Genomic DNA, 54378 nt, shown 5'->3' with positions numbered 1-54378 from the left:
AGGGCGAAGCCAGCGGACGGTCCGACGTCGCGCGGGGAGGAGAACTGCTCCTCGGGAGGAGAGACTCGCAGGATTCCTCAGCCCGAAGCGCAGATCTCCTCCCGAGAGGACGGCAGCGAGGGGGGCGACCGACCCGCGGATGAGTCATCGACCGGGCTCCGCAGCAGTCTCCGTGAGAGCGCGTCCGGAGAGAAGCATGACGACGAGAGCGATCGTCGTCAGCGCCGCGGCGATCCACACCGGCGCGAGCACCCCGAGCCCTGTCGCGAGCCCGAACGCACCGAGCACCGGCCCCGCTGCAGCTCCTATGTTCAATGCCGCGGTGGCGTACGAACCGCCCATACCCCCGGCGCCGGGAGTAGCCTCACCGCATTGGCCGACTCATCTACTCCATGATCACGTCGCTCGACGGCTACGTCAGCGGGCCCGACGGCGGGTTCGGCTGGGCGCTCGACGAGGAGCTGCACGACTTCATCAACAGACAGTTCGCCGATGTCGGCACCTACCTCTATGGGCGTCGCATGTACGAGACGATGGTCTATTGGGAGACCGCACATCTCGAACCAGATCAGCCGCAGGTGGGGATCGGCTACGCGTGCGTGTGGCAGGCGGCCGACAAGGTGGTGTTCTCGACGACTCTCGCGGAGGTCTCGAGTGAGCGCACCCGTCTCGAGCGCTCCTTCGATCCCGAAACGGTCGAGCGTTGGAAGGCCGAGTCCGAAGGCGACCTCACAGTCGACGGTCCGACGCTCGCGGGCGAGGCGATCCGCGCCGGACTGGTTGACGAGTTCGGTATGTTCATCGGCCCAGGGATCGTCGGCGGGGGGAGACCGTTCTTTCCCGAGGGGGTGCACATCGACCTCGAACTGCTCGAGGATCGCCGGTTCGGCAGCGGCGTGATGTTCCTGCGCTATGCGACGAGAAGGCCGTGAAAGGTAGCGGCCTCAGGGGCGGACGCGCACCGTTCGGCCTTCGAAGGTGACGAGGTCGCCGTCGTGCAGCTGGCGCCCACGACGCCGATCGACCTCGTCGTTCACCCTCACGAACCCGTCTATCACGACCTCCTTGGCGTTGCCACCGGAGTCGAGGAGCCCCGAGAACTTCAGGAACTGGCCGAGGCGGATCATCTCTCCGCCGATGGAGACGTCGTCGATGCGGCCGGAATTCGTCATGACTGAAATGGTAGCCGCCGGATGCTGTCAGCCGGGCGCGGGACCTTCGCAGATGATCGTCGTCAGCCGAGCGCCCGCTGGATCCGCTCGCTGAGCCGCTCGGCTGCCGTCGAGGTGGTCCGGCGACGGGTCGGCGACTGAAGCGCGATCCGCACGTCGGATCCGCCCTCCGACATCGGAGTCGCGACGACCCTCACGTCGGCGGGCCCCGCGAACAGCGTCCGGCGTGTGCTGAATGCCACGGAGCGGTGATCGGAGACCCTCCACTCGACGTGCTTCAGCTCCGTCGTGAGCTGCTGCAGCACCCGCACGACGGAGTCCGCCTGCGCGGGAGTGTGGAAGTTCGTGTGCACCGTGACCGGCATGGATTCCCCTGACGACAGCATCTTCGGTCTGCGATCGAGACCGTACCCACCTAGAGAGACTGCGCGGTGAACGGATCATGATGCGAAAATGCCGAACTCGTCGCAGACGCGTCGAGCCGCCGACCCCGTGGGGCCGACGGCTCGAGGAACGACGCGGGTCGCTCAGTCGTCGATGTCGGTGCCGACGACGGCGTAGTCCGCACTGAAGTCGATGTCGATAGAGCGACGGTCGCTCGTGAGCACCGAAGCGTCGTAGGGGCTGACTTCATCGTTGTCGGCGTCGAGGTCGGTGATCATGCCGTCGGCCTCAGCCAGCGCGGCATCGACGAGTGCGCGGATGGCCGCCTCGTCGAGCGTGTGGGTGGGGGCGGAGTCGTCGTCGTCCTGCTCCGTCGAGACGACGGTGGCCGCGAGGTCTGCATCCACCCGCACCTCGGTCTCGCTTCCATTCGCGGCGGTCAGCTGCACCTCCCACGTGCCGTCGCGCTTCGCGTCGATCGACGTGACATCTCCCTCGGCTGCTCCGCGTGCGGCATCTGCGATCGCGACGAGATCGTCGGCCGAATCGGTGCCGATCCCGGTCACGGGGCCTCCGCCCTGGGGTGCTCCCTGCTGGTCGCCATCGTCGTCACGGTCGTCGCCGGGCTGGCCGCCGCGGTCATCCGAGTCTCCGCGCGGGCCGTCGGAAATCGACGGACGGTCGTCGTCGTCGCCGAACTCGTCGCCGACTGCTGCGCCCAGGGCCACACCGCCTCCGACGAGCACGACGGCCGCGGCGATTCCGCCGCCGATCAGAAGCGCACGCTTGCGTCCGGGCTTGGCGGGGGCGGCTGCCGGAGCGGCCGTCGCGTCAGCGGCGATCGGTGCGACGGGGACGGTCTCGGCCTCGGATGCCGGAGCGGGAGTCGCCTGAGGCGCGGGCGGTGCGGGCGGCGCCGGCGGGGTCTGGTTCGACGGGAGGTTCTCGGGCGTCTGGTCGGGGGTCGAGTTCTTGTCGTTCATGTCTCGATGCTCTCGCGCAGGTGCTGAAGCCACCCTGAAGCCTCCTGAAGCGATCTTCAGGAACGAGCCGACAGATCAACCGCGGATCGCGCTCGCCACGTCGGGGAAGGATGCAGGAATGTAGCCTCCGTGAGCCTGCTCCCCGTGCACGAGCTCGCCCGTTCCGGTCTCGGCACTGCCGAGCACGCTCCACGGGTCGACGATCCGCACGTCATGACCGTCGAGGTGCAGGCGGCGGACGCCTTCGAGCAGCATCCGCTTGGCGATGTCGTTGGCGCGCTGCACGCGGTCGAGGTCGACGATCACGGGGTCGTCGCCCGCTGGCTCCTCCGCGAACCCCCGCAGCACGCGCTCGGCCTCCATGAAGTGCAGGTCGCCGGCGATCTCGTGCACGGTCGCGCCGTCGTGCTCGACCCGGCGTGACACGGAGCGGGCCACGTCCGTCGAGGTCATCAGGTGCAGGCCGAGATCGTGGTTCATGCGCTCGAACATGCGCACACCACGGGTGCTGTTGCCGTGCGGGTCGAGTCGGGGCGAGAACACGGCGATGCCGACCTGCCCCGGCAGCACCCCCATCAGGCCACCTGCGACGCCGCTCTTCGCGGGGATGCCGACCGAGGTCAGCCAGTCGCCGGCCGAGTCGTACATGCCGCACGTGGTCATGACGCTCAGTACCTGCCGGTTGATGGCGGGGTCGATCACCTGTTCACCGTCTGACGTGCGGCCCCCGGCGGCGAGCACAGACCCCATGCGGGCGAGGTCGCGCACCGTGACCGACACCGAGCACTGCCGGGTGTAGCCGCGCACCACATCCGCCGGTTCCGCGTCGAGGGTGCCGACCGTGCGCAGCATGTACGCGAGCGCCATGTTGCGGTCGGCCGACGACAGCTCGGACTCGAAGACGTCCTCCGCGATCGAGAGCCGGCGACCCGCGAGACGGCTGTAGAGGTCGAGGATGCGCTCGGTCCGAGCATCCGCATCGCCGCCCTGCACGAGAGCGTGGGCGGCGATCGCACCAGCGTTGATCATCGGGTTCCGGGGGCGGCCGGTCTCGGGCTCGAGGGAGATCTCGTTGAACGCGTCTCCCGAGGGCTCGACGTCGATCCGCTCGAGCACTCCTTCGAGGCCCTGGTCGGCGATCGCGAGCGCATACGTGAACGGCTTCGAGATCGACTGGATCGTGAACTCCACGTCGGCATCCCCGGCGACGTAGACCTCGCCGTCGAGCGTCGCCACCGCGATCGCGAGCCGATCGGGGTCGGCCTGGGCGAGCTCGGGGATGTACGAGGCGACCTCGCCGGCATCCTCCCCGCACGACTCGAGCAGCAGGGTGAGGTAGTCGATCATGGGGGTCTGCATATCGACCATGCTCCCACGCCTCGCCGCCGCGACTCCCGTCCCCCGGGGCGTTCGCCGCCGGGTCTGCTCAGGCCGACAGAGGGAGCGTCACGACGAACCGGGCGCCGCCCCAGCGGGATGCGTCGACGGAGACGGTTCCGCCACTGGCCGTGGCGATGCCGTGGACGATCGCCAAGCCGAGTCCGCTGCCGCCGGCATCCCGACTGCGTGCCTCGTCGAGCCTGACGAATCGCTCGAAGATGCGCTCGCGCTCGTCCGGGGGCACTCCCGCTCCGTCGTCCTCGACGGTCACGAAGACGTGGGAATCCTGCGGGATCACGCTGATGGCCACGCGGCCGGCACTGTGCCGCGCGGCGTTGTCGGCGAGATTGCGCAGCAGCTGACCGAGAAGCCGCGGATCGCCTTCAACTCGGGCAGCGCGGATGCCGGAGCTGTCGACCTCGATGCCGCGCGAACGCAGTCGCCGTGCCTCGCCGAGGGCGAGATCGTCGAGATCGACGGCCTCGTCGTGAGTGCCGCCGCCCTCGTCGAGACGAGCGAGCAGCAGCAGGGACTCGACGATCCCCTGCAGACGAAGACCCTCGTCGGAGACGACTTCGGCGAGTTCGCCGATGCTGGTCGTGGCCGGATGCGCCTGCGCGAGCTCGGCATGCTGGCGGATCGTCGCGAGGGGGGAGCGCAGCTCATGCGACGCGTCCGAGACGAACCGGCGCTGGGCCGTCGCCGAGGCGTCGAGGCGATCGAGCATCCGGTTCATGGTGGTCGCGAGCGCCGCGATCTCGTCTGCCGATGCGGGGACCTCGACCCGGTTGTGCAGGTGCTCGGCGGTGATGCCGTCGACCTCCTGGCGGATGCGCGTGACCGGTCGCAGAGCTCGACCCACGACGAGCCACGTCGTGACCGCGACGAGCACGAGGAGCAGGGGGACAGCGACTGCGAGCAGCATGACGACAGTCGACAGGGTCTCGTCGTCGTCTTCGATGGGGACGGCCAGGACGAGGGTCTCGTCGTTCTCGAGGTCGTCCGAGACGACGAGCATCGGCGTGCCGTCGATCGTCACCGTGAGCGCATCGTCCGCTATCGGCAGCGCGCTCGATCCCAGATCGTCGCGGGCATCCTCGCTCGCCGAGCGGATCGAGCCGTCAGCGCCGATGATCTGCACGAGTTCGTCGTCGAGGGTGTCGATGCCGCGGCCTCCACCAGGGCCGCCGCCGGGTCCGTCCAGGCGCTCGGTCAGCTCGTCGAGTCGCTGCTCGGCGGCACGCTCGGCGCTGGCATGGATGCTGGAACTCAGGATGCCGTAGAACGAGAACGCCCCGATCAGCAGGGCGGCGGCCACGACGAGAGTCGCGCCGAGGGTCGTCCGGGCGCGCACTGATCTGAAGGGGCGGTTAGCCACCGTCGGCCGCCAATCGGTAGCCGGCACCGCGAATCGTCTCGATCGCCTCACGGCCGAAGGGCTTGTCGAGCTTGCGGCGGAGGTGGCCGACATAGACCTCGACGATGTTCGGGTCTCCGTCGAAGTCGTCGTCCCAGACGCCCTCGATCAGCGCGCGCTTCGACAGCACCTGGCCCCGATGGCGCATCAGGTATTCGAGCACGGCGAACTCGCGGGCGGTCAGGGTGACGGCCGTCTCGCCGCGCCAGACGTGGTGCGACGAGGGGTCGAGCTTCAGGTCTCCGGCTTCGAGCACGGCGGGGCGGGCGACGGCGCCGCGTCGCACCAGGGCGCGGATGCGGGCGACGAGGATCGCGAACGAGAAGGGTTTCGTCACGTAGTCGTCGGCGCCGGTCTCGAGGGCCTCGACCTGATCCCACTCGCCGTCCTTGGCGGTGAGCATGAGCACGGGGGTCCAGTTCTCTTCGGCACGCAGCGCTTCGCACACCTTCCAGCCGCTCATGCCGGGCATCATCAGGTCGAGCACGATCGCGTCGTAGCGGGTCTCGCGCGCACGCCAGAGCCCGTCGACACCGTTGTTCGCGACGTCGACCGCGAAGCCTTCGGCCTCGAGCCCCCGGCGGACGGCGTCGGCCAACCGCACCTCGTCGTCAACCACCAGGATCCGCATTCCTCCAGTGTGGCGGGCGCACCCTGAATCCGCGCTGAAGCGGGGTTGTCGCGCCTCGTGCCCGCATTCTGCAGGGGGCCTCGGGGGCGCATCATGCGTGAGGCCTCGTGCCCGCATCCTGCGTGGAGCCTCGGGAGGAGAGCTGCTCCTCGGGAGGACCGAATGCCGAAGATTCTCCGCCCGAGGAGCAGATCGCCTCCCGAGGCGTTGTCACGCCGACACCGAAGAGTTCAGGCGTCGGTGCGGAACCCGGCAGCCTTGTGCGTGCCGTCGCAGAACGGTTTGATCGTCGAAAGCCCGCATCGGCAGAGCGCGACCGTGCGGCGCGAGACCTCGATCGGCTCTCCGTCTGATGACTCCAGCACCGCTGCGCCGCGCACGAGCAGCGGCCCGTCGGGGTAGGCGGTGATGGTGACGGCATCCTCGCGCGCGCTCATCGATCAGCCCTCGAGCGCAGCGACGATTCGCCTCGGGTCCACGAGTCGAGCATGTGGCCCGCCGCCCATCCGTCGACGGTGAGGCAGGCGGAGGCTCCGAACATGATGTCGGGCAGCAGGTCGGGGCGATCCTCGGCCAGCCCGCCCGCGAGGTCGCGCGCCGCGATCTGCTCATGCACGGCATCCGCCTCCACGTGCTCGTCGAAGTAATCGGTGACGTCCTCGCCGAACCCGAGTCGCCGCAGGCCGTCGGCGTACAGGCGATTGGGGATCGACGACGTCATCTCGAATGCCGCGAGGTGGCCGACGATGGCGCCGAGGAGGCGGCGGTTGAGGCCGAACATCGACATCGCGTTGAGCGACGCGAGGGTGATCGCCGGCACATCGTCGACGTAGCCGCCGTAGGTGTCGTCGAGTCCCGCGCCACGCATCGCCCGGGCGAAGATCGTCGCGTGCACCCGCTCGGGCCGCCCTCCGCCGTACTCGTCGGACTGGATCTCGACGAGCGCCGCCTTCGCTCGACCGCTGAGACGGGGGATGGCCCAGGAGTGCGGGTCGGCCTCGCGCAGTGTGTAGATCGAGCGCTGCATGAAGAACTCGTGCATCTGCTCGTCGGTCGCCTTCTTCGCGACGTACCGCGACAGGCTCGGGCCGGTGTCGGCCTCGGCGAGGGCGAACAGGGCGCGCCCCACGGCATCCACGGTCGGCTCCGGGAGCTCTGGCATCGGGACCGTCGCACGCAGAGCCTGCTCGAACGCCTGCTCGAGCAGCCCCCTGGTGGCGATCAGCGCGGCGTCGAACTCGAGGGTCGGATCGAGGTCGGGAAGAGAGCCGTACGACGAGGCGTAGAGCACGAAGAGGGCGAGCTGGATGTCGTCATCGCGCACGACGTCGGCGCTCGCCGCGAGCGCGGACTCAGCCCGAGAGCCGAGATCGTCGACATCACCACCGGTCAGTCGGCGGACGACGGCATCGCTGAGCGGACCGCGCGGCGCGATGCCATGGAGGGCGGAAGGGGTGAGGGCTGGCGCAGACATCGAGAGGCTCCCAAAGATCGGATGCACGCAGTCTCGCCCCGGTCCCGCCCACCCGTGAAGGGTCTTGACGGCGACGCATCGGATGCGGAAGGGCGGATGCCTCAGCATCCGCCCCGGGTCCTGCTGAGGTCAGCCGTGCACCGGGTAGTGGCTGCTGATCGCGATGCGGTTCCAGCTGTTGATCACCACGGCGAGCCACGTCACCGCGGCGATCTGCTTCTCGGTCAGGATGCCGTCGATCTCGACCCCGCGGTCCTGGAGGCGCCCGTGGTCGCCGATCAGGGTCACGTTCTCGGCGATCTGCAGTGCGGCCTTCTCTTCGGGGCTGAAGTACTGCGACTCCCACCAGCCCGCGAGCACCGCGAGCCGGTCGGCCGTCTCGCCCGCCTTGACCGCGTCGGCGCAGTGCATCTTGAGGCAGAAGGCGCAACCGTTCAGCTGCGACGCCCGTATCTTGACCAGTTCGACGAGCAGCGGTGAGAGCCCGGCATCCGTCCCGGCCGCTGCGGCCTTGCCGGCGAACTCCAGCATCGCCTGATACGGGGCTGCGTAGACCTTGCCGATGTTGACGTGCGTCACGTCGTCTCCTTCACTCACGAGGGCGCCGAATGCGCCTCCATGAGTACTGACGCCGCAGCATCCGGATCTGTGACGTCCGCACCGCCGCCTAGGCTGGAACCATGAACAAGAACTCGCTCTGGACCATCGTCGGCGTCGTCCTCGCCGTGGTGATCGCCTGGTGGATCGTGAGCGCGCTGTTCTCGATCCTGTGGTTCATCGCCAAGCTCGCGATCGTGCTCGTCGTCGCGGTCGTGGTGTTCCTCGTGCTGCGCGGGCTCTTCACCTCGAAGGCCGAGTAGCGCCGCTAGCGCCGGTCAGGCGACGGGAGCCTTCGCACCCACTCGATAGCGGGCGGCGCGATGCGTGTCCTGCACGCGGTCGCCCTTGCCCTGCAGCTTGTTGCGCAGCGTGCCCGGCGTGTACTCGTTCGGGTAGACGCCGCGTTCGCGCAGCACCGGGATGACGTGCTCGATCACGTCCTGCCATGTGCCGGGCGTGACCGCGTAGGCGAGGTTGAAACCGTCGATGTCGGTCTCCTCGACCCACGACTGCAGCTCGTCGGCGATCTCGACGCCCGAGCCCACGATGGTGGGGCCCAGGCCTCCGATCGCGTTGTGGCGGCCGAAGTCGCCGACGGTCCACTCGCGTCCGAGGTCGGCCTCTTCCTTCAGGTGCTGCAGCACCGACTGGATGGCGTTCGACTCGACGTTTCCGACGGGCTCGTCCTCCGCATACTGAGAGAGGTCGACGCCCATCCAGCCGGACATGAAGGTCAGCGCACCCTCGGGGCTCGCGTACGACAGGTACTCGGCGTGCTTCGCCGCGGCATCCGCACTGGTCGCCCCTGTGATCACGGTGAGCAGCGTGTAGATCTTGGCGTCGTAACGGTCGCGACCGGCATCCTCGAGCGCGTCGCGAATGCGCTTGACCGTGCCGGCGAGCACCTCCTTCGAGGGTGCGGCGACGAAGATCGCCTCGGCGTTCTCCGACGCGAAGCGCACGCCGCGGGGGCTGGCTCCCGCCTGGTAGATGACCGGGGTGCGCTGCGGCGACGGTTCGGAGATGTGGATGCCGGGAACGCTGAAGTGCTTTCCCTCGTGGCCGATCGGGTGCACCTTCGACGGATCGGTGAAGATGCCGCGCTCGCGGTCCTCGACGACGGCATCGTCTTCCCACGAGCCCTCCCACAGCTTGTAGAGCACCTCGACGTACTCGTCGGCGTGGTCGTAGCGGTCGTCGTGCGCGAGTTGGTCGTGCTGGCCCATGTTGCGTGCGGCGCTCGGCAGGTACCCGGTCACGACGTTCCAGCCGACGCGTCCGTTGGTCAAGTGGTCGAGAGTGCTGAGGCGACGCGCGAACGGGTACGGGTGCTCGAAGGCGGTGCCGGCCGTGATGCCGAATCCGAGGTGCTCGGTGACCGCGGCCATGGCGCTCACGAGCAGGATCGGATCGTTGACCGGAACCTGGGCGCCGTTGCGGATCGCCGCCTCGTTCGTGCCGCCGTAGACGTCGTAGGTTCCCAGGACGTCGGCGATGAAGATGCCGTCGAAGGTCGCGCTCTCGAGCAGCTTCGCGAGGTCGGTCCAGTACGAGATGGTGTTGTACTGACGCGAACGGTCGTCTGGATGCCGCCACAGACCTGACGACTGGTGGGCGACGCAGTTCATGTCGAAGGCGTTGAAGCGGATCTGACGGCTCATGCGGACAAGCAAACCCGCTGAGGTGCCCCGTGTCAGCCCTCCGCGACATGCGCCGTCACATTCGTCGGTGGCGTCCCCTCGGCGTTCGAATCGCGCAACTGTCCCGATATGCAGCGGAGATCGGGTCATTCACGCGATTCGAACCCGACCGGGTCAGTCCCGGTCGCCGTCGACGGTCTTCATCGTCGAGGTGATCGGGCGAGGGTCGGGCATGATCGTCTCGACCTGGGGTTTCGCATTCGCCTGGGCGCGGCACCAGACGACGAAGCCGACCGCGGTGAAGACGCCGTAGAACACGTACATGAATCCGGTGGCGTAGAAGCCCGAGCTGAACAGCAGCGGCACACCCACGACGTCGACGGCGATCCAGATGAGCCAGAACTCCGTCCAGCCCTTGGCCATGCCGTAGGTGGCGAGCAGCGAGCCGACGAAGGTCCACGCGTCCGCCCAGACGGGCTCCCACGAGCCGAGCGCGCGGAAGAGGGGAGTGAGGGCGATCGTGCCGATCACCATCACGAGCACCAGGCCGATGCGCGCGCTGTTGGGCGCCCATCGCGGGGTCACACGGCCGCCGTCGGCCGCAGCCTGGCGCCAGCGCACCCAGCCGTAGATCGCGACGATGATGAACATGACCTGACGGCCGGCCTGGCCGAGCAGGTGAGGCAGCTCGTGGTCGGGGTTCAGGATCGACCCGAGGAACACGGTGAGCAGCAGCAGGTTGCCGACGATGCCGACCGGCCACGCCCAGATCTTGCGCTGCATGCCGCCCAGGGCGCTCGCCAGGCCGAACACGTTGCCGACCACCTCGCGGATGAGCAGCACCTGTCCGCCCGGAAGCACCCACTGCGAGTTGAAGGCGTCGGCCAGCCAGAGCAGGGCATTCACGCGAGTTCGTCCGGGAAGGGACGCTCGTCGAGCACGAGCTGCAGGAACGTGAGGTCGAGCCAGCGGTCGAACTTGGCGCCGACCTGCGGCATGCGTCCGACCTGCATGAAGTCGAGGCGCTTGTGCATGATGATCGAGCCCGTGTTGCTGCTCTCGATCGCGGCGACCATGACGTGCTTGCCGAGCGTGCGGGCGCGCTGGATGAGCTCGATCATGAGCGCCTTGCCGATGCCGCGCCCGCGCTGGCCCTCGCGCACGTAGACCGAGTGCTCGACCGTGTGGCGGTAGCCGCTGTGCGGACGCCAGTCGCCGAAGGTCGCGTAGCCGAGCACGCCGGTGTCGTCGACCGCGACGAGCACCGGGTAGCCGCGTTCTTTGCGCTCCGCGAGCCAGGCGGCGCGGTCATCGACCGTCACAGCCTCTTCGTTCCAGATGGCGGTGGTGGTCAGCACCGCGTCGTTGTAGATGGCCGTGATCGCCTCGACGTCGGCGGTCTCGGCATCCCGGATCTGGTGGTCGCTCATCGGGTCTCCTGCATCTGCGCTCGGGTGCGCACTGGACGACGGTAGCAGGATGCCGGGGCTGGGGATGCGGGAGACTGGCGTCATGTCTCTCGCTGAAACCGTCCGCGACCGCATCGTCCGCGCGATCGACGAGGAGCAGCTGGGCGCCTACGGACTTCATGTACTCGTCGGTCATGAGTCAGCCCAGCATCGATGGCGCAGCGATGATCGGGTGAACCTGTATTCGGTGTCGAAGGGAGTGAGCGCGCTCGCCGCGGGGATCGCCGTCGACGAAGGCATCCTGTCTCTCGATACTCGCGCGGTCGATGTGCTGGACGTGCCCGAGCCCGGTGCGGGCACCGAAGCGGTGACCCTCGAACATCTCCTCACGATGACGAGCGGAATCGACTTCGAGTGGTTCGGAGACCAGGAGGTGCCCTGGCCCGACCTCGCCCATGAGATGCTCGCGCGCCCGAGCCGAGGCCCGGGCGAGCACTTCCAGTACTCGGATGCCAGCACGTACGTCGCCATGCGGATGCTGGGCGCTGTCGTCGGCGATGTGCGGGACTGGCTGATGCCCCGTCTGTTCCAGCCTCTCGGCATCCATAACCCGCAGTGGTCGAGGTGTCCGCTCGGATGGATCGTGGGTGGGAGCGGACTCGAACTGCGCACGGAGGAACTGGCCCGGATCGGACGGGTGCTCCGTGATGGTGGCCGCTTCGGTGAACAGCGGATAGTGGCGCAGAGCTGGATCGATCGGATGCATTCCGACTGGGTCGTCACGGGAGCGGACGGTCTGTACTCGTCGTACGGACTCGCTGCCTGGCGGGGGCCGGGCAACGGATGGCGTCTGGACGGGCGGTACGGGCAGTACGTCTTCGTCGATGACGCTGCCGACGCGGTCATCACGATCACGGCGCATGAGGAGAAGAGCGATCAGCGGCTCGTCCAGATCGCCGCGGATGCTGTCGCCGAGGTGGCATCAGCACCACCCTCCGCGGCGATCTGACGGGGACTCGGAGCGCCTCAGCGGGGTTGCCAGTGCGTGAGCTTGGCAGGGTTGAGGACGATCCACAGCCGAGTGATCACGCCCGCGTCGACCTGCAGATTCATGACCGAGTGCACTCTGTCGCCGCTGCGGAACACGAGGCCGAGGCCGTCGCCGAACTGCTGCTCCTCCACGGCCAGATGGGGGTTCTTGGTCGCGATGCCGAGAAGGAAGCGTGCGACGTGGTCGGCGCCGCTCACCACGTTGCGTGCCGCGCTGACCACGCCTCCTCCGTCGCTGTGCAGCTCGACGTCGGGGGCGAGGAACCGCGCGAGCGCGACGACGTCACCGGTTCGCGCGGCGACCTGAAAAGCGCGGACGACTCGGTCGTGCTCTTCGCGAGGAACGGCGATCGCCCGGCTCTCGCGCACATGACGACGAGCGGAGGCCGCGAGCTGGCGCACCGCGGCGGAGGAGCGGCCCACGGCCTCGGCGATCTCGTCGAACGGCACAGCGAAGACGTCGTGCAGCACGAAGGCGACGCGCTCGGCGGGTGTCATCGCCTCGAGCACGACGAGCAGTGCAGTCGAGACGTCATCGTCGAGGGTGATCCGATCGAGGGGATCCTCGGACGCCGATGCCGTGCGCGATCCGATCACCCCCGCGAAGACATCGGCCGGAACGGGCTCGGGCAGCCAGGGTCCGACGTACTGCTCGCGCCTGTGCCGCGCGGAACCCAGAAGGTCGAGGGCGATGCGGCCGGCGACGGTCGTCAGCCAGCCGGCGGGGTTCGCGATGGCCTCGCGCTCGGCCTCGGTGAGCCGGTACCAGCGCAGGTACGTCTCCTGCACGACATCCTCGGCATCCGCCAGCGTGCCGGTCATCCGATAGCCGAGCGCCAGCAGACGGCGACGCTCGCGGAAGACGTCGTCGAGGTCGTCGTCCATGGTGTCTCCTCCGGGTGGTGCGATCGCGAGGTCGGGCACGAGGTGTTTGTGCTGGTGGTGGGCTCATGGTGTTGTGCCTTCGCAGGATATGACGACGCAGGGCTGCGAGGTGTGAGGCCTCACGTTCCCGGGCGCTGTCTCGTCATCTCTTTAGACGGTGCGCGGTGGGCGCACGCGGGGTGCGCATGCGCGCCGCCGGAGTGGAGAGGGAGTCGGATGAGGATCGCAGTCGCAGGAGGAACGGGAGTGGTGGGTCGGTATGCCGTCGAGGCGGCGCGGGGTGCGGGCCACGATGTCGTCGTGCTCTCGCGTTCGGCCGGTGCTGACGTGATCACGGGTGTCGGCCTCGTCGACGCGCTGCGGGGCGCGGATGCCCTGATCGACGTCACCAACACGACGACCCTGTCGGCGGCGAAGGCGATCCGGTTCTTCGAGACGGCGACCCGCAACCTGCTCGCGGCAGAGGAGGCCGTAGGCGTCGGGCATCATGTCGCGCTGTCGATCGTGGGGATCGACGGGATCGACGCCTCGTACTACGCGGGCAAGTTGGCGCAGGAGCGTGCGGTGTCCGTGGGGGCCGTGCCGTTCACGGTCGCTCGGGCCGCGCAGTTCCATGAGTTCGCGGGACAGCTGCTCTCGGGGATGTCCGGACCTGTGGCGGTCATGCCGAAGGTGCTCATGCGGCCGGTGGCGGCGCGCGAGGTCGGTGCTCACCTGGTGCGGGTCGCCTCTGGTGCGGCAGTGGGGCGCGCTCGCGATCTCGTCGGGCCGCGGGATGAGGTTCTGGTCGATCTCGCCCGACGCCAGTTGGCGTTCGACGGGGTGCGGCGGCGGGTGCTGGGGGTGCGGCTGCCCGGCGTGTACGGCAAGGGGCTCGCCTCGGGTTCGCTCCGCGGCGGGGCCGATGCCCTGCAGGGTGAGATCACGTTCGACACGTGGTTGGGCAGTGGAGATCACGTGCCCAGGGTGTGAGCCGCGCCTTCGATCGCATGTCGGCATACCGACCATGATTCGAACATATCTTCTAAACTGTAGATATGTCGAATCCCCGCCTGGCGCCGCTGCTCGAGGCCATCGAGCGCCTCGGCGATGCCTGGGCGAATGCGGAGAGGGGCATCGACCTGTCTCGGGCCGAACTGCTCGGTGCGCATCGTGCGGTCAGCGAAGTGCAGCGGTGTCTCGACGGACTCCACGCCGAACTCGCCGCCGCGATCGCTCACGAGTCCCGACCGGAACTCGGTCCTGAGGGGCTGGCGAAACAGCAGGGATACCGGAGCGCGGCGGCGATGATCGCCGCGACGACCGGCGGTTCGCCGGGGGACGCGAAACGCCTCATCACCGTCGGTCAGGCGGCAGCGCCGCGCACCAACCTGCTGGGCGAGGTGCTGCCGGCGAAGTATCCCGCGCTTGCAACAGCGCTCGCCGCGGGGGAGATCTCCGTGGCCGCCGCCGCGATCATCGTCGCGCTGCTCGAACGCGTCCGCCTCAAGGTCGGTTCGGCGCGCGTCGAAGAGGCCGAGCGGCTGCTCGTCGAGCGCGCCGCCGGGATGACGCTCGACGACGTGCGCACTCTCGTCGCCCGCACCGAGGCCTGGCTCGACCCCGACGGTGTGGCCCCGAAAGAGCGCGAGGCTCGTGATCGTCGTTCCCTGACGATGTTCGAGCGTGATGGGTCCTTCCACCTGAACCTGCAGACCGACATCGCTGCGAGCGCCCCGATCAAGGCGGCGATCCATGCCTTCGTGTCGGCGACCTTCCAGGCGCGGATCACGGCACCCGACCCGGGTGCGCAAGACGCCGACCATCGCACGGTCGCGATGATCCAGGCCGATGCGCTGACCGCCATCTGCGAGCACGCGATCGCCTGCGACAACGGCGGGATGCCCGCCACCGGCGCGACCGTGATCGTGCGTGTGAACCTCGACGACCTCACCGCAGGGCTCGGCGCCGCGACCGTCGATGGCAGCGACCAGCCCGTGAGCGTCGCCACCTGCCGTCGGATGGCTGCGGGAGGCGGGATCATCCCGGTGGTGTTCGGGTCTCAGGGAGAGATCCTCGACTGGGGTCGCGAGAAACGACTGTTCACACGGGCGCAGCGCTTGGCTCTCGTCGAGAGGGATGGCGGGTGCGCGATGTGCAGCCTCCCGCCACAGATGACCAAGGCGCATCACATCAGGTGGTGGCAACGCGACACGGGGTCGACCGACCTGAACAACGGAGTGCTGTTGTGCGAGTCCTGTCACCACCGCATCCATGACAACGGGTGGGACATCCGAATCACAGGGGTCGGTCTCGCCGCACGGGTCTGGCTCATCCCACCGCCGCACGTGGATCCCGCGAGGACCCCTCGCCTCGGCGGGAGGGCCCGCTATGACATCGCGGCCTGAGGACCCGGTATCGGTGCCGGTATCGGTGCCGGTGCCGGCGTCGGTACCGGTGTCAGACGTGCACGTCGGCGGGCGATTCCTCGCCCTCGTGGAAGTTCGGCGTCTTGCCGATGAGGCGGCCGATGCCCAGGATGATCCCGACGATGATCAGTCCGGCGACCAGTCCGGCGATGGCCGAGAACAGGGTGTCGCCGATCCAGACGATGACGCCACCGGCCGGTTCGAGGAAGTGCTCGATGCCGTGCAGGATGTCGGCCCCGAAGTGCACACCCACCTCACCGAGGTTCACGAGCAGCAGATGGCCACCGACCCACAGCATCGCGACGGTGCCGAGGATGCTGATGAAGCGGAACACCGCCGGCATCGAGCGCACGATCCGTGTTCCGGTGTGACGCACGCGCTTCGACGGGTTCTTCGCCATCTTCAGACCGATGTCGTCGATCTTCACGAGCAGGGCCACGGCGCCATAGACGACGCCGGTCATGAGCAGTGCGATCACAGCGAGGATGGCAAGTGTGGTCCAGATGTCGAGGCCGGCCTCGAGGTTCGCGAGCGAGATCAGCATGATCTCGGTCGAGAGGATCAGGTCGGTGCGCACCGCTCCCCATACGAGCTTGTTCTCGTTGCGGGCGCTCTCATCGGCGTGGCCGTGCTGCACACCGAACCACTCGAGCACCTTCTCGGCGCCCTCGAAGCACAGGTACGCGCCTCCGAGGATGAGGAGGTACGGCAGCACCCACGGCGCGAAGGCGGTGAGCAGCAGCGCGATCGGGATGATGATGACGAACTTGTTCGCCAGAGAGCCGAGGGCGATCTTCGCGACGACCGGCAGCTCACGGGCAGGGGTGATGCCCTGTACGTACTGCGGGGTCACGGCCGCGTCGTCGATCACGACGCCCGCCGCTTTGGCAGACGCCTTCATCGCCGCGCTGAGAATGTCATCGACGACGGCGAGCAGTCCAACCGACATGTGCGTCTCCCTGTGGTGTGTGTGGCTGAGCAACTCTATCGACTGCGAGCAAACTCACAGCGCGCTCACAGTCCCGCGGGACCAAATCCGGGGCGCCGCTGGTTCTTCTCTATGACGCTGCAGCCAGCCGCGTCGGACAAGGAGACAGACCATGTCGAACGAGTACAGCAAGACCCCCGAGGCCGTCAGCGACCTCACGCACCTGCAGTACGAGGTCACGCAGGAGGACGCCACCGAGCCTCCCTTCCGCAACGCGTACTGGAACACCCACGACGACGGCATCTACGTCGACGTCGTCTCAGGGCAGCCGTTGTTCGCATCGACCGACAAGTTCGACAGCGGCACCGGATGGCCGAGCTTCACCAAGCCCATCGAGGCCGATGCCGTGACCACCCGCACCGACCGCACGCTCTGGATGAAGCGCACCGAGGCGCGATCCAGTGGTGCCGACAGCCACCTCGGTCACGTCTTCGACGACGGACCCCGAGACGCCGGAGGGCTGCGCTACTGCATGAACTCCGCGGCCCTGCGCTTCATCCCGGCTGACAGCCTGGAAGATGAGGGGTACGGTCGCTACCGTCACCTCTTCCCCACCACCCCCACCTCTGAGGAGCAGTCATGACCGACACCGGAACCATCACCCGCACCCCGGGAGCCGAGACCGCCGTGCTCGCCGGCGGCTGCTTCTGGGGCATGGAAGACCTCATCCGCCGCCAGCCCGGCGTGCTCGACACCCGGGTCGGCTACACCGGCGGCAGCAACGACCATGCGACGTACCGCAACCACCCCGGTCACGCCGAGGCCGTGGAGATCGTCTTCGATCCCACGAAGACGACGTACCGCGACATCCTGGCGTTCTTCTTCCAGATCCACGACCCGTCGACCAAGGACCGCCAGGGCAATGACATCGGCTCGAGCTACCGCTCGGCGATCTTCCCGCTCACACCCGAGCAGGAGAGCGTCGCGCGCGACACGATCGCCGACGTCGACGCCTCAGGCCTGTGGCCGGCCAAGGCCGTGACCACGATCGAGCCCGCGGGCCCCTTCTGGCAGGCCGAGGAAGAGCACCAGGACTACCTGATCAAGTACCCCAACGGCTACACCTGCCACTTCCCGCGTGCGGGATGGGTGCTGCCGAAGCGCGAGGAGAACGCGGCGGTCTGACGTAGGTCAGCTCGCCGGGGCTCTGGCCTCGGCGAGGAAAGCCAATGCCGCTTCCTTGAAGGCGCGGGATCCCGGAGCGTTGAAGTGATTGCGATCCGGGATCTCGAAGAACCGTCCCTGAGGGGCGGCTGAGGCGAGAGCGCGGGATCCCTCGATGATCGCATCCTTCGACCCGGTCGCGAACAGGATCGGGCTCGCGGGGGCATTCGTCGGATCCGGATCGATCGTCCGTGACGACCGCATCCCCTCGGCCAGCGCCACGAGGGCACCGAGATCGTTGCCCGGCACGCGCTCGGTCAGCGTGATGTAGTTCTGCGTCGTCGGGTCCGATACAGGTGTGCCGTCTGCCAGGTACGCGCGCACCTGATCGAGATCGAGACGGGCGAGCGGGATGCCGTCCGGCACGCCGCCCAGCACAGCACGGCCGATGCGATGGGGCAGATCGCGCACGACCTCCCAGCCGACTCGCGCGCCGAGCGAGTATCCGACGTAGACGGCCTCGTCGACGAGGTATGTGTCCATGACCGTCTCGACATCGGTCGCCAGGGTTCGGATGCCGTAGGCGTCGGCCTGATGCGGCTTCTCGCTGTGGCCGTGGCCGCGCTGGTCGAGGGCCAGCACCCGGTACCCGGCCTTGGTGAGCTCGCGCACCCACCCCGTGAGTACCCAGGTGTCGCGGGCGCTCGACGCGAATCCATGCACGATCACCACCACAGGAGAGTCGAGCTCGCCCCAGGTGTACGTCGCGAGGCGAGTGCCGTCAGCGGCGTGCACCTGCTGGGGTTCGGGCATGTTGGTCAGGTCGGAGAGAGGAACAGCCACGGTATCCATTGTCCTCCTCTGATGAAGCCCGGATACGCCGAGACCCACCGGCCCCGAGGGGACGATGGGTCTCGGTCGTCAGCGGATGCGACTCAGAAGCGAGCGCGCAGAGCGTCACCCAGCGAGGCGTCCACGTTCGTCCAGTACTGGAAGAACCGCTCGCGGATCGCGTCGATCGTGATGCCCTGACCCTGGCCGGTCAGCGTCTCGAGGAAGCGCGCGCGCTGCTCGTCGTCGAAGACCGTGCGGTACAGGGTTCCCGCCTGACCGAAGTCGTCGTCGTCGAGGTGCAGGGTCGCGGCGGCGCGGATCAGCTCGCCATCCGACTCCCAGCTCGCCTCGACACCCGCGGCGGGGTCGGCCGCCGGGCCACCGGCAGGACCGTACGAGTTCGGCGTGTAGACGCGGTGCTCGGCCGGGTTGAACTTGTACTGCATCTGGCCCTCGTGCATGTAGTTGCGCACCTCGGCCGCGTGCGGCTGGTTGACCGGCAGCTGGTTGTAGTTCGCACCGATGCGGTAGCGCTGAGCATCCGAGTAGGCGAACACGCGAGCCATGAGCATCTTGTCGGGCGAGATGCCGGTGCCGGGCACCTGGTTACCGGGCGAGAAGGCGGCCTGCTCGATCTCGGCGAAGAAGTTCTGCGGGTTGCGGTCGAGCGTGAACGTGCCGACCTTGATGCGCGGGTAGTCCTTCTTCGACCAGGTCTTCGTCAGGTCGAACGGGTTGAAGCGGTAGGTCTTGCCCTCTTCGTAGGGCATGACCTGCACGTAGACATCCCACGAGGGGGCGTCGCCGCTCGCGATCGCGTCGAACAGGTCGCGACGGTAGTAGTCGGCATCCGACCCTGCGAGCTTCTCGGCCTCTTCGGCACTCATCGCCTCGACGCCCTGCTTCGACAGGAAGTGGTACTGCACCCAGAAGCGCTCGCCGGCGGCGTTGACCCACTGGTAGGTGTGCGATCCGTAGCCGTTCATGTGGCGCCAGCTGCGCGGCAGGCCGCGGTCGCCCATGAGGTACGTGACCTGGTGTGCGGACTCGGGGGAGAGGGTCCAGAAGTCCCACTGCATGTCGGCGTCGCGCAGACCCGAGTCGCCGAGGCGCTTCTGCGAGTGGATGAAGTCGGGGAACTTCATGGCGTCGCGCAGGAAGAAGGTCGGCGTGTTGTTGCCGACGATGTCGAGGTTGCCCTCGGGCGTGTAGAAACGCAGCGCGAAGCCGCGCACGTCGCGCCAGGTGTCGGGCGAACCCTGCTCGCCGGCGACCGACGAGAAGCGCAGCAGAGTCTCGCTCTGCGCGCCCGGCTGGAAGGCCGCGGCACGTGTGTAGGCCGACACGTCTTCGGTGACGGTGAAGGTTCCGAAGGCTCCGCCGCCCTTGGCGTGGGGGTTGCGCTCCGGCACGCGCTCTCGGTTGAACGACGCGAGCTTCTCGACGAGGTAGCGGTCGTGCAGAACGGTGGGGCCGTCTGCTCCGACGGTGAGCGAGTGGGCGTCGCTCGCGACGGGGGTGCCCGTCTGGGTGGTGGTGGCGGGCGTGGTCGATGGATCGGTCATCTTCTTCTCCTTCTGCGCACAGGCACGACGATCATCCCGGGTGCCCGGGAGCGGCGTCGGATGCTACTGCGCGGCGTTCTGGCAACTGGGGCACAGGCCCCAGAAGGTCACTTCGGCTGTCTGGACGGTGAATCCCCCCGCCGAAGACGGGGTGAGGCACGGCGCTTCGCCGACGACGCAGTCCACATCGCCGACCGCACCGCACTGGGTGCAGACGATGTGGTGATGGTTGTCGTCGATGCGCCGTTCGTAGAGCGCCGCGGAGCCTGCCGGTTCGATCCGGCGGATGAGGCCCGCCGTCGTCAGGTCCGCGAGGATGTTGTGCACCGACTGGATCGACGTCGTCGGGAGCACGGCGGAGACGGCGCGGAAGACCCGCTCCGCATCCGTGTGGGCCATGGATTCCAGTGCCTCGAGCACGGCGACGCGGCCCGCGGTCGCACGCAGACCGGCACCGCGAAGTGCCGAGTCGAGTTCTGTCTCCATAGGCCTGACTCTACCGTCAGTTTTTAGTTATTCAAAAGACCGGCGTGTCGGTATCGACGGTTGCGCGGTCCGTGCAGATGCGTAGCGTGGACGGATGGGTATGAGACGAACGGCGACGATCGGACTGATCCTGGTGGCGGGCATGGCGCTCGCCGGATGCACGGGGGAGCTCTCGGGCTCACCGACCGGATCGCCCTCCCCGCCGGCTTCGACGCCTGCGCCCACCGCCGGCACGCACGGGGCCGAGGCCGACGAGGCGCTGCTCCCGATGCCCGTCGACGAGATCAGGGACTGGGCCGAAACGGCGGTGCCGAGCGCCGGCACCGACGGATCCAGCCCGATTCTCTCCGGATGGCTGAGCGAGCACACGTCGGCTCATCACACGACGGACCTGAAATCTCAGGAGGCGGGTGCCTATCAGGCGCAGCTCGCCTGCCGAGGCGACGGCATCCTCACCCTCGCGGCCGGCGAGCTCGATGAGGAGCCCTCCGCCGAGCCGATCGTCTGCGAGAACGAAACGATCGCGTTCGACATCACCACAGCCGCCACCGGGATGCGGATCGTGATGGACCTCGAGGGCGCTCCGACGATCTACGCCCTGTCGCTGCAGCGGATGGGCTGAGCCGCGATCCGCGGGTGTCAGGACTCCGAGGGCGCGAGAGGCAGCTCGAGTCCGTAGTTCCACGACAGGATCGCCGGCTGCTCACGGTAGAAGCTCAGTACGGAGACCGATCCGGCGTTCAGGGTGATCTGCGCTCCGAAGCGCGGAGCCAGCCGCAGATAGACGGCGGTCAGGATGCGCAGGAAGTGGCCGTGCGCGACGAGTGCCACATCTCCGTCGACCAGGGCGGGAAGGACGCGGGTGAGAACCCGCGATGCGCGGGCGGCCACCTCTTCGACGGTCTCTCCCGGCGTCTCGCCCCGGATCACACCATGGGTGAAGGCGCTCCAGTTGTAGCCGAGCTCCTCGCGGATGTCCTTCGTCGTGCGGCCCTCGTATCCGCCGTAGTCCCATTCGACGAGCAGCGGGTCGACCTCCGCGTGCAGGCCGGCGAGCTCGGCCGTGCGGCGGGCGCGCTCGAGCGGCGAGGTCAGGACGAGCGAGAAGTCGTAGTCCGCGACCAGTTCCCCGGCACCGCGAGCGAGATCCTCACCCCGGGCGGTGAGCGGGACGTCGGTGAGACCCGTATGCAGGCCCGCCTTCGACCATTCCGTCTCCCCATGGCGCAGAAGCACGAGCTTTCCCGAGGGGTTATCGGGCGCGGGTCGGTCGGGCAGCTGGTCGTACAGGGGGAGCGCAGGCACACCGCAACCGTAGTCCGACGTCGCGGGCCGGGTCATCGGGTGATCGTGAATCCTCCGCCCCGAACCCGCACCTTCCCGCCGCCCACGGCCTGGCCGCGCTGCGATCCGTCTGCCTCGTAGGCCCGTCCGGAGCCTGGTGCGAGCGCAGCGACCCGCTGATCCCGGCGGGTCCCGTTCGCATAGAGCACCGCCGCGCCGGAGGTCGTCGAGTACACCGCGTTCGCGACGGCCGGCTGGATCACCAGGGCATCGAGGCGCAGGTCGCCGGTGCTCGTGCAGCGCACGGTCACCGCCTCGGCGGGCAGATCGCCACCGAGAAGCTGGGGAACCAGCATCCCGGTGGCCTCCGTCAGCCCACGATCGCCGGCTCCTCCGGCGGGCGTGCGCGTGCTCCACACGCGCCGGCGCCCACGGAACACCTCCCACACCGCGTCTCGGGCATCCGCAGCCTGCCTCCAGATGAGCCCGTGCAGGATGCCGCCGGCCTCGGTCACGTCGAACTCGACGGATTCGCCTGCGGGCACCGTCACGTACGCGCCACCCGAGAGGTTGCCCTCGCCGATCCACGCGCCGCCCTCGGGGCGCACGATCACGCAGCCCGCCGAGAGCCGTGCGTTCTCGGCCTCGAGCACCCGCAGCCCCGAGAACGAGGACAACCCGGTGATCGAGGTCGCGATCCGGGCGATGTCGCGGTTCGCATCGAGCAGCAGCATCGTGAGGAGCCCGTGGATCGTCGACTCCGCACCGGAGTTGCGATTCACTCGCCCGTCGGTCTCGACGCCGTCGAACGTCACGCCGGTGGCGGGATCGTAGACAGGGATGCCGGCGGTGTTGGCCCCGAAGAACCATCCAGCAGCGAGCCCTGCGAGCACGCGCAGCCCCTCGCCTCCGACAGCTGCCGCCTGCACGGCTCCAGCCACGCGACCGTGTGCGCCGTAGGCGATCTGCGCTTCGGCGGGCAACGGCGCCCACGCGTTGTGCGGGCCGCCCGAGGCGAGCACCTGCGGCGTGAATGTGCCGGCATCCGCGACGGCCGCGGCCTTCCAGTCGCGTCGCCTCAGCAGCGCACCGGCTCTGGCCAGCGCCTCGGGTGCAGCAGCACCCCAGGCGTGCCAGAACCCGAGCGACCCGGTCCACGGCAGCACCGCGCCGAACGGCCAGCCCTTCGCGGGATCGGTGGCCATCGCCGCCACCCCTTCGCCATATGTCTGCAGGGCCGCGCGACTCCGTGCGTCTCCGGCCTCGGTCGCGGCGGCGAGTCCGAGCATCGCCTCGGCCGTGGCATCCGCTCCTCCGGCGATCAGCCAGGCGGGCAGATCCTTGCCGTCGCTGCGCACCCACTGCCCGGCGCGCGACAGCGATTCGCGACCGAGCGCATCGAGGGCGAGATGCAGCCGCTCGAGCAGGAAGGCCGCGAACGCAGGATCCTCCCGACGGAACGCGGCGTATCCCTCTCCGAAAGCCCACACCGTGCGGGCGAGCCAGTATGACTCGGCGGAGTCCGAGGGGTCGGGCAGCTCGACGGGGATCGCGCTGGGGTTCAGCGTGCCGTCCTCCTGCTGCCACAGCACGACTCGACCGGCGTTGTCGCCGCTCGTCGTCTGCAGGAACGCGAGCGACCGCAGCACGTCGCGCGCCTCGTCCCGACTCTGCGGATCGCCGGTCGCCGTCCAGTCCCGCAGGAACACGATGGCCGCGCGGGCGATGTCGTCCGCGTTGTACGCGCCCTGCGTCCAGTATCCGGTCACGGCGTCGCGCGTCCCTCCGCCGACAGGGCGGTAACCGCCGGCGCCGTCGGTGTCGGCATACGTCCACGGCGCGAGCACGCGCGGTGACGCGTCGATGCCGAACGTGGTGTGCGTCGCGCTCGCGACCACCGGCACCTCGGCGAGCAGGAACCGCAGGTGCGCGAGGTTCGTGAGCCGCGCACCACGCGCGGCATCCAGCGGCACGGAACCCCAGGAGCGAAGGCCGGCGGATGCCGAGGCCTGCGCGGTGTGCGCATCGAGGGGCAGCAGGGCGAGCGCTGAGCCGGCGGCCGCCGCGGTCAGGAACGTGCGTCGGGAGATGGACATGGTCTCATTCCTCGTCAGCGCTTGAGCCGGAGCCAGAGCCAGAGCCGACAGCGTCTCTCAGTGCGCGGCCCCAGGGCTGGGCCGGATCGTGGATGGCGACGGCCAGCGTCGTGTCGGACTGCCCGTAGTAGGCGAACCACTTGTCCTGGAACTTCACGAGCCCCTCGACGAACGTCACGTTCGATACCAGGCCGTTCATATCCTCGAAGGTCTGCGGCCTCAGCCATGGCTCCTGCAGCCGGGCGATCACCTTCGTCGGCTCATCGGGGTCGATCGCGATCTGGCCGCAGCGGTAGTCGACGTCGACCGAGCCGTCCTCGTGCACCGTGCGGGTCGCGCCGTTGGTGAGGAAGACGAGAAGTCCGTTGTCGGCCAGCACCGGCGAGGTGCCGATCTCGACGAGAGCCTCGTCCCACGTGCCAGGGGTCGGCGAGTACATCGGCTCGGTATCGGCCGTGCCCGGCGTCCAGTGGATGAGGTCGTCGCTGGTCGCCCAGTAGATCGCACCCTCGCCGAAGTACATCCACCACTTCCCGTGCATCCGCTGCGGCACTATGACACCGGCCTTCGACCAGTTGAACCCGCGCGGGTCCATGGTCTTGAACGTGTCGAAGTCGTCGAACAGCGGGCCGAGCTTGGTCCAGGTGCGCAGGTCGGTCGAGGTCGCGAGGCACAGCTGCGCGCTGCGCCTGTCCCAGCCGGTGTAGGTCAGGTAGTAGGTGCCGTCGATCAACGCGATGCGCGGGTCCTCGCATCCGAAGCGCTCGTAGTCCTCGGAGGGGGAGAGGATCGGCGCATCCTCGCGGGTGAAGTTCACACCGTCCTTCGAGCGCGCGATGCCGATGTGCGACACGATGTCGTCGGCGTGCGCCCGATACAGCAGCACCACCTCGTCGCCGTCGACGATCGCGGCCGGGTTGTAGAGGTTGGCCGACTCCCAGCTGTCGCCTTTCGGTCGCAGGATGGGGTTGGCCTCGTAGGGGGTGAACGGGCCCAGGGGGAAGGTGGCTCCGGAGAACATGGATGCCTTTCTGGCTAGCCTTTGACGGCCGCGCCGAGGTCGGTGGCTCGGAAGAACCGCTGGAAGACGACGAACAGGATCACGACGGGGAAAGCCAGCGCTGTCGCACCGGCGAGGATCGCGCCGTTGGGGTTCGCCGTGGACTGCGCGACGTTGGAGATGTAGTTCGCGAGGGATACGGCGAGCGGCTGCAGCGATGAGTCCTTCGTGATGAGGAACGGCCAGAGGAACTCGTTCCACGGACCGATGAAGGTGACGAGCACGACGGTCACGAGCACAGGCTTGATCAGCGGGATCGCGACCGACGTCAGAAGGCGGATCTCGCCGGCGCCGTCGATGCGTGCCGCTTCGAAGATCTCGACGGGCAGCGCCTTGAAGAACTGCACGAAGATGAACACCGCCGTCGTGTTGATCAGGAACGGCAGGATCATGCCCAGGTACGAATCGCCGAGGCCGTAGCTGCGCGTGATCTGCACGTACAGCGGGATCATCAGCAGCTGGAACGGCACCATCTGCACGAGCAGCATGAGCACCCAGATGACCCCGCGACCGCGGAAGTCGAGTCGGGCGATCGCATAGCCCGCGAGCAGGCCGAACACGACGGTCCCCAGCAGCACGCCCGCCGTGAAGATCAGCGAGTTGAGCAGCGAGCCGACCAGGTCGATGCGCGAGTCGATCGCGACGAAGTTGTCGACGGTCCACCCGGAGGTCGGGAAGAGCTCGTTAGGCGAGTTCGTCGGGTTCTCCTGGAAGGCGCCGACCAGCATGAAGTAGAACGGGAAGGCGAAGCCGATGGCCGCGACCGTGAGGAGCACCAGGCTCAGGATGCGGGGCAGTGAACGCTTGCGTCTCATGGTCATCGCTGCCTGGTTGCGCGGTTGGCGGCGAGCGACAGCATCCCGACCAGGATCACGAGGATCATGCCGATCGCAGCCGCGGTGTCGGGGTTCTGCTGCTGGATGCCCAGCTGGTAGATGAGCAGCACGGGTGTCGAGGAGGCGCCGTCGGGGCCGCCGCCGTTCGTGAGCAGGTACGGCTCGGTGAAGAGGTTGGCGCCGGTGATGATCGACAGGATCAGCACGAGCGTGGTCGCGTTGCGGACGCCGGGGATGGTGACGTTCCAGAAGCGCGAGAACGCTCCGGCGCCGTCGGTCTCGGCCGACTCGTAGAGCTCTTTGGGCACGTTCTGCAGGGCCGCGAGATACAGCAGGATGTAGAACCCCAGCTGCTTCCAGGTCACGTACAGCGCGATCATCGGCATCGCGAGCCCGCTGTTCACGAGCCACGACGGGTCGGGGGCGAGCGGGCCGAGGATGGTGTTGATCAGCCCGTTGCCCGAGAACAGCAGCATCCAGACACCGACGAGCGAGACGCTCGCCGTGAGATACGGCACGTAGAACGCCACCCGGTAGGCGGCGACCCAGCGGATGCCGGTGTTCAGCGCCGCGGCGAGCACGAGCGAGAGCACGGCGGTGAGCGGCACGTTGATGACGAGGAAGATCAGGGTGTTGCGGAACGAGCCGAGCACGCGCGGGTCGGTGAGGACGGTGACGAAGTTGTCGAAGCCCACGAACGGGCGCTCGACCTCGACGTTGGGGGCGGTGAAGAAGTAGTCGTGGAAGGCGATGTAGATCGCGAACCCGAGGGGGTACGCGAAGATCGCGATCACGAAGACGAAGTACGGCAGCGCGAAGAGGGCGCCGAGCGGTTGCGCCCCCAACAGCCGGGTGCGCAACCGCCCCCTGGGTGGCCGTCCCGCGGACGGGGTCGGGGCGGCAGTGCCCCCGGCCACGTCCGCGACGGCGTCGTCTCGGAGCGTCATCGCCGGCTCATCACTCGGCGACGAGATCGTCGATCTTCGCCGCCGCGTTCTTCAGGAAGTCGTCGATCGGCTCCTTATCGAAGATCACGGAGGCGGAGTACTCGTCACGGAACGCCTGCCAGGCCTCTACGGAGTTGGGGATGCTGGGCACATCCGCCGTCGCCTCGGCCTGCTCGGCGAACGCCACGTAGTTCGGGTTCGCGTCGAAGTAGTCGGCGTACGTGCCGGTGAGGTCGGTGCGCATCGGCATCTGACCGGTCGCCTCGAGCAGCTGCCCGTCGTTCTCGACGCTGGTCGAGAACTTCAGGAACTCCCACGCCGTGCCCTGGTTCTCACAGGCGGTGAACATCGAGACGCTCTTCGAGTCGGCGAAGGTCGTCGGGTTCTCGCGGCCGTCGCTCGTGGGCACCGGCATGAAGCCGACGTCGACGGTGTCGGCGTACGACGGGATCGCCCAGGGGCCCGCGAGCTGCATGGCGGTGGTGCCGGCAGACATCGCATCGTCGGTCGACGCCTCGTTCGGGGAGAGCTTCTCGTCGTAGAAGGTCTTCCAGAACTCGGCGACCTCGCTGCCGGCATCCGAGTCGAACGTCGACTTTCCGTCTTCGACGAGCATCGTGCCGTCGGTCTCGGCCAGGTAGAGCGGGTAGAAGTCGAACCAGGGCTGGTAGAACTCGCTGGTGGGTGCCGGCCAGATCGCACTCTGCACGCCCGAGGCGACGATCGCGCGCGAACCTTCGAGGAACTCGTCGTACGTGGTCATCTGGGGGTCTTCGGGGTCGATGCCCGCGGCCTGGAACAGCGCCTTGTTGTACATCACCATCACGGGGTTCGACTTCCACGGCAGCTGATAGAAGCTGTCGTCCGTGGCGTAGGAGTCGACCTCGCCGCCACGATCGGTGATGTAGTCGCTGCCGCCCTCCATGGTGCTGAGGTCGACGAGACCGCCCTGCTTGACCCAGCCCGAGACGGCGGCCGGAGCCACGTTGTAGACGAGGCAGGGCGCGGTGCCCGCGGTGATCGCGGCGGTGATGGCCTCTTCCGACGATGAGCCGGCGGGGATCTCCTGGGCGTTGACCTTCTCATCGGGGTGCTCGGCGTTCCAGGCGTCGACGACGGCGGTGCCCCAGGCGACCTCCTGCTCGTTGTTCGACAGCCAGATGTCGATGGGACCGGTGGAGTCGGCTGAGCCTTCGCCGCCGCCCCCGCCTGCCGAGCATCCGGTGACGACGAGCGCTGCCGCACCTAAGAGCGCTGCTGCGCGGATCTTCTTCTTCATGGTGTCCTCCTTGACGCGATGGTTCGGGTGATCGTCTAACGGGTGGTGCTCTCCCGGAAGTGCACGATGTTGCAGTCGACGACCTCGGTGCGCGGTTCGGCGCCCAGGATGTCGGCCAGCAGCAGGCGGGCGGCCGCGCGTCCTCGCGCGGCGGGCCCTGACGAGACGCTCGTGAGAGCGGGGGAGAGGTGGGCGGAGAGGTGGTCGTCGTCGAAGCCGGCGATCGCGAGATCTCGGGGGATGCTGAGCCCGCTCGAACGGGCATACGACAACCCGGCGATCGCCATGGTGTCGTTCGAGTACAGGATGGCGGTTGGCCGATCTGGCAGGTCGAGCAGCTCGGCGGTGCGGGCACGGCCGCTGGCGGCGGTGAAGTCGCCCTCGCGCAGCAGCTCGTCGTCTCCCACGGCGTCGATGTAGGCATCCGCGCGCACTCGCGAGTGCACGTAGTCGAGCGGACCCGCGACGTGCGCGATGCGCTCGTGGCCCTCGGCGCGAAGGTACGCGATGATCTCGCGGATCGGCTTCGCGTCGTCGGTGCGGACGCAGGAGAAGCGGGTCGGCCGCTCGTAGGCGCCCACCAGCACGGCGGGCAGCTCGAGTTCTTCGAGCAGCGGCACGCGCCAGTCGTCGGTGCGCAGGTCGAGCAGCAGGGCGCCGTCGGCTCGTCCGTGGCTGAGAGCGCGGTACGCGCGCTCCTCGGCGGCGCGGTCGGGGACGACGTGCAGGATCAGTCCGGTCTCGGTCTCGGCGAGCACCGACTCGACGCCCGCGATGAAGGCCGGGAAGAACGAGTCGTTCGCGATGACATCGGGGTCGCGGGCCAGCACGACGGCGACGGCATTGGCCTTCTGCGTGGCCAGAGCCCTGGCGCTCTGGCTCGGAACCCAGTTCAGCTTCTCGGCAGCGGCGAGGACCTTGGCCCTCGTGTCATCGGAGATGGGCCGCTTGCCGCTCAGGGCGTGCGAGACGGTGGCCTTGGTGACGCCGGCCTCGCGGGCGACGTCTGCGATCGTCGTGCGGCTCATGCCACCTCCTCGTGGAACATCGGGCTGATCGTCGGCATCCGGTCTGGCAGTGTTTAACCGGTTTGACGATCAGGGGTGAAGCGAGTGTAAACCGGTTTGACGATCGTGGTCAAGGCCCCTTTCAATGGCGGAGCCCCGGATCAGACGACGCCGTTCAGACGACGCCGATCAGATGACGCGGTTCAGACGACGCCGCTCAGACGAACGTGACGGTCTGCTGCAGACGGGTGCGCACGTCGAACAGCTCGTTGCCGCCGATCGCACGGGCGCCGGGCACGCCCTGGCGCAGCACCATCGAGAGCGCACTGCGTCGCACGACGACCACCGGCACTCCGCGGCTGCTGCCGAGCGGTGTCACGGCCTGCGACAGATCGTCGTCGGGGAGCACCATGATGACGCCGCCGAACTTGACGCGCGCCGCCTTGGCGACCGTGCGCATGCGCGAGAGCGCGGAGGTGACAGGTGCGCGTGTGCCGAGGCTCGGCCCGGTGATCTCGCCGCGTCGGAACCCGACGACTCCACCGAAGTCCTCTGACATCAAGCCGTAGAGGCCCGACGGGCTGAGCACCACGTGGTCGAGCTTGTCGTCGGCATCCGCGCCCGTGGCGACGTCGTGCCAGACGGTGAAGCCCATGCCGAGAGCGCTCACCGTACGGGCGGTCGCCTCTTCGGCCAGCGCATCGGCGAGCAGTCGTCGCAGGTCTCGCGGTGCCGAGCGCACGAGCGCGGGGTCGTATGGGTCGGGGACCTCGACGCCGCGGCCCGCCCATTCGCGGATCAGCGAGAGGTAGCGCTCGCGTCGCCAGCCGCCGGGGTGGCCGTACGAGCGCGCGCGGGGGCGCGTGTCGGTGCGCGTCGCGGATTGCGGACGCCATCCGCTCCACTCCGGCTCCGACGGGACGCCGGGGTGCGCGCCGCTGCGGCGATCGTAGGCGGCGCGGCTCTCGGCGGTGCCGACGAGCTCCCACGCGCGCTGCACCTGGATGAACACGGCGGCGTCGCCTCCGGTGTCGGGGTGCGACTCGCGCAGACGGAGCCGGTAGGCGCGCCGCAGCTCGACGTCGTCGACCGACGGGTCCACACCGAGGATCTCGTAGGCAGAGGCCGAGAGCGGGCTGTCGAACATCGCTCTCCTTCCGAGATCGCGGCATCCAGAATATCCGGATGCTGTTGTGGATCAGCCGTGGCGGTCGGGGTCAGCCGTGAGCCCAGTCGTGGGAGGCGGGATGCGGGAAACCCTGGACGGCTCGGCTGCGGCTGGTCTGAAGCGCGTCGTCTGCGAGCAGTGATCAGCTCCGAGGGGCAGGTCGGAATACGTCGATCACGGGGTGCGCGACGGCGAACGGGACGGCCGTGGCCGTGACGGGATCGAAGAGACGCGCGGGCGTGCGACCGGAGGCGAGCTCTTGTCGGGCGGCGGGGTCTGTGGCGTACAGTCGCAGGGCCAGCCAGAGGAGAGTGCCGTCGATCCCGAGCGACAACGGCTCGACGTCGAGTGACTTCTTACGTCGGAAGAATGGGTGTCGCCAGACCGACTCGAATGACGTCGCGGTCGGAGCGACGTGCACGCGAAGCACCATCATCCCCGCAGCACCCTCGGTGAACTCGATCGTCTCAATGTCGTGCCACTGCACCGCGGCGTCGGAGAGGAACGAGGCAGAGCCGAGACCGTTCGGATGCAGGATGAGTCTGCGAGGGTGCGCTGCAGCGATCCCCGTACTCACCGTCGCGATAACGCAAAGAGCGGCGCACGAACCCCAGGCGATCGCCCATCCGCCGCTCGTAGTCACCGTGGCGATCACACAGAACGCTGCAGCGGTGCCCACGGCAGCGAGCAACGCAAGGGTGTGGCCTCGGCGACCGGGGATGAGGATGCCGTGCGGGAGAGCGTCTCGCGCGGCGCTGATCTGGGCCGGTCCTGTGCGCCGCACTCTCGTCGTCACGAGCTGGAACACGACGAACGCCCAGCACACGATCGGGATCGAGATGAGGATCGGCACCATCGACGCCAGGCTGGATGCGAGGGGACGTTCGAGAGCAGCGCCCCACAGCAACGCGGAGAGCGCCACAGCGAGAACCGCACTCAGCCACAGGGCCACGACGGCACCGTGCCTCCCGAGGAGCGCCTCCAGGCGCGTCGTCGGCATCGGGCGCGGAGCCCTCATCGCGTCATCCAAAGATCGCGTTCCACGTGTCTCCGATCCCTTCACCGATCGCGCCGATGCCGTCGCCGATCGCGCCCACGGTGTTCGAGCATCGGCACCCCCGCGGTACCCGAGGGCTCGCCGTCATCCGACGATCTCGCCTGGTCGCCGAGCAAGCCGGTGACCATCGCGGTGCAGTTGTGCCTGGCATCCCACCACTGCTTGCGGACACGCGTGATGACCGCATCCGCGTCGTCGACCGAGGCGACCGGTTCGACGGTCGCGATGAACCGCGACTTCTTGATGACGAGCTCGTGCTTCACAGGCGCGGCGATCGTGGCCGGGCAGGTGCGGGCGGAGGTCATCCGCCCCAGACTACCCAGCCACCATGCGCACTCAACGGTCGACGAACGACATCTGCTGCGGGTTGTAGCGGTCGCCCTGCACTCCCACGCGCGCCGCGAGCTGGTCGAGATCGGCCATCTCGTCGGCCGAGAGCGCGACGGCCGTCGCTCCCGCATTCTCGGCGATCCGCGATGTGCGCCTCGTTCCGGGGATGGGGACGATGAACGGTTGCCGGGCGAGCAGCCAGGCGAGCGCGATCTGGCCGGACGACGACTGCTTCGCCTCCGCGAGAGCCGTGACGTGACTCACGAGGGCCTGGTTCGCGGCCCGGTTCTCCTCGCTGAAGCGCGGGATGGTGCCGCGGATGTCCCCGTCTGAGAACGAGGTCGTCTGGTCGACTGTGCCGGTGAGGAATCCCTTGCCGAGCGGGCTGAACGGCACGAACCCGATGCCGAGCTCGGCGAGAGTGGGGAGCACCTCGTCCTCGGGGTCGCGGGTCCACAGCGAATACTCGCTCTGCACTGCCGTGACCGGCTGCACCGCGTGCGCGCGGCGAATCGTCGATGCGGATGCCTCGGAAAGACCGAAGTCACGCACCTTGCCCTCGGCGATCAGCTCGCCGACGGTGCCGGCGACGTCGTCGATCGGCACGTCGGGGTCGACGCGGTGCTGGTAGAAGAGGTCGAGCACGTCGGTGCGCAGGCGCCGCAGCGACTCCTCGGCGACGCGGCGGATCTGCTCGGGTCGGCTGTCGAGGCCCACGCTCTTGCCGTCTTCGATGCGCCAGCCGAACTTCGTCGCGATGACGACCTGGTCGCGGATCGGCTCGAGGGCCTCGCCTACGAGCTCTTCGTTGACATACGGCCCGTAGACCTCCGCCGTGTCGAAGAACGTCACTCCGTGGTCGAGTGCCGAACGCAATACGGCGATCATCTCGTCGCGGGTGCCGGGATTCGGGCCGTAGCTCTGCGACATCCCCATGCATCCGAGTCCGACAGCCGAGACCTCGAGTCCTTGGCCGAGTGTGCGAGTGTGCATGTCGTGTCCTTTCGTCAAGGCCGACGCTACGCCCGGCCTGGACGATGAGGGAGGGGCTGTCAGACCCTCCCTCATCCCGACCAGGACTACTCGGCCGAGTCGTCGCGCAGGTACGCGATGTGCGCCGCGTGGCGAGCCAGGTGGTTCTGCGAGGTGCGCACGAACAGCCAGGCGACGAGCAGCAGCACGAACCAGATCGGCGTCACCAGCAGCGCGGTCAGGGTGTCTGGCTGGGTCGTGAGCGCCCACAGGATGAACACGAAGAACGCGAGCACCACGTAGACCATGAAGACGCCGCCCGGCATGCGGAACCTCGATGCGGCCACCTTCTCGGGGCGCCTGCGCCGGTAGACGAGGTAGCTGCAGAGGAAGATCGTCCAGACGAACATGAAGCACACGGCCGAGACCGTGGTCACCATGTCGAACGCCGTGCCGATGTCCTCGCCCGCGTAGAGAAGCACGACGCCCGAGAACAACAGGATGCACGACAGGAACAGCGCGTTCTGCGGCACGCGGCGCTTCGAGAGGCGGCCGAAGAGGCGCGGGGCATCGCCGTCCTGAGCGAGCCCGAACACCATGCGCGAGGTCGAGTAGATGCCCGAGTTGGCGCTCGACATCGCCGAGGTGAGCACGACGAGGTTCACGACGGTCGCGGCGATCCCGAGGCCGGCGAGGGCGAACATCGCGATGAAGGGGCTCTCGCCCGCGACGTACTGGGTCCACGGGGTGACCGCCATCAGGATGACGAGCGCGCCCACGTAGAAGAGCAGGATGCGGATCGGGATCGCGTTGATCGCCTTCGGCAGGTTCTTCTCGGGGTCCTTGGTCTCGGCCGCGGCGGTGCCGACGAGCTCGACGCCGACGAACGCGAACACGGCGATCTGGAATCCGGCGACGAAGCCCATGAAGCCGTGGGGGAACATGCCGCCGTGATCCCACAGGTTGCTGAAGCTGGCGGTGCCGGCATCGTGCTGGAAGCCGGTGAAGATCATCACGAGACCGGTGATGATGAGCGCGACGATCGCGACGATCTTGATCAGCGCGAACCAGAATTCCATCTCGCCGAACGCGGCGACGGTGGGCAGGTTCAGTGCGAGCAGGATGACGATGACGAGCACGCCGGGGATCCACAACGGGATGCCGGGGATCAGCGCATCCGTGTACCCGGCGATCGCGATCACGTCGGCGACGCCGGTGACGACCCAGCAGAACCAGTAGGTCCATCCGGTGAAGAAGCCGGCCCACGGGCCGAGCAGGTCGCTCGCGAAGTCGCTGAACGACTTGTACTTGAGGTTCGACAGCAGCAGCTCGCCCATCGCCCGCATGACGAAGAAGAGCATGAAGCCGATGATCATGTAGACGAAGATCACCGAGGGGCCGGCGACCGAGATCGTCTTGCCGCTGCCCATGAAGAGGCCGGTGCCGATCGCTCCGCCGATCGCGAGCAGCTGGATGTGCCGGTTGCTGAGCGCCCGTTTCAGGTGCTGCTCGTCTCCGTCGGCGGCTCCGCCCACCCCGACGGTTCTTTCCGTGTCCTGTGTCGTCATCGCTCGAACCTCCGGTGTTCCGTGCCGCACCCCGCCGCGGCATCCTTCCGACCGTACTTGCCGATCGAGGCTGGCAGTAAACCGAAACGATTCGATATCCTGGTTCGACCCCCGATCATCCCCCAGTTCTGCGAGCCGCTTCCTCATGGCCACCTCTCTCACCACGGGCCGCCCGTGGCGTGTCATCCTCTCGTTCTCGATCCCCCTGCTGCTCGGCAACGTCGTGCAGCAGATGTACCAGTTCGCCGACGCCGTCGTCGTCGGCCGCCATCTCGGCGTCGAATCCCTCGCGGCCGTCGGCGCCACCGGCAGCCTGCTCTTCCTGCTGATCGGCTTCGCCTGGGGCCTGACCAGCGGCTTCGCGATCCCGATCGCCCAGGCGTTCGGCGCGGGAGACGGCGCGGCCGTGCGACGATCCGTCGCGACCGGCGTGATCCTGACCGGCATCACCAGCGTCGTGCTGACGATCGTCGCGCCGCTGATCGCTGCGCCCGTGCTCACGCTGCTGCAGACCCCGGCCGAACTCATGCCCGAGGCGACGATCTTCACGCAGATCAGCTTCATCGGCGCGAGCGCGACGATGTTCTTCAACTACCTCTCGGCGATCATCCGGGCGATCGGCGACTCGCGCACGCCCCTGATCTTCCTCACGGTGTCGTGCGCGCTCAACGTCGGCCTCGTCGTCCTCATGGTCGGCCCGCTCGAGTGGGGAGTGGGCGGAGCTGCCCTCGCGACGGTCGTCGCCCAGGCCGTCTCGGTCGCGCTGTGCCTCGAATTCGTGCGTCGCCGCCTGCCGATGTTGCACCTGCGCCGTGCCGACTGGCGGGTCACCCGTGACGACTTCAGAGAGCACCTGCGCCTCGGACTCCCGATGGGATTCCAGGCATCGATCATCGCGATCGGAACCCTCGTGGTGCAGGTCGCGCTCAACACCCTCGGATCCGAGGCGGTCGCCGCCTACACGACGGCGTCGCGGGTCGACGGTCTCGCCGTGGCCTTCCTCTCGTCGCTGGGGCTGGCATCGTCGATGTACGCGGCGCAGAACCTCGGCGGACGTCGCCCCGACCGCATCCGCCGCGGAGTGATCGAGGGCACCTGGATGGCGATCGCCGCCGGTCTCGCACTCGGAGCGCTGATCATCGCGTTCGGAACGCCCATGGTGCGGCTGTTCGTCGGTGAAGGATCCGACGAGGTCGTCAGACTCGCGCACCTCATGCTGATCATCAACGGATGCGGATACTGGGCGCTCGGCGTGCTGTTCGTGCTGCGCGGCGCGCTGCAGGGGCTCGGTCACACGCTGATCCCCACGGTCACCGGGGTGGTCGAGCTCGTGATGCGGGTGGGTGCCGCTCTCGTGCTCGGCGCGCTGATCGACTTCGAGGGTGTGGCGCTCAGCAACCCGCTGGCCTGGCTCGGCGCGATCGCCCTGCTGGTCCCCGCGTACGTGCGCGCCCACCGCGACCTCGGCCGCATGCCGGTGGACCCCGTCGAGTCGACCGAGACGTCGACGATGGCGATCATCGGACCGACCGACGGCTCGATGGTCGTCGACGCGGTCGTCACCCAGCCGGTGCGCGTGATCAAGGCGTCGCGTTTCGCAAGGTTGAAGCGCCGCTGAACGACGCGTCACAGTTGCGGAACATCATCCTTGAGATGGATGCCCGGTATGCCGACACTTCGTAGTGTTGGTAGTGCGGAGATTCCGTTTGACCGGGGGGTCATGATGACGTCATCAAGAGTGGCAAACGAACTGGCATCGATACTGGTGCCGATCGGAGTGGTGGGAGCCGTGATCGCGGCTCTGTGCGCGATCGTCGCAGGAGTCGCGATCATGCGCGGCGCTGCGGGGCTCGCGGGCGGAGCTGTGGGTCTATGGATCCCGAGTGCGATGCTCAGCTCCACCGCATCCTTCGCGAGTCAGTGGACTCCACTGCTCGTGTCCGGCATCGCGCTCGCCGCGATGCTCGTGATCGGCGCCGTGGCGCGTGCGATCGTGAGCACCGGGGAACCGGCGCGGCAGACCGCGCGCACAGCACGGGCCGAGGCCCTCGCGAAGGCGCCGGAGTCGCAGCCCGCACCGCGCGCGTCGACGGCACCGAGCACCGGCTCGCAGCCCGCGCTCGCCAGCTGAGATCGCCGGCTGAGCGGGCGCGCGGTCAGCGGTAGTCGCGGTCGCGGTGCTGCCCGGCCTCGTCGCCCGAGGTCACGCGCTCGGCCTCTCTGGCGCGCAATTCGACCCGGCGGATCTTGCCCGAGATCGTCTTGGGCAGCTCCGGCACGAACTCGATGATGCGCACCCACAGGTGCGACGACAACCGGTCATGGGCGTACGCGAAGATCGATCGCGCGGCGTCCGCCTCGGCATCCACGGCATCCGTCCGCAGGCACACGTAGGCCTTCGGCACTGCCAGTCGTGTCGGATCGGGGCTCGGGATCACCGCGGCCTCGATCACCAGGTCGTGCTCGAGCAGCACCGACTCGAGCTCGAACGGCGAGATCTTGTAGTCGGAGGCCTTGAACACGTCATCCGCCCGACCGATGTAGGTGAGATACCCCTCGGCATCCCGCTGAGCGATGTCACCGGTGTGGTGATAGCCGCCGACGCGCGACTCGGCCGTCTTCTCGGGATCGTCGTAGTATCCGGCCATGAGCCCGACCGGAGGGCGGGCCAGGTCGAGCGCGATCTCGCCCTCGTGCCCGGCGAGCTCTCCGGTGGCGGGGTCGAGCAGCACGACGGGGTATCCGGGCAGCGGGCGCCCCATGGATCCGACCTTGACGATCTGACCGGGGGAGTTGCCGACGCAGGCCGTCATCTCGGTCTGGCCGAAGCCGTCGCGGATCGTGCCGCCCCAGGCCTCGCGCACCCGGTCGATGACCTCGGGATTCAGCGGTTCGCCGGCGCCGACGAGCTCGCGCGGCGGATGGGTGAGGCGCCCGAGGTCGGCCTGGATCAGCATGCGCCACACGGTGGGCGGCGCGCAGAACGTCGAGACGTGGTGCGTGTCCATCACCTGCATGAGGGTGTTCGCGTCGAAGCGGTCGTAGTTGTAGACGAACACCGTCGCCTCGGCGAGGAACGGCGAGTAGAAGCTCGACCAGGCGTGCTTCGCCCACCCGGGCGACGAGATGTTGAGGTGCACGTCATCCGGGCGCACGCCCAGCCACCACATGGTCGACAGGTGTCCGATCGGATACGAGACGTGGGTGTGCTGCACGAGCTTCGGGCGGCTGGTGGTGCCGCTCGTGAAGTAGAGCAGGGCCGTGTCGTCGGCGGGTGTCGCGGCATCCGGCTCGAACGTCGTCGGCGCGCCGGATGAGTCGTCGAAGCGCGTCCACTCGGAGGGGATGCCGTCGCCCACCCCGATGCGCAGCACGCCGGCGTCTATGTCGGCGATGCGCTCGGAGAGGCCACCCAGGGTCACGATCGCGCGGGCCCGGCCGTGCTCGACGCGGTAGGCGAGGTCGGATGCCGAGAGCAGCGTCGAGGTCGGGATCGACACCGCGCCGATCTTGGTGATCGCGAGCATCACCTCCCACAGCTCGATCGTGTTGCCGAGCATCACGATGACGTGGTCGCCCCGGCCGATGCCGAGGCCGGTCAGCCACGCGGCGACCTGGTCCGAGCGGGCGGAGAGGTCGCCGTACGTCCACGACTCGAGGCTGAGGTCGGCCGAGACGATCTGCACGGCCGGCCGATCGGGTGTCTCACCCGCGACGACGTCGAACCACTCGAGGGCGAAGTTGAACTCGGTGGGCGTCGGCCAGGAGAATCCGTCACGCGCCGCGGCGTAGTCGGTGGCGTTCGCGAAGAGGAAGTCGCGCATCTCGCGGATCGCGGTCGTGGCTGCGGTGGCGCTGCGGCTCATTCGGGGCTCCCTTGCTCGACGGACGTGTTCCATCCTCGCCCACGATCAGCTCAGCGCGCGAGCAGGCCCGCACCGTCGCGGAGCTCGAACACCAGCTGCGTCTCGGTGCCGCGCACGACGGGGTGGATCGTGATGTGCTCGAGCACGATGTCGCGCAGGGCGGTGGCGTCCTGCACCGCGACATGCACGAGGAAGTCGTCGACCCCCGCGACGTGGAACACCTGCAGCACCCGCGGGATGGCTGCGAGCGCGTCGAAGAGCGCGGTGACCTTGGGGCCCGTGTGATTCGCGAGGCGCACCTTGATGATCGCCTGCAGGGGCAGGCCCAGGGCCGCGCCGTCGACCCGGATGCGGGTATCGCGGATGATCCCGCGCTCACGCAGGGCGCGCACGCGGTGGGCGCACGTCGACTCGGCGAGACCGAGCCGGTGGGCCAGAGCCTTATTGGTGATCTCAGCATCGCGGGTCAGCGTGGCCAGGATCTCGAGATCTGTCTCGTCGAGTTGTGCTTTCGCCAATGCGCGCGCCCCCTCGTGATCAACTGTTTGGTCAGAATATCGAGAATGCCTCAGAACGCGACGGATGCTGTCGAATTTCTGCGCATCGATCGCGATTCGGGCAACGTGGCAGGCATGACTGCACCGTTGCATCCAGACACCGTCGCCGTGCACAGCGGCCGCTCAGACCTCGAGGCACTCGGAGTGCACGCGCTGCCGATCGACCTGTCGACGACCAACCCGCTGCCAGACATCGAGCGCGGAGGCGACTCGTACGAGGCGATGGCGACGGGTGGGCGTCCGCCTGCCGACGGCAGCATGGTCTACGCACGACTCTGGAACCCGACCGTGGCGCGGTTCGAAGATGCCCTCGCCGAACTCGAGCACGCCGAGGCCGCCGTCGCCTTCGCATCGGGCATGGCGGCGATGACCGCGGTGATCCTCGCGCACGGTCCTGCGGCGGGCAGGAACCACGTGGTCGCGGTGCGACCGCTCTACGGCGGCACCGATCACCTGCTCGGCTCCGGTCTGCTGGGCGTTGAGACGACGTACTGCCACCCCGCCGAGGTCGCAGCGTCCATCCGCCCCGACACAGGACTCGTGGTGGTCGAGACCCCCGCCAACCCGACACTCGACATCGCCGACATCGCCGCAGTGGTGGCACAGGCGGGAGGTGTGCCGGTGGTGGTCGACAACACCTTCGCCACGCCCGTGCTGCAGAACCCCATCGACCACGGCGCGGTCATGTCGCTGCACAGTGCCACGAAGTACCTCGGCGGGCACGGCGATGTGATCGCCGGCGTGGTGGCCTGCGACGAGCGGACCGCAGAGGCGCTCCGCCGAGTGCGCGCCGTGACCGGTGGGCTGCTGCACCCGCTCGGCGCCTACCTGCTGCACCGCGGACTCACGACCCTTCCGGTGCGCATGCGAGCGCAGCAGGAGAGCGCTCGCCGCATCGTGCAGTGGCTGATCGACCGCCCGGAGGTCGCCGAGGTGTTCTACCCAGGACTCGACGACGACCCGGAGGGCGTCATCGCGCGCCAGATGCGCGGCACCGGGGCGATGATCGCGATGCGGATGCGGGGCGGGTATGCCGCGGCATCCGCTGTGACCTCGTCGACGTCGCTGTTCACCCACGCCGTGTCGCTGGGCGGCGTCGATTCACTGATTCAGCATCCGGCCGCGCTCACCCACCGGCCCGTGCCTGCAGAGGCGCGCCCCGACGCTGATGTCCTGCGACTGTCGATCGGTCTCGAGGACGTCGACGACCTGATCGCCGACCTCGCCCAGGCGTTCGCAGCGCTGACGCCGGCGGAGGACGCGGTGGCATCCGGCCGTCCGTGGGCGTGATCTCGGCGACGTTTGTCGAACAGCTACAAGGAACTGAGTCTCACTCTGAATGAGATCTAGTTCCGAGGCGCAAACCTGTGCGAATCCTGAGAACCCGCCCATACACTCGCCGGTGGCAACGACGCCACTGACCCCGGGAGTCCTCAATGACGAGTGCAAAACCCCACGCGCACGGAATCGGCATGCGCATAGCCGTGATCGTGCTCAGCCTGCTGCTGGCTGCGATGGTGATCCTGTTCTTCCTGACCACAGGCAAGATCGCGGCCGGTGCTGCGGAGCTCGCCGACGGCACGACGACCGCACGAGACGGCTCGGCCGACCTCGCGGCAGGTGCCGGTGATCTCTCTGCGGGTGCCGACGAGCTCGCCGCCGGCACGGAGCTGCTCGCTGCGGGGGCCACGAGTGCCCACGTCGGCTCAGAGAAGGTCGCCACGGGTGCGCAGAGCGCGTCCACCGGCGCCGCCGCGCTCGCCGTCGGTGCCGACACCCTCGCGATCGGCGCCTCGAACGCCGCGTCCGGTGCTGCTCGGCTCAGCGCCGGAGCACTGTCGGCGCTGACGGGCGCCGAGCGTCTCGAATCGGGACTCACGAAGGCGGATGCCGGTGTGCAGTCTGCTCTCGACGGCGCGCAGCAGGTCTCGGCCGGTGCACAGCAGATCGACTCAGGAGCCCAGGCCGCGCTCGACGGGGCTCAGCAGGTGGCGGCAGGAACGCAGCAGGTCGACGGCGGAGCCCAGTCGCTCGTCGTCGGCGCTCAAGACCTCACGAAGGGCGCGCAGCAGGTCGACGCGGGAGCCCAGTCGGTGCTCGACGGAGCGACGAACCTCGCTGCTGGGGTCGCCGGCGCACACCACGTCGCGGGGCAGGTGCTCGGCGGGGCGAACCAGCTCAGCTCGACGATCACCGGCGCCGTGACGCCGCAGCTTCAGGCGCTCGCCAGCCCGGAGAACGCCGCGGCCATCACCGCGGCGGCGAACGGCGCCCCCGCGAACGCGCAGCAGCTGGCCGATGCACTCTCCCAACTCGCCGCGGCAGACCCGGCGAACGCGCAGATGCAGCAGCTCGCGGCTCTCGCCGCGGGACTGGATGCCCAGGTCGACGGGATCGCCGGAGCAGCCGCGGCAGCACCTGTGCTCGCGCAGGGGACGATCCAGGCCGCCGCCGGCGCGCAGCTGGTCGCCGGAGGTGCGAATGCGCTGGTCAACGGTGATGCCGCACAGGGGTGGCCGGGAACGGTCGCGCTGGCGGACCCGAGCGCCGGCGCCCCGGCCTTCGTCACCGGGGTGCAGCAGCTGAGGGCCGGCACCTCCGGTCTCGCGGCCGGTGCCTCGACGCTCGAGTCCGGTATGGGCACGCTCAAGGCCGGTGCCTCAGCGGTATCCGCCGGTGCGCTGAAGCTCGCCGACGGCGTGCAGCCCCTGAGCGAGGGAGCATCGCGGCTATCGGGAGGCGCGCTCGCGCTGGCCACCGGCCTTCAGCCTCTGAAGGCCGGAACTGCCGAGTTGTGGGCGGGCGCGGATCGGCTCGCCGCTGGTCTCGACACGCTCGCCGATGGCGCCGTGTCACTGCAGGACGGTTCGGCGCGGCTCAGCTCCGGTGCGGCGAGCCTCGACGATGGCGCGACCGCGCTGGCCGAGGGCACCGAGACGCTGAAGGTCGGTGCATCAGACCTGAGCACAGGCGTCGGCGAGCTCTCCGAGGGCGCGGCCACGGTGGCTGAAGGCACCGGCGAGCTGGCGGAAGGCGGAGACAAGCTCGAAGCGGGTGCGTCGGAACTCGCAGACGGCAACGGCCTGATCGCAGACGGCTCCGGCACGCTCGCGACCGCGACGGCGGGCGCCGCGCCGTCGATGCTGCCCTGGATGCTCGTCGTCACGCTGGCGGGGCTCATCGCGGTCGGCTTCTGGATCGGCCACCGCGTCAGCCACAGTCGGGCGAACGTCTGAGCGGCATCCCGGACTGACGCCGCACGCATCGAAGGAGATCTCTCGTTCCGAAGGACCCGATCCGTAGGATCGTCCTTCGACACGGGAGATCTCCTTCGGCACGCGTGAGACGCAGGGCGAGAGGATGCCGGAGCCTGGCTCTACGGCAGGCGGATCGTGCCGGTGGCGATGCGCTCGGTGGGCATCCGATCGCGGTTGTAGGTGATCTCCTCGTACCCGTGCGGGGTGGGCGCCCCGTCTTCGTCGAGGCTCACGAACACGATCTTCTCGATCGTGAGGATGCGCTTGCGGGTGATCATGTTGCGGGCGACCGCGCGCATGGTCAAAGAGGTGGTGCCGAAGTGCGTCGCCTGCAGACCGATCTCGATCAGATCGCCCTGCACGGCGGACGCCTCGAAGTTGATTTCCGAGATGTGCTTGGTCACCGCACGGTAGTTGCCCAGCTGCACGATCGCGTAGATCGCCGCCTCCTCGTCGATCCACTTCAGCAGGCTGCCGCCGAACAGCGATCCGTTCGCGTTGAGGTCTTCGGGTTTCACCCATTTGCGGGTGCGGAAGTTGATGCCGTCTTCGGACCACTGCCACTCGCGTGTCTTCTGCTTCGCCATGCTCCGAGGGTAAGAGCATCGTGAGTCGGCGGTGTTACGCGGGAGTTCCGGCTCGATCTGCTCTGGGCGCGATCTGCTCTGGGCCGATCTGCTCTGGGCCGATCTGCCTCGGGCGGATACCGCCCCGCGCACGGTCCCGGCGGCGGATGCTGAGGCCATGAGCGAAGAGACCCCCATCCCGCAATTCGGACCCGAGGCCAGACGGGCCCTGTTCCACGAGCGCGTCCTCGTGCTCGACGGCGCCCTCGACGACGACAACGGCACGCTGCTCATGACGCAGCTGCTCACCCTCTCGGCTGAGGATCCGACGACCGATATCGCCCTCTGGATCCACTCGCCCGGCGGCTCCGTGCCGTCGATGCTCGCGATCCGCGACCTCATGAAGATGGTGCCGAACGACGTGTCGACGCTCGCCCTCGGACTCGCGTGCAGCGCGGGGCAGTTCCTGCTCTCTGCCGGGACGAAGGGCAAACGCAGGGCGCTGCCGCACGCCCGCATCCTCATGCATCAGGGCTCTGCCGGCATCGGCGGCTCTGCCGGCGAGATCGAGACGCAGGCAGACGACCTGCGGCACATGCGCGACACCGTTCTCGGGCTGATCGCCGACGACACCGGGCAGCCCGTGGAGCGGATCTTCGAGGACTCGCTCCACGACCGCTGGTACACCGCCGGGGAGGCGAAGGACTACGGGTTCATCGATGAGATCGTCGGCTCGCTCGCCGATCTCATGCCGCGTCGACGGGCGCGGGTCGGTCTGGGGGCGAGCGCATGAGCGGCTACACGATCCCGAATGTCATCGCGCAGCATCCGCGGGGCGAACGCGTGATGGACGTCTACTCGCACCTGCTCGCCGAGCGCGTCATCTACCTCGGCACCGGAATCGACGCGGGAGTCGCCAATGCTCTGATCGCGCAGCTGCTGCACCTCGACGCCGACAGCCAGGACGCGGGTGTGCAGTTCTACATCAACAGCGAAGGCGGCGACCCGGGGGCGGCGCTCGCGATCTACGACACGATGCAGCACATCCGTCCCGCGGTCGCGACGACCTGCGTCGGGCAGGCGATCGGACCCGCCGCGCTGCTCGTCGCCGCCGGTGCGCCGGGGCAGCGGGCCGCACTCGCCCACGCCCGCATCGTGCTGCATCAGCCCGCCGGGCAGTCCCGAGGGGCGATCCCCGATCTGATCCTCGCGGCCGACGAGGTCGTGCGGGTGCGGGCTGACATGGAGTCGATCCTCGCCAGGCACAGCGGCCGCTCGCTGAACGAGCTGCGCGCCGACACCGACCGGGATCGCGTCTTCACGGCGTCCGCCGCCCTGGAGTACGGACTCATAGACACCGTCTTGGGGGAGCGGGCGGTCTGAGCCCGGGCCGGGTGTTTCGGGCACGCCTGACCCCCGGCCGTCTGCAGGATCGAAGCACGAATGCGGGATGACTCGGCCGTTCTGATCCTGCAGGCGTGCCGTGGTCCTGCCGACGGCCCGGACCGCCGGTGGCTGAACCGGGAGGCCGGTCAGGCGGCGAGGGCGAAGGCGCCGCGAGTGACAGACACCGCAGCGGATGCCGGGGCCGCCGTGGCCTGACGCAGGTCGTCGGCCACGGCGCTCGTCAGCTCGACGAGCGAGGTGTCGAGGGCTCCGGCGATCGCGGCGATCATCTCGCTCGACGGCTCTTTGAGTCCTCGCTCGACCTCCGAGAGGTACTGCGGCGAGACCCCGGCGTTGTCTGCGGTCTCGGTCAGCGTCTCGTCGCGGGCATGTCGTCGGCGTCGCAGCTGATCGCCCAGCATGTGGCGCCACAGAGGTTCCGGTTCGAACGGCCGCGGACGAGCCGGACGAGGCGGACGAGATGCACGGGAGAACGGGACGAGGTCGGCCATGCCTCACGATAATCCGCCGTCAGTGCGGGGTTCGAGCGGTTCTGCTCAGAGCAGAACCGCTCGCAGTCAGGCTTCAGTGCGCTCCGACGACGCGCTCTCCGAGGCGGCGACGACCGCATCCGTCGCCGCCCAGCTGGCGAGCATCCGCAGCTTCTCCTCCGAAGCGGAGCCCGGCTCCGCAGTGTAGGTCGACATCTGCAGACCGGGATCGGCCGGCAGCTCGAACGCCTCGTAGGTGAGTTCCATCTCGCCGACGACGGGGTGGTTGATCCTCTTGACGCCGCTGCGGTGGAAGCGCACGTTGTGCGCGGCCCACAGGGTGCGGAAGCGCTCGCTGCGGGTCGACAGCTCGCCCACGAGATCGGTGAGCTTGCGGTCGAACGGGTTGCGCCCGGCTTCGCCGCGCATCGCGGCCACGAGCTCCTGGGTGTTGCGCTCCCATTCGGGGTAGAACTCCTGCGCGGCCGGGTCGAGAAAGGCGAAGCGGGCGCTGTTGGGCACCGGCGTCGTGAAGAGCGGCGCATAGAGCGCGCGGCCCAGCGCGTTCGCCGCGAGGTAGTCGAAGTAGTTGTTGCGCACGATCGCGGGCGCTTCCGTCATCGCGTCGAGCAGGCGCAGGATGCTGGGTCGCAGCGTCTCGACCTTCTTGCGCGGCTTGCGGGCGACCGGTGACGCGTTGGCCGTGCGGGCGAGGTCGAACAGATGCGCCGTCTCGGCCTCGTCGAGCTGCAGGGCGCGGGCGAGCGCGTCGAGCACGCTGTCGGAGACCCCCGACAGATCACCCCGCTCGAGGCGGGTGTAGTAGTCGACGCTGACGCCGGCGAGCAACGACACCTCTTCGCGGCGAAGCCCGGGCACGCGCCGGTTCCCGCCGTATGCGGGCAGGCCTGCCTGGTCGGGGGTGATGCGGTCGCGCCTCGACGAGAGGAATTCGCGCACCTCGTTGCGGGTGTCCATGTCCTCGACGGTACGCCCCCTCGGGCGGTGAAGGGAGGTACTGGTGGACTCTCCCTCGTCTGCGAGACCGCGCGCAGACTGAGGACATGACAACGCAACTGACTCTCAACAACGGCATCGAGATGCCCGCCCTCGGCTTCGGAGTCTTCCAGGCCGCTCCGGACGAGACCGTCGATGCCGTCAGCACAGCCCTCGAGACGGGTTACCGCCTGATCGACACAGCCGCTGCGTACGGCAACGAGCGCGAGGTGGGTGAGGCGATCCGTCGCACCGGCATCGCGCGCAACGAGATCTTCATCGAGACCAAGGTCTGGATCAGCGACTTCGGCTACGACGAGACGCTGCATGCGTTCGAGAAGTCAACCGGCAAGCTCGGCGTCGACCAGCTCGACCTGCTGATCCTGCACCAGGCTCTGCCCACCCGCTTCGACCTCACGCTCGGCGCCTACAAGGCACTCGAGACCCTGCTCGCCGACGGTCGGGTGCGCGCCATCGGTGTCAGCAACTTCATGGTGGAGCACCTCGAGAAGCTGGCGGCCGAGACGAGCATCGTCCCGGCGATCAACCAGATCGAGGTGCATCCCTACTTCCAGCAGCGTGAGGTGCAGCAGGCGGATGCCGCGGCCGGCACCGTCACGCAGGCCTGGTCGCCCATCGGCGGCATCACGGCCTACCGCCCCAACGGGGCATCCGTGTTCGATGACGAGACCCTCACGGCCATCGCCGCCGAGCACGGCAAGTCGCCCGCTCAGGTGATGTTGCGCTGGCACCTGCAGCAGGGTCGTTCCGCGCTGCCGAAGTCGGTGCGCCCTGCCCGCATCGCCGAGAACTTCGACGTGTTCGACTTCGAGCTCACCGCTGATCAGCTCAGCGCGATCGATGCGCTCGACACCGGTGTGCGCCGCGGCCCCGAGCCCGAGGACGTCACGCTCGAGACCTTCGGCCGGGAGATCCCCGAAGCCTGAGTCAGAGGGCCGCAGTCACACCTGGGAGCAGCTTGGCCGCGATCTCGCCGAGCTGCTCCCGCTCGGCTTCGGTGAGGGGGTCGAGGATCAGCTCTCGGATCTGCGCCACGTGCACGGGGGCAGCTCCCCGCAGCAGCTCGCGACCGGCATCCGTGAGGGCGGCGGTCAGCGTGCGCTTGTCGCTGCTGCACGATGTGCGCGTCACCCAGCCGCGTTCTTCGAGCGAATCGATGGCGTGACTGAGCCTCGAGCGGCTGAGTCCGGCGATCTGCGCGAGCTCGGTCATCGGTATCGCGCGGTCATCCTGGCCCGCCAGCGTCACGAGGATCGCGTAGTGCGCGTGCTTGAGTCCGGTCTCGGCCTTCAATGCACGGTCGAGCACCTGCGGCAGCAGCTGGACGAACCGGATGGTCGGCAGCCACGTCTGCATCTCGGTGTCGTCGAGCCGCCGGTCGTTCACCACCTGCGCGTTCATCACGCGGCGGACAGATCGAGCGTGTGCGAGGTGTGGTCGCGCTTTGCCTCGAGGTAGCGGTGATTCGCGTCCGACAGGTGCACACCGGTGCGGACCTGCTCGGTGACGCGGACGCCGAGGGACTCGAGCTGCGCCGCCTTGTCGGGGTTGTTGCTCAGCAGGCGGATGCTGTCGGCGCCCACCGTCTGCAGCATCTGTGCCGCGACCGTGTAGTCGCGTTCGTCCTCGCCGCGGCCGAGAGCGACGTTCGCCTCGTAGGTGTCGAGCCCTGCATCCTGCAGCGCGTAGGCGTCGAGCTTGGCATACAGGCCGATGCCGCGACCCTCCTGTCGCAGGTAGAGCAGGAATCCGCCCTCCTCGGCGATGCGCTCGACGGCTTCCCGCAGCTGCGGACCGCAGTCGCAGCGCTCGGAGCCGAAGACATCGCCGGTCAGGCATTCGCTGTGCGGGCGCACGAGAGGCGCGTCCCCGCCGTCGGCTGCGCGGTCGAGCGCAGCCCTCCAGTCGCCGAGCCCGAGCAGCAGGTGCTCACGGCCGTCGACCAGGCCGTCGAACGTCACGACATCCGCTGCGGTGGAGAACCCGTCGGCGAAGCGCATCGGCACGCGCACGCGCGTGCGCTCGGTCGCGACCGGAACGACGGTTGAAGTTTCAATCATGTCGGGTGAAACGCGATATGCCGGTGTCTATTCCCGTGAAAGGAGTTTTATCAGAACCTCCCGAGCATGATCGATCGGGAGTTGACTGGTGGCACACGACCGAAGGAGCACAACTCATGCGTGGAGTAGTCATGTACGCACCCGGCGACGTTCGCGTCGAGGACCGCGAGAAGCCGACCATCACCCGTCCGACCGATGCCGTGATCCGGATCGCCGCGACCTGCATCTGCGGATCCGACCTATGGCCCTACCGGGGTGCGAACGAGGTCGACCACGACCCGATGGGTCACGAGTACGTCGGCATCGTCGAAGAGATCGGCGCCGATGTGAAGACCGTGAAGGTCGGCGACTTCGTCGTCGGATCGTTCATGGCCTCGGACAACACCTGTGAGATCTGCCAGGCCGGTTACCAGTCCCGTTGCGTGCACGTCGTGCCGATGGGCCGCTTCGGCACCCAGGCCGAGTACTCGCTGATCCCGCACGCCGACGGCACGCTCGTCGCGACGCCGGGGCAGCCCGACGCCGATCTGATCCCGTCGCTGCTCGCGGCATCCGATGTGCTGGGCACCGGCTGGTTCGCCGCCGTCGCCGCAGAGGTCGGCCCGGGCAAGACCGTCGCCGTGGTCGGAGACGGAGCAGTGGGTCTGCTCGGCATCCTCGCCGCCCGTGAACTAGGCGCCGAGCGGATCATCGCGATGAGCCGTCACGCCGACCGCCAGGCGCTGGCGCGCGAGTTCGGCGCGACCGACATCGTGGAGGAGCGCGGAGACGAGGGCGTGGCCCGCATCAAGGAGCTCACCAACGGGCTCGGCGCGCACTCGGTGATCGAGGCCGTCGGCACGCAGGAGTCGATGATGCAGGCCATCCGCGCGACCCGCCCCGGCGGTCACGTCGGATACGTCGGCGTCTCGCACGACGTCGCGCTGCCCGGTGAGGAGCTCTTCTTCTCGGGCGTGCACCTGCACGGCGGCCCGGCTCCGGTGCGCCGCTTCCTCCCCGAGCTGATCGAGCTCATCTGGGACCGCAAGATCGACCCCGGCAAGGTGTTCGACCTCACGCTCCCGCTCGATGATGCCGCCGAGGGCTACCGCGCCATGGATGAGCGCCGCGCCACCAAGGTCCTGCTCACCGTCTGATCACTACTCCGGTGCCGGTGCTGGTGCCGGTGCCGGTGTCGGTGTCGGTGTCTTGTCACGGCGGCGAACGAGTCTGAGCTCACTGGCCAGGATGCCGAGCACGACGAGTGCGCCGCCGATCAGCGCCGTCACGGGCAGGCGCTCGCCGGCGATGCGGCCGATCGCGGCCGCCCACACCGGCTCGCCCGCGTAGATGATCGTGGCACGGGTCGGCGAGACCGACTTCTGCGCCCAGTTCATCGTGAGCTGGATGATGCAGCTCGCCGCCCCGAGCCCGATCGCGCAGCCGACCCAGATCCAGGAGAACTCCGGAAGTCCCTCCCCGACCACCGGCATCGTCAGGATGCCGAGCACTCCGGCGGTGAGCAGTTGGATGACCGTGATCCGGCCGAGGTCGATCCTGCCGGCGAACACGCTGATCAGGATGATCTCGGCCGCGATCGGCAGGGTGCTGATCATGGTGAGGATCTCGCCCGATCCGAGTGTCAGGGCGAACGCATCGGGGCCGGCGATGAGCATCAGCCCGAGGAAGGCGAGGCCTGCACCCACGAAGGCCATGGCCGGAGGACGCTTGCGGAACACCGCCCACTGGGCGAGCGGGACGAGCGGGATGTACATCGCCGTGATGAACGCCGACGTGCTCGAGTCGATGGTCTGCAGCCCGACGGTCTGCAGACCATAGCCGAGGTAGATCATCACGCCGATCGCGACGCCCGCACCGATGTCGCGCCAGCGGATGCCTCGCAGCACGCGCCGGAAGATGACGACGCTGATCAGACCGGCTACCAGGAACCGGATGCCGACGAAGAACGAGGGTCCGGAGTGCTGCATCGCCCAGTGCACGAGCAGGAACGTGCCTCCCCAGACCGCCGTCACGGCGATGAGGGCGACCTCCTGCCGACGCAGGCTCATCCAGCGGAATCGAGTGGACATGCTGTCCTTTCTCGACGCGGCCGGATCGAGCCTAGTGCCGCCGCGCTTCCGCTTCGAATCACCCCGCTTCCGCTTCGAATCGCGTGAATGGCCCGATATGACGACAGAATGCGGTCAGGTGCGCGATTCCAACGGCGTCTCGATAGCCTCGCCTCATGAGCAACTTCGTGAGCGTCGACGAACTGAACGAGCTGCGGGCGTCCGAGGCGCCTGTCCGAGTGATCGACGTGCGCTGGCGACTCGACCGGCCCGACGGACACGCGGACTATCTCGGGGGCCACATCCCCGGAGCCGTCTACGTTCCGCTCTCCACCGAGCTCGCGACGCACGGGGAGCCGTCGGAGGGGCGCCACCCTCTGCCGACCACGCAGACGCTGCAGGATGCTGCGCGCCGCTGGGGTGTGAATCAGGGCGACGTGGTCGTGGCCTACGACGATGCGAAGGGGCTCAGTGCCTCGCGTGCCTGGTGGCTGCTGCGACAGGGCGGCGTCGATGTGCGCGTGCTCGACGGCGGCATCCGCGCCTGGACGGCGGCCGGTCTGCCGGTCGCGACCGACGACGTGGAGGTCGAGCCGGGCGATGTCGTGCTCGACGAGATCGGTGCCGACGCGATCTCGATCGACGAGGCGGCGTCTTTCCCCGAGACCGGTGTGCTGCTCGACGTGCGCGCCCCCGAACGGTACCGCGGTGACCACGAACCGCTCGACCCCATCGCCGGGCACATCCCCGGTGCACTCAACCTGCCGATGGCGGCGCACCTGAACTCCGAGGGCAAGATCCTCGACGTGCACACCCTGCAGGCGACCTTCGCGGCCGTCGGCGTGACCGAGGGGACTCCGGTCGCGGCGTATTGCGGCTCCGGCATCACTGCCGCCCACACCGCGCTGGTGCTCGACGAGGCAGGCATCGAGGCCAAGGTGTTCCCCGGCTCATGGAGCCAGTGGTCCAACACTCCGGGTCGAGCGGTCGCCGTCGGCGAGCAGCCCGGCTGAGCGTCAGCCCGGTGGGCAGCGCCGCCCGCGGGGGTCAGCGTCCGTCGGCGTAGGTCCAGGAGATTCCGAGGAGTCCGGGGCCGAAAGCGCGTCGCACCTGGTGCACCGAGTTGCGGCCCTCGAGCGACAGCTCCGTCGTCTTGGTGCCGGTCGGCGTCTCGGCGCGCTCCTCGATGCGATCCGGCAGGGCGTCGGGGTGGAACCGAGTCCACACCAGCAGCTCTCGACACTGTCGAGCGACGGCGTGACCCGTCTCGCGCTGCGGCGGATACCCGGGCGGGTATTCGACCGACCACTCCACCATCGACGTCTTCGGAGCGGTCAGCGGCACGTCGAGCTCGAACAGCACGCCGTGCACTTCGCCATTCGGATGCGAGTAGCGGGCGGCGATCCGGCCGCCGGCCACCGCGTCGATGATCGGCGCGGGGGTGCTCACGCCCGGAGTCATCTCGAGGAATGGGATCGAGGCGACCGTGCCGACGGTGGACTGCACGATGCTGCGCGTGATCGAGTACGAGACGTTGCCGTCGGCATCCACATCCGTCACCGAATGCGTGGTCAGCTCGCGAGAGGTGTCGGGGTACTCGGCGCCGAGGGCTGCGAAGGCCTCTTTCACCGCCTGCTCGAGCTCTTGCTCGTCGAGCGGGAACTGATTGGGCCCGAGCGGGCCTGTGCGGTTGGTGGTGCCGAGAAGTGCGGTGAGAGAACCGGGCTCGAGGTGCAGCAGCTGTTCGATGTCGCTCAGCGCCGCCATCGATTGAGCGCCCTCCGGCCGACGGGCGCCGGAGCGCCAATAACTGAGGGTCGCCATCGACACGCTGTTGCCGCGGGCGCGCAACTGCTCGTGCAGTCTCGCCAAAGTCAATCCACGTGCATTGATCGCGTCACGGAAGGACGCTGCGAATACATCGGCATATCGGCGGATGCCACTTTCCATACTCATCACAGCACCCCCTCCGGTATGTGAAGAATCGAGCCCTAAAGTGAGCATACGACCACACCGGCATCGCGTAGGGGACGAGATGCTATTTCTGGGGTCAGCTGGGCTGAACAGTCGTGGGCAGGGTGCCCGACCTCACGACGGATCGGCCTGTAACGCAGTGTCGCCCCCGTCGCTGCGTTCTGTCGCGGGGCCTGATGATCGATCTGGGGAGATCCATCGGGCCCCGCGAACACCTCTCTCCCGGCGTCCGCGCCCACTCCGTGCCCCCGCGTAGACTGGGAGGAACACCCCGGAGGACTCTGGATCGTCATGTCTGCCCCTGCCCGCGCGTTCACCGTGCGTCACCTTCAGCTGCTGCGCGCGCTCTTCGCCGCCGCCGCAGCCGTGATGATCACCTTCTCGCCCGACCACTCCGCGGCCGTCGGTCTCTCCGTCTTCAGCGGCTTCGTGCTGACGACCGCCCTCGTGATGATCGTCGCCGCCTGGCTCGTGTTCCCCGCCGGGCAGCGCTGGCCGTCGGTGGTCCTGGCCATCCTGGGCTTCGCCGCGGGGATGGCGGCGGGAGTGCCTGCGTGGCGCACCGACGACGTCTTCTTCGTCGTCGTGATCGCCTGGGCGGTGGCCACCGGAATCCTCGAGCTGGTCGTCGGATTGCGCGCACGTCGAACGGGCGACCCCACGGCACGCGACTCGATCACCCTGGGCGCGTTCGGTCTACTGCTCGCCGTGCTGCTGCTGGCGATCCCCGCAGGCTTCGTGCAGCCCTATGCGATCGAGGGTGCGGGAGAGTTCGAGCTCACCGGCATCATCCTGGGCGTCGGCATGTTCGGCGGGTACGCCGCCATCGTCGCCGTCTTCCTCGGCATCGCCGGGCTGACACCCAAGCGCGCCGACGCCGTCGCCGACTCCGCAGCTAACGAGAACGACCCTGCCCCCGCCGGGCACGGAGGAGACAGATGAGCGACGAGAAGCCCACCCGGCGCGACATCCTGCGCCCACTGCACCTGCTGGGCATCGCCCTGGGATGCGGTGTCTTCGCCGCGATCGTGACGCTCGTGTCGACCGGAGCCTTCACCTCCCGGGTGAACTCCGCCATCGCTAACGGCAGCTACGACGGCCTCACCCCGATCGCCCTCGGCCTGGTCGTCGGCGGCGGAGCGTTCATCGTCACGCTGCTGTTCCTCGCGATGCTGATCCTCGTGGTCGATCCTGCTGACGTGACCAAGACGGTCGACCGCCCGGTGCTCTACGACCCCGAGACGCCTGACGAGCCCGAGACCGACAAGCCCGGTCACAGCTCCTCCTCCTGACTCGCACCGCGTCTTTTCCGACGCGCAGTCGCGGGATCTCCGACATCCGTCCGGAATAGTCCCTGCGCCCGAGCGCTTGTGACTGAAGTGACTGCCTCGATCGACCGCGCCTCCATCGGCCTCCGCTCGACCCGTGGCCCCGTGCTCGGTGCGCTCATGCTCGCCACCGGACTCATCGCCATCGACGCGACGATCCTCGCGACGGCGGTGCCCAGCATCGTCCGCGATCTCGGCAGCTACCAGCAGTTCCCGTGGCTCTTCTCGGTATACCTCCTCGCCCAGGCCGTCAGCGTGCCGATCTACTCGCGCTTCGCCGACACCGTCGGGCGCAAGCCGATCATCCTGCTCGGCATCGCGCTCTTCCTGCTCGGCTCGGTGCTGTCGGGATTCGCCTGGAGCATGACCTCCCTGATCATCTTCCGCATCGTCCAGGGTCTCGGCGCAGGAGCCGTCGCGCCGATGTCGATGACCATCGTCGGCGACATCTACACGGTCGCCGAGCGCGCCAAGGTGCAGGGCTACATCGCCTCGGTCTGGGCGATCTCATCTGTCGTGGGCCCCGCACTCGGCGGAATCTTCGCGCAGCTCGACGCGTGGCGGTGGATCTTCTGGATCAACATCCCGCTGTGCCTGATCGCGGGGTGGATGCTGCTGCGCAAGTACCACGAAGAGAAGCAGACGCAGAAGCATCGCATCGACTACGCCGGAGCCGTCCTGCTCACGATCGGGCTCACCGGCCTCATCCTCGGGATGCTGGAGGGCGGCAACGCGTGGGCGTGGCTCTCCGTGCCGAGTGCCATCTGCTTCGGCCTGGGACTCCTGGCGCTGATCGCGTTCGGGCTGGTCGAGCGGAGGGCGGCTGAGCCGATCGTCGACCTGCGGCTGGCCGCGCGTCCGCTCATCCTCACGACCACGATCGTGTCGCTCGGCATCGGCGCGCTGATGACCGGCGTCACGAGCTTCGCGCCCGCCTATCTCGAAGGGTCGATCGGCATCGCCCCGCTGCTGTCGGGGCTCGCCGTGGCGGCGCTGACCCTCGGATGGCCGCTCGCCGCCGCGAACTCCGGGCGCCTGTACCTGCGGATCGGGTTCCGCCGCACCGCACTCACGGGCATGTCGATCACGGCCGTCGCGGCGATCGCTCTCGCAGTCGTCTCGCCCTGGCCCAACCCGTTCTCGATCGCGGCAGTGGCCTTCGTGCTCGGCTTCGGTCTGGGATGGAGTGCCGCCCCGACGCTCATCGCCGCCCAGGCCTCGGTCGGCTGGGGCGAGCGCGGAGCCGTCACCGGCATGAACGCCTTCGCCCGCTCCGCAGGAAGCGCGCTCGGAGTGGCCGTGTTCGGGGCGATCTCGAACTCGGTGATCGCGCAGGGCGCCGGCCCCGAAGACCCGGCGACGATCGTCTCGGCATCCGTGTGGGTGTTCATCGCCGCCGCGATCGTGGCTGTGCTGACGCTGATCGCGGCCGCGTTCATGCCGCGCGACTCCGCCGGAGCCCACTCCGGCGAGCTCCGCTCGTAGCCGTTCGCGGCCGTTGTCGCGGTGTGATCGCTCGCGGTGAGAGGGGCTCCGGTGCGGGGTCGCTTCCGCATCCGGGTTGGGTGCGGCATCCGGGTTGGTGCGGGGTCACTTCCGCATCGGATTCGGCTGGTTGCGATGCGCTATTGGCCCCGCATGGAGCGCGCCATGCGCTTCTGGCCCCGCATGGAGCGGTTGGGTGCGTTCTCGATCGGGCCGGAATGCGACGCGCTCACGTCCGCCCAAACCGTGCGGGGTCACTTCCGCATCGGATTCGGGTGCGGGGTCACTTCCGCATCGGATTCGGCTGGTTGCGATGCGCTATTGGCCCC

At 68.5% G+C, this 54378-nt stretch carries 58 protein-coding genes and 1 pseudogene; 20 read left to right on the top strand and 39 right to left on the bottom strand.

Annotated features, from left to right (window positions below; genetic code table 11):
* Positions 1–144: 144 nt before the first annotated feature.
* Positions 145–363, bottom strand: a pseudogene (locus RQG77_RS18945) (Cmx/CmrA family chloramphenicol efflux MFS transporter); the annotation flags it as partial.
* A 29-nt stretch (positions 364–392) separates the two neighbouring features.
* On the opposite strand from RQG77_RS18945, the gene RQG77_RS18940 reads away from it, so the two are divergent.
* Positions 393–932 carry a dihydrofolate reductase family protein gene (locus RQG77_RS18940; RefSeq protein WP_311246132.1) on the top strand — a complete coding sequence of 180 codons (540 nt, stop codon included), beginning with the start codon at positions 393–395 and terminating at the stop codon, positions 930–932.
* A gap of 12 nt (positions 933–944) precedes the next feature.
* Here RQG77_RS18940 and RQG77_RS18935 read toward each other — a convergent pair whose 3' ends face one another.
* From RQG77_RS18935 to RQG77_RS18895, 9 genes are all read right to left on the bottom strand, one after another.
* Positions 945–1172 carry an RNA-binding S4 domain-containing protein gene (locus RQG77_RS18935; RefSeq protein ID WP_056311088.1) on the bottom strand — a complete coding sequence of 76 codons (228 nt, stop codon included), beginning with the start codon at positions 1170–1172 and terminating at the stop codon, positions 945–947.
* A gap of 62 nt (positions 1173–1234) precedes the next feature.
* Positions 1235–1537, bottom strand: coding sequence for a hypothetical protein (locus RQG77_RS18930; protein ID WP_311246131.1), 303 nt, complete (start codon positions 1535–1537; stop codon positions 1235–1237).
* Between the two features lie 162 nt (positions 1538–1699).
* Positions 1700–2539 carry a hypothetical protein gene (locus RQG77_RS18925; protein WP_311246130.1) on the bottom strand — a complete coding sequence of 280 codons (840 nt, stop codon included), beginning with the start codon at positions 2537–2539 and terminating at the stop codon, positions 1700–1702.
* Positions 2540–2614: 75 nt separating this feature from the next.
* Positions 2615–3907: a glutaminase gene (locus RQG77_RS18920; protein WP_311246129.1), complete on the bottom strand. Its 1293-nt coding sequence runs from the start codon at positions 3905–3907 to the stop codon at positions 2615–2617.
* 58 nt (positions 3908–3965) lie between these two features.
* Complete coding sequence (locus tag RQG77_RS18915; RefSeq protein WP_311246128.1) at positions 3966–5297, bottom strand: HAMP domain-containing sensor histidine kinase; 1332 nt, start codon at positions 5295–5297, stop codon at positions 3966–3968.
* Positions 5290–5967 (bottom strand): response regulator transcription factor, encoded by a 678-nt coding sequence (locus RQG77_RS18910; protein ID WP_311246127.1) that lies wholly within the window; start codon positions 5965–5967, stop codon positions 5290–5292. Before RQG77_RS18910 ends, RQG77_RS18915 begins: the two co-directional genes overlap by 8 nt.
* A 230-nt stretch (positions 5968–6197) precedes the next feature.
* The gene (locus RQG77_RS18905; protein WP_311246126.1) at positions 6198–6404 is read right to left on the bottom strand and encodes a CDGSH iron-sulfur domain-containing protein; all 207 of its coding nucleotides are present in this window, start codon (positions 6402–6404) and stop codon (positions 6198–6200) included.
* Positions 6401–7441 carry an iron-containing redox enzyme family protein gene (locus RQG77_RS18900; protein WP_311246125.1) on the bottom strand — a complete coding sequence of 347 codons (1041 nt, stop codon included), beginning with the start codon at positions 7439–7441 and terminating at the stop codon, positions 6401–6403. Before RQG77_RS18900 ends, RQG77_RS18905 begins: the two co-directional genes overlap by 4 nt.
* A gap of 129 nt (positions 7442–7570) precedes the next feature.
* The gene (locus RQG77_RS18895; RefSeq protein ID WP_311246124.1) at positions 7571–8020 is read right to left on the bottom strand and encodes a carboxymuconolactone decarboxylase family protein; all 450 of its coding nucleotides are present in this window, start codon (positions 8018–8020) and stop codon (positions 7571–7573) included.
* A 101-nt stretch (positions 8021–8121) separates the two neighbouring features.
* On the opposite strand from RQG77_RS18895, the gene RQG77_RS18890 reads away from it, so the two are divergent.
* Positions 8122–8301: a hypothetical protein gene (locus RQG77_RS18890; RefSeq protein WP_311246123.1), complete on the top strand. Its 180-nt coding sequence runs from the start codon at positions 8122–8124 to the stop codon at positions 8299–8301.
* A 15-nt stretch (positions 8302–8316) separates the two neighbouring features.
* On the opposite strand, the gene RQG77_RS18885 is transcribed toward RQG77_RS18890, so the two are convergent.
* The 3 genes from RQG77_RS18885 to RQG77_RS18875 all read right to left on the bottom strand — a co-directional run bounded on the left by RQG77_RS18885 (position 8317) and on the right by RQG77_RS18875 (position 11111).
* The gene (locus RQG77_RS18885; protein ID WP_311246122.1) at positions 8317–9702 is read right to left on the bottom strand and encodes an LLM class flavin-dependent oxidoreductase; all 1386 of its coding nucleotides are present in this window, start codon (positions 9700–9702) and stop codon (positions 8317–8319) included.
* Between the two features lie 153 nt (positions 9703–9855).
* Complete coding sequence (pnuC, locus tag RQG77_RS18880; protein ID WP_311246121.1) at positions 9856–10587, bottom strand: nicotinamide riboside transporter PnuC; 732 nt, start codon at positions 10585–10587, stop codon at positions 9856–9858.
* Positions 10584–11111, bottom strand: a complete 528-nt coding sequence (locus RQG77_RS18875; protein ID WP_311246120.1) for an N-acetyltransferase family protein — start codon at positions 11109–11111, stop codon at positions 10584–10586. Before RQG77_RS18875 ends, pnuC begins: the two co-directional genes overlap by 4 nt.
* A gap of 82 nt (positions 11112–11193) precedes the next feature.
* On the opposite strand from RQG77_RS18875, the gene RQG77_RS18870 reads away from it, so the two are divergent.
* Entirely contained in the window at positions 11194–12099 is a 906-nt protein-coding gene (locus tag RQG77_RS18870) for a serine hydrolase domain-containing protein (RefSeq protein ID WP_311246119.1), read from the top strand.
* Between the two features lie 17 nt (positions 12100–12116).
* On the opposite strand, the gene sigJ is transcribed toward RQG77_RS18870, so the two are convergent.
* Positions 12117–13025, bottom strand: a complete 909-nt coding sequence (gene sigJ, locus RQG77_RS18865; protein WP_311246118.1) for an RNA polymerase sigma factor SigJ — start codon at positions 13023–13025, stop codon at positions 12117–12119.
* A gap of 216 nt (positions 13026–13241) precedes the next feature.
* Here sigJ and RQG77_RS18860 point away from each other — a divergent pair, with 216 nt between their 5' ends.
* Both RQG77_RS18860 and RQG77_RS18855 read left to right on the top strand, forming a co-directional pair.
* The gene (locus tag RQG77_RS18860; RefSeq protein WP_311246117.1) at positions 13242–13997 is read left to right on the top strand and encodes a 3-beta hydroxysteroid dehydrogenase; all 756 of its coding nucleotides are present in this window, start codon (positions 13242–13244) and stop codon (positions 13995–13997) included.
* A gap of 65 nt (positions 13998–14062) precedes the next feature.
* Positions 14063–15412, top strand: a complete 1350-nt coding sequence (locus RQG77_RS18855; RefSeq protein WP_311246116.1) for a DUF222 domain-containing protein — start codon at positions 14063–14065, stop codon at positions 15410–15412.
* A gap of 52 nt (positions 15413–15464) precedes the next feature.
* Here the strand turns inward: RQG77_RS18855 and RQG77_RS18850 are convergent, their stop codons facing one another.
* Positions 15465–16382, bottom strand: coding sequence for a DUF808 domain-containing protein (locus tag RQG77_RS18850; RefSeq protein ID WP_311246115.1), 918 nt, complete (start codon positions 16380–16382; stop codon positions 15465–15467).
* Positions 16383–16533: 151 nt separating this feature from the next.
* Between RQG77_RS18850 and msrB the strand changes: the two genes are divergently transcribed.
* Together msrB and msrA are read left to right on the top strand one after the other, a co-directional pair.
* Positions 16534–17004, top strand: a complete 471-nt coding sequence (gene msrB, locus RQG77_RS18845) for a peptide-methionine (R)-S-oxide reductase MsrB (RefSeq protein WP_311246114.1) — start codon at positions 16534–16536, stop codon at positions 17002–17004.
* Positions 17001–17546: a peptide-methionine (S)-S-oxide reductase MsrA gene (msrA, locus tag RQG77_RS18840; protein ID WP_311246113.1), complete on the top strand. Its 546-nt coding sequence runs from the start codon at positions 17001–17003 to the stop codon at positions 17544–17546. The genes msrB and msrA overlap by 4 nt, the downstream gene beginning before the upstream one ends.
* A gap of 6 nt (positions 17547–17552) precedes the next feature.
* On the opposite strand, the gene RQG77_RS18835 is transcribed toward msrA, so the two are convergent.
* The 3 genes from RQG77_RS18835 to RQG77_RS18825 form a co-directional block, all read right to left on the bottom strand.
* Positions 17553–18377, bottom strand: coding sequence for an alpha/beta fold hydrolase (locus RQG77_RS18835; RefSeq protein WP_396653431.1), 825 nt, complete (start codon positions 18375–18377; stop codon positions 17553–17555).
* Positions 18378–18460: 83 nt separating this feature from the next.
* Entirely contained in the window at positions 18461–19924 is a 1464-nt protein-coding gene (locus tag RQG77_RS18830) for a catalase (protein WP_311246111.1), read from the bottom strand.
* Between the two features lie 63 nt (positions 19925–19987).
* A complete protein-coding gene (locus tag RQG77_RS18825) occupies positions 19988–20410 on the bottom strand; it encodes a Fur family transcriptional regulator (RefSeq protein ID WP_311246110.1) in 423 nt (140 codons plus the stop codon).
* Between the two features lie 94 nt (positions 20411–20504).
* On the opposite strand from RQG77_RS18825, the gene RQG77_RS18820 reads away from it, so the two are divergent.
* Positions 20505–21032 (top strand): hypothetical protein, encoded by a 528-nt coding sequence (locus tag RQG77_RS18820; protein WP_311246109.1) that lies wholly within the window; start codon positions 20505–20507, stop codon positions 21030–21032.
* Between the two features lie 17 nt (positions 21033–21049).
* Here RQG77_RS18820 and RQG77_RS18815 read toward each other — a convergent pair whose 3' ends face one another.
* From RQG77_RS18815 to cycA, 12 genes are all read right to left on the bottom strand, one after another.
* Positions 21050–21751, bottom strand: a complete 702-nt coding sequence (locus RQG77_RS18815; RefSeq protein ID WP_311246108.1) for a histidine phosphatase family protein — start codon at positions 21749–21751, stop codon at positions 21050–21052.
* Positions 21748–23790 (bottom strand): hypothetical protein, encoded by a 2043-nt coding sequence (locus tag RQG77_RS18810; protein WP_311246107.1) that lies wholly within the window; start codon positions 23788–23790, stop codon positions 21748–21750. The genes RQG77_RS18815 and RQG77_RS18810 overlap by 4 nt, the downstream gene beginning before the upstream one ends.
* Before the next feature lie 4 nt (positions 23791–23794).
* The gene (locus RQG77_RS18805) at positions 23795–24811 is read right to left on the bottom strand and encodes a glycoside hydrolase family 130 protein (RefSeq protein ID WP_311246106.1); all 1017 of its coding nucleotides are present in this window, start codon (positions 24809–24811) and stop codon (positions 23795–23797) included.
* A gap of 14 nt (positions 24812–24825) precedes the next feature.
* Positions 24826–25665, bottom strand: a complete 840-nt coding sequence (locus RQG77_RS18800) for a carbohydrate ABC transporter permease (protein WP_311246151.1) — start codon at positions 25663–25665, stop codon at positions 24826–24828.
* 2 nt (positions 25666–25667) lie between these two features.
* Positions 25668–26633, bottom strand: a complete 966-nt coding sequence (locus RQG77_RS18795; protein ID WP_311246105.1) for a sugar ABC transporter permease — start codon at positions 26631–26633, stop codon at positions 25668–25670.
* A 10-nt stretch (positions 26634–26643) separates the two neighbouring features.
* Positions 26644–27912: an extracellular solute-binding protein gene (locus RQG77_RS18790; protein ID WP_311246104.1), complete on the bottom strand. Its 1269-nt coding sequence runs from the start codon at positions 27910–27912 to the stop codon at positions 26644–26646.
* Positions 27913–27947: 35 nt separating this feature from the next.
* Complete coding sequence (locus RQG77_RS18785) at positions 27948–28940, bottom strand: LacI family DNA-binding transcriptional regulator (protein WP_311246103.1); 993 nt, start codon at positions 28938–28940, stop codon at positions 27948–27950.
* A gap of 196 nt (positions 28941–29136) precedes the next feature.
* A complete protein-coding gene (locus RQG77_RS18780) occupies positions 29137–30066 on the bottom strand; it encodes a DnaJ domain-containing protein (protein ID WP_311246102.1) in 930 nt (309 codons plus the stop codon).
* 163 nt (positions 30067–30229) lie between these two features.
* Complete coding sequence (locus RQG77_RS18775; RefSeq protein ID WP_311246101.1) at positions 30230–31105, bottom strand: hypothetical protein; 876 nt, start codon at positions 31103–31105, stop codon at positions 30230–30232.
* Between the two features lie 41 nt (positions 31106–31146).
* Positions 31147–31449, bottom strand: a complete 303-nt coding sequence (locus RQG77_RS18770; RefSeq protein ID WP_311246100.1) for a YigZ family protein — start codon at positions 31447–31449, stop codon at positions 31147–31149.
* A 31-nt stretch (positions 31450–31480) separates the two neighbouring features.
* Complete coding sequence (locus RQG77_RS18765) at positions 31481–32467, bottom strand: aldo/keto reductase (RefSeq protein ID WP_311246099.1); 987 nt, start codon at positions 32465–32467, stop codon at positions 31481–31483.
* A gap of 86 nt (positions 32468–32553) precedes the next feature.
* On the bottom strand, positions 32554–34014 hold the full coding sequence (gene cycA / locus RQG77_RS18760; protein ID WP_311246098.1) for a D-serine/D-alanine/glycine transporter: 1461 nt from the start codon (positions 34012–34014) through the stop codon (positions 32554–32556).
* A 145-nt stretch (positions 34015–34159) separates the two neighbouring features.
* On the opposite strand from cycA, the gene RQG77_RS18755 reads away from it, so the two are divergent.
* Both RQG77_RS18755 and RQG77_RS18750 read left to right on the top strand, forming a co-directional pair.
* Positions 34160–35632, top strand: a complete 1473-nt coding sequence (locus tag RQG77_RS18755; protein WP_311246097.1) for an MATE family efflux transporter — start codon at positions 34160–34162, stop codon at positions 35630–35632.
* 120 nt (positions 35633–35752) lie between these two features.
* Positions 35753–36145 carry a hypothetical protein gene (locus tag RQG77_RS18750; RefSeq protein ID WP_311246096.1) on the top strand — a complete coding sequence of 131 codons (393 nt, stop codon included), beginning with the start codon at positions 35753–35755 and terminating at the stop codon, positions 36143–36145.
* A gap of 25 nt (positions 36146–36170) precedes the next feature.
* Here the strand turns inward: RQG77_RS18750 and RQG77_RS18745 are convergent, their stop codons facing one another.
* The gene (locus tag RQG77_RS18745; protein WP_311246095.1) at positions 36171–37880 is read right to left on the bottom strand and encodes an AMP-binding protein; all 1710 of its coding nucleotides are present in this window, start codon (positions 37878–37880) and stop codon (positions 36171–36173) included.
* 50 nt (positions 37881–37930) lie between these two features.
* Complete coding sequence (locus RQG77_RS18740) at positions 37931–38398, bottom strand: Lrp/AsnC family transcriptional regulator (RefSeq protein WP_311246094.1); 468 nt, start codon at positions 38396–38398, stop codon at positions 37931–37933.
* Between the two features lie 114 nt (positions 38399–38512).
* Here RQG77_RS18740 and RQG77_RS18735 point away from each other — a divergent pair, with 114 nt between their 5' ends.
* Positions 38513–39727 carry a PLP-dependent aspartate aminotransferase family protein gene (locus RQG77_RS18735; protein ID WP_311246150.1) on the top strand — a complete coding sequence of 405 codons (1215 nt, stop codon included), beginning with the start codon at positions 38513–38515 and terminating at the stop codon, positions 39725–39727.
* 146 nt (positions 39728–39873) lie between these two features.
* On the top strand, positions 39874–41673 hold the full coding sequence (locus RQG77_RS18730; protein WP_311246093.1) for a hypothetical protein: 1800 nt from the start codon (positions 39874–39876) through the stop codon (positions 41671–41673).
* 140 nt (positions 41674–41813) lie between these two features.
* Here RQG77_RS18730 and RQG77_RS18725 read toward each other — a convergent pair whose 3' ends face one another.
* Positions 41814–42281 (bottom strand): hotdog domain-containing protein, encoded by a 468-nt coding sequence (locus RQG77_RS18725; protein WP_311246092.1) that lies wholly within the window; start codon positions 42279–42281, stop codon positions 41814–41816.
* A 157-nt stretch (positions 42282–42438) separates the two neighbouring features.
* On the opposite strand from RQG77_RS18725, the gene RQG77_RS18720 reads away from it, so the two are divergent.
* Together RQG77_RS18720 and RQG77_RS18715 are read left to right on the top strand one after the other, a co-directional pair.
* Entirely contained in the window at positions 42439–43053 is a 615-nt protein-coding gene (locus RQG77_RS18720) for a ClpP family protease (RefSeq protein WP_056511836.1), read from the top strand.
* A complete protein-coding gene (locus RQG77_RS18715; RefSeq protein ID WP_311246091.1) occupies positions 43050–43643 on the top strand; it encodes an ATP-dependent Clp protease proteolytic subunit in 594 nt (197 codons plus the stop codon). Before RQG77_RS18720 ends, RQG77_RS18715 begins: the two co-directional genes overlap by 4 nt.
* A gap of 149 nt (positions 43644–43792) precedes the next feature.
* On the opposite strand, the gene RQG77_RS18710 is transcribed toward RQG77_RS18715, so the two are convergent.
* Both RQG77_RS18710 and RQG77_RS18705 read right to left on the bottom strand, forming a co-directional pair.
* Positions 43793–44158: a helix-turn-helix transcriptional regulator gene (locus RQG77_RS18710; RefSeq protein ID WP_311246090.1), complete on the bottom strand. Its 366-nt coding sequence runs from the start codon at positions 44156–44158 to the stop codon at positions 43793–43795.
* 66 nt (positions 44159–44224) lie between these two features.
* Entirely contained in the window at positions 44225–45115 is an 891-nt protein-coding gene (locus RQG77_RS18705) for a helix-turn-helix transcriptional regulator (protein ID WP_311246089.1), read from the bottom strand.
* Positions 45116–45201: 86 nt separating this feature from the next.
* Between RQG77_RS18705 and RQG77_RS18700 the strand changes: the two genes are divergently transcribed.
* On the top strand, positions 45202–46080 hold the full coding sequence (locus RQG77_RS18700) for an aldo/keto reductase (protein ID WP_311246088.1): 879 nt from the start codon (positions 45202–45204) through the stop codon (positions 46078–46080).
* 1 nt (position 46081) lies between these two features.
* Here RQG77_RS18700 and RQG77_RS18695 read toward each other — a convergent pair whose 3' ends face one another.
* Both RQG77_RS18695 and ribA read right to left on the bottom strand, forming a co-directional pair.
* Positions 46082–46555, bottom strand: coding sequence for a MarR family transcriptional regulator (locus RQG77_RS18695; RefSeq protein WP_311246149.1), 474 nt, complete (start codon positions 46553–46555; stop codon positions 46082–46084).
* Positions 46555–47214, bottom strand: a complete 660-nt coding sequence (ribA, locus tag RQG77_RS18690; RefSeq protein WP_311246087.1) for a GTP cyclohydrolase II — start codon at positions 47212–47214, stop codon at positions 46555–46557. Before ribA ends, RQG77_RS18695 begins: the two co-directional genes overlap by 1 nt.
* 116 nt (positions 47215–47330) lie before the next feature.
* On the opposite strand from ribA, the gene RQG77_RS18685 reads away from it, so the two are divergent.
* Complete coding sequence (locus RQG77_RS18685; RefSeq protein ID WP_311246086.1) at positions 47331–48350, top strand: zinc-dependent alcohol dehydrogenase family protein; 1020 nt, start codon at positions 47331–47333, stop codon at positions 48348–48350.
* Between the two features lie 3 nt (positions 48351–48353).
* Here the strand turns inward: RQG77_RS18685 and RQG77_RS18680 are convergent, their stop codons facing one another.
* Positions 48354–49283 (bottom strand): DMT family transporter, encoded by a 930-nt coding sequence (locus tag RQG77_RS18680; RefSeq protein WP_311246085.1) that lies wholly within the window; start codon positions 49281–49283, stop codon positions 48354–48356.
* A 155-nt stretch (positions 49284–49438) separates the two neighbouring features.
* On the opposite strand from RQG77_RS18680, the gene RQG77_RS18675 reads away from it, so the two are divergent.
* Positions 49439–50275 carry a sulfurtransferase gene (locus RQG77_RS18675; RefSeq protein WP_311246084.1) on the top strand — a complete coding sequence of 279 codons (837 nt, stop codon included), beginning with the start codon at positions 49439–49441 and terminating at the stop codon, positions 50273–50275.
* A gap of 34 nt (positions 50276–50309) precedes the next feature.
* Here the strand turns inward: RQG77_RS18675 and RQG77_RS18670 are convergent, their stop codons facing one another.
* Positions 50310–51218, bottom strand: a complete 909-nt coding sequence (locus tag RQG77_RS18670) for a hypothetical protein (RefSeq protein WP_311246083.1) — start codon at positions 51216–51218, stop codon at positions 50310–50312.
* Positions 51219–51527: 309 nt separating this feature from the next.
* On the opposite strand from RQG77_RS18670, the gene RQG77_RS18665 reads away from it, so the two are divergent.
* From RQG77_RS18665 to RQG77_RS18655, 3 genes are all read left to right on the top strand, one after another.
* On the top strand, positions 51528–52178 hold the full coding sequence (locus RQG77_RS18665; protein ID WP_311246082.1) for an acyl-CoA synthetase: 651 nt from the start codon (positions 51528–51530) through the stop codon (positions 52176–52178).
* Entirely contained in the window at positions 52175–52528 is a 354-nt protein-coding gene (locus tag RQG77_RS18660) for a hypothetical protein (RefSeq protein ID WP_311246081.1), read from the top strand. The genes RQG77_RS18665 and RQG77_RS18660 overlap by 4 nt, the downstream gene beginning before the upstream one ends.
* Positions 52529–52615: 87 nt before the next feature.
* Positions 52616–54049 (top strand): MFS transporter, encoded by a 1434-nt coding sequence (locus RQG77_RS18655; protein ID WP_311246148.1) that lies wholly within the window; start codon positions 52616–52618, stop codon positions 54047–54049.
* Positions 54050–54378 lie beyond the last annotated feature (329 nt).

It is taken from the genome of Microbacterium sp. WCS2018Hpa-23, assembly GCF_031843845.1.
Taxonomy (GTDB): domain Bacteria; phylum Actinomycetota; class Actinomycetes; order Actinomycetales; family Microbacteriaceae; genus Microbacterium.
The sequence above is the reverse complement of the archived record's forward strand: the minus strand, read 5'-3'. Positions and strand labels throughout refer to the sequence as shown.

Bases quoted from the DNA above. Each gene is read 5' to 3' on its own strand.
- RQG77_RS18940 (WP_311246132.1), top strand. From the start codon at position 393: ATGATCACGTCGCTCGACGGCTACGTCAGCGGGCCCGACGGCGGGTTC.
- RQG77_RS18935 (WP_056311088.1), bottom strand. From the start codon at position 1,172: ATGACGAATTCCGGCCGCATCGACGACGTCTCCATCGGCGGAGAGATG.
- RQG77_RS18930 (WP_311246131.1), bottom strand. From the start codon at position 1,537: ATGCCGGTCACGGTGCACACGAACTTCCACACTCCCGCGCAGGCGGAC.
- RQG77_RS18925 (WP_311246130.1), bottom strand. From the start codon at position 2,539: ATGAACGACAAGAACTCGACCCCCGACCAGACGCCCGAGAACCTCCCG.
- RQG77_RS18920 (WP_311246129.1), bottom strand. From the start codon at position 3,907: ATGGTCGATATGCAGACCCCCATGATCGACTACCTCACCCTGCTGCTC.
- RQG77_RS18910 (WP_311246127.1), bottom strand. From the start codon at position 5,967: ATGCGGATCCTGGTGGTTGACGACGAGGTGCGGTTGGCCGACGCCGTC.
- RQG77_RS18905 (WP_311246126.1), bottom strand. From the start codon at position 6,404: ATGAGCGCGCGCGAGGATGCCGTCACCATCACCGCCTACCCCGACGGG.
- RQG77_RS18900 (WP_311246125.1), bottom strand. From the start codon at position 7,441: ATGTCTGCGCCAGCCCTCACCCCTTCCGCCCTCCATGGCATCGCGCCG.
- RQG77_RS18890 (WP_311246123.1), top strand. From the start codon at position 8,122: ATGAACAAGAACTCGCTCTGGACCATCGTCGGCGTCGTCCTCGCCGTG.
- RQG77_RS18885 (WP_311246122.1), bottom strand. From the start codon at position 9,702: ATGAGCCGTCAGATCCGCTTCAACGCCTTCGACATGAACTGCGTCGCC.
- RQG77_RS18875 (WP_311246120.1), bottom strand. From the start codon at position 11,111: ATGAGCGACCACCAGATCCGGGATGCCGAGACCGCCGACGTCGAGGCG.
- RQG77_RS18870 (WP_311246119.1), top strand. From the start codon at position 11,194: ATGTCTCTCGCTGAAACCGTCCGCGACCGCATCGTCCGCGCGATCGAC.
- sigJ (WP_311246118.1), bottom strand. From the start codon at position 13,025: ATGGACGACGACCTCGACGACGTCTTCCGCGAGCGTCGCCGTCTGCTG.
- RQG77_RS18860 (WP_311246117.1), top strand. From the start codon at position 13,242: ATGAGGATCGCAGTCGCAGGAGGAACGGGAGTGGTGGGTCGGTATGCC.
- RQG77_RS18855 (WP_311246116.1), top strand. From the start codon at position 14,063: ATGTCGAATCCCCGCCTGGCGCCGCTGCTCGAGGCCATCGAGCGCCTC.
- RQG77_RS18850 (WP_311246115.1), bottom strand. From the start codon at position 16,382: ATGTCGGTTGGACTGCTCGCCGTCGTCGATGACATTCTCAGCGCGGCG.
- msrB (WP_311246114.1), top strand. From the start codon at position 16,534: ATGTCGAACGAGTACAGCAAGACCCCCGAGGCCGTCAGCGACCTCACG.
- msrA (WP_311246113.1), top strand. From the start codon at position 17,001: ATGACCGACACCGGAACCATCACCCGCACCCCGGGAGCCGAGACCGCC.
- RQG77_RS18835 (WP_396653431.1), bottom strand. From the start codon at position 18,377: ATGGATACCGTGGCTGTTCCTCTCTCCGACCTGACCAACATGCCCGAA.
- RQG77_RS18830 (WP_311246111.1), bottom strand. From the start codon at position 19,924: ATGACCGATCCATCGACCACGCCCGCCACCACCACCCAGACGGGCACC.
- RQG77_RS18825 (WP_311246110.1), bottom strand. From the start codon at position 20,410: ATGGAGACAGAACTCGACTCGGCACTTCGCGGTGCCGGTCTGCGTGCG.
- RQG77_RS18820 (WP_311246109.1), top strand. From the start codon at position 20,505: ATGGGTATGAGACGAACGGCGACGATCGGACTGATCCTGGTGGCGGGC.
- RQG77_RS18815 (WP_311246108.1), bottom strand. From the start codon at position 21,751: ATGACCCGGCCCGCGACGTCGGACTACGGTTGCGGTGTGCCTGCGCTC.
- RQG77_RS18810 (WP_311246107.1), bottom strand. From the start codon at position 23,790: ATGTCCATCTCCCGACGCACGTTCCTGACCGCGGCGGCCGCCGGCTCA.
- RQG77_RS18805 (WP_311246106.1), bottom strand. From the start codon at position 24,811: ATGTTCTCCGGAGCCACCTTCCCCCTGGGCCCGTTCACCCCCTACGAG.
- RQG77_RS18800 (WP_311246151.1), bottom strand. From the start codon at position 25,665: ATGAGACGCAAGCGTTCACTGCCCCGCATCCTGAGCCTGGTGCTCCTC.
- RQG77_RS18795 (WP_311246105.1), bottom strand. From the start codon at position 26,633: ATGACGCTCCGAGACGACGCCGTCGCGGACGTGGCCGGGGGCACTGCC.
- RQG77_RS18790 (WP_311246104.1), bottom strand. From the start codon at position 27,912: ATGAAGAAGAAGATCCGCGCAGCAGCGCTCTTAGGTGCGGCAGCGCTC.
- RQG77_RS18785 (WP_311246103.1), bottom strand. From the start codon at position 28,940: ATGAGCCGCACGACGATCGCAGACGTCGCCCGCGAGGCCGGCGTCACC.
- RQG77_RS18780 (WP_311246102.1), bottom strand. From the start codon at position 30,066: ATGTTCGACAGCCCGCTCTCGGCCTCTGCCTACGAGATCCTCGGTGTG.
- RQG77_RS18775 (WP_311246101.1), bottom strand. From the start codon at position 31,105: ATGAGGGCTCCGCGCCCGATGCCGACGACGCGCCTGGAGGCGCTCCTC.
- RQG77_RS18770 (WP_311246100.1), bottom strand. From the start codon at position 31,449: ATGACCTCCGCCCGCACCTGCCCGGCCACGATCGCCGCGCCTGTGAAG.
- RQG77_RS18765 (WP_311246099.1), bottom strand. From the start codon at position 32,467: ATGCACACTCGCACACTCGGCCAAGGACTCGAGGTCTCGGCTGTCGGA.
- cycA (WP_311246098.1), bottom strand. From the start codon at position 34,014: ATGACGACACAGGACACGGAAAGAACCGTCGGGGTGGGCGGAGCCGCC.
- RQG77_RS18755 (WP_311246097.1), top strand. From the start codon at position 34,160: ATGGCCACCTCTCTCACCACGGGCCGCCCGTGGCGTGTCATCCTCTCG.
- RQG77_RS18745 (WP_311246095.1), bottom strand. From the start codon at position 37,880: ATGAGCCGCAGCGCCACCGCAGCCACGACCGCGATCCGCGAGATGCGC.
- RQG77_RS18735 (WP_311246150.1), top strand. From the start codon at position 38,513: ATGACTGCACCGTTGCATCCAGACACCGTCGCCGTGCACAGCGGCCGC.
- RQG77_RS18730 (WP_311246093.1), top strand. From the start codon at position 39,874: ATGACGAGTGCAAAACCCCACGCGCACGGAATCGGCATGCGCATAGCC.
- RQG77_RS18725 (WP_311246092.1), bottom strand. From the start codon at position 42,281: ATGGCGAAGCAGAAGACACGCGAGTGGCAGTGGTCCGAAGACGGCATC.
- RQG77_RS18720 (WP_056511836.1), top strand. From the start codon at position 42,439: ATGAGCGAAGAGACCCCCATCCCGCAATTCGGACCCGAGGCCAGACGG.
- RQG77_RS18715 (WP_311246091.1), top strand. From the start codon at position 43,050: ATGAGCGGCTACACGATCCCGAATGTCATCGCGCAGCATCCGCGGGGC.
- RQG77_RS18710 (WP_311246090.1), bottom strand. From the start codon at position 44,158: ATGGCCGACCTCGTCCCGTTCTCCCGTGCATCTCGTCCGCCTCGTCCG.
- RQG77_RS18705 (WP_311246089.1), bottom strand. From the start codon at position 45,115: ATGGACACCCGCAACGAGGTGCGCGAATTCCTCTCGTCGAGGCGCGAC.
- RQG77_RS18700 (WP_311246088.1), top strand. From the start codon at position 45,202: ATGACAACGCAACTGACTCTCAACAACGGCATCGAGATGCCCGCCCTC.
- RQG77_RS18695 (WP_311246149.1), bottom strand. From the start codon at position 46,555: ATGAACGCGCAGGTGGTGAACGACCGGCGGCTCGACGACACCGAGATG.
- ribA (WP_311246087.1), bottom strand. From the start codon at position 47,214: ATGATTGAAACTTCAACCGTCGTTCCGGTCGCGACCGAGCGCACGCGC.
- RQG77_RS18685 (WP_311246086.1), top strand. From the start codon at position 47,331: ATGCGTGGAGTAGTCATGTACGCACCCGGCGACGTTCGCGTCGAGGAC.
- RQG77_RS18680 (WP_311246085.1), bottom strand. From the start codon at position 49,283: ATGTCCACTCGATTCCGCTGGATGAGCCTGCGTCGGCAGGAGGTCGCC.
- RQG77_RS18675 (WP_311246084.1), top strand. From the start codon at position 49,439: ATGAGCAACTTCGTGAGCGTCGACGAACTGAACGAGCTGCGGGCGTCC.
- RQG77_RS18670 (WP_311246083.1), bottom strand. From the start codon at position 51,218: ATGAGTATGGAAAGTGGCATCCGCCGATATGCCGATGTATTCGCAGCG.
- RQG77_RS18665 (WP_311246082.1), top strand. From the start codon at position 51,528: ATGTCTGCCCCTGCCCGCGCGTTCACCGTGCGTCACCTTCAGCTGCTG.
- RQG77_RS18660 (WP_311246081.1), top strand. From the start codon at position 52,175: ATGAGCGACGAGAAGCCCACCCGGCGCGACATCCTGCGCCCACTGCAC.